The sequence below is a fragment of the Flavobacterium sp. genome (assembly GCF_004295795.1).
Lineage (GTDB): Bacteria > Bacteroidota > Bacteroidia > Flavobacteriales > Flavobacteriaceae > Flavobacterium.
The window spans coordinates 1-53,755 of sequence record NZ_SEBR01000026.1; the positions used below are offsets into that span (position 1 = coordinate 1).

General features: G+C 46.3%; 42 protein-coding genes. 16 read left to right on the top strand and 26 right to left on the bottom strand.

What is annotated here, in order from left to right:
* The 5 genes from EOO49_RS16805 to mazG form a co-directional block, all read left to right on the top strand.
* The coding region (locus tag EOO49_RS16805; RefSeq protein WP_290847810.1) for a hypothetical protein at positions 1 to 276 on the top strand (276 nt) is incomplete at its 5' end.
* 162 nt (positions 277 to 438) lie between these two features.
* On the top strand, positions 439 to 2,661 hold the full coding sequence (locus tag EOO49_RS16810) for an FUSC family membrane protein (RefSeq protein ID WP_290847812.1): 2,223 nt from the start codon (positions 439 to 441) through the stop codon (positions 2,659 to 2,661).
* Positions 2,662 to 2,802: 141 nt separating this feature from the next.
* Complete coding sequence (gene def / locus EOO49_RS16815; protein WP_290847814.1) at positions 2,803 to 3,393, top strand: peptide deformylase; 591 nt, start codon at positions 2,803 to 2,805, stop codon at positions 3,391 to 3,393.
* Between the two features lie 82 nt (positions 3,394 to 3,475).
* Positions 3,476 to 3,973: a DUF5606 domain-containing protein gene (locus EOO49_RS16820; protein WP_290847816.1), complete on the top strand. Its 498-nt coding sequence runs from the start codon at positions 3,476 to 3,478 to the stop codon at positions 3,971 to 3,973.
* Between the two features lie 252 nt (positions 3,974 to 4,225).
* Complete coding sequence (mazG, locus tag EOO49_RS16825; protein WP_290847818.1) at positions 4,226 to 4,999, top strand: nucleoside triphosphate pyrophosphohydrolase; 774 nt, start codon at positions 4,226 to 4,228, stop codon at positions 4,997 to 4,999.
* Between the two features lie 1,601 nt (positions 5,000 to 6,600).
* Here the strand turns inward: mazG and EOO49_RS16830 are convergent.
* The 8 genes from EOO49_RS16830 to EOO49_RS16865 all read right to left on the bottom strand — a co-directional run bounded on the left by EOO49_RS16830 (position 6,601) and on the right by EOO49_RS16865 (position 21,859).
* Positions 6,601 to 10,140, bottom strand: a complete 3,540-nt coding sequence (locus tag EOO49_RS16830; protein ID WP_290847820.1) for a choice-of-anchor I family protein — start codon at positions 10,138 to 10,140, stop codon at positions 6,601 to 6,603.
* 355 nt (positions 10,141 to 10,495) lie between these two features.
* Positions 10,496 to 11,524, bottom strand: a complete 1,029-nt coding sequence (locus tag EOO49_RS16835) for a phosphotransferase (protein WP_290847822.1) — start codon at positions 11,522 to 11,524, stop codon at positions 10,496 to 10,498.
* Between the two features lie 178 nt (positions 11,525 to 11,702).
* Positions 11,703 to 12,920 carry a hypothetical protein gene (locus tag EOO49_RS16840; protein ID WP_290847824.1) on the bottom strand — a complete coding sequence of 406 codons (1,218 nt, stop codon included), beginning with the start codon at positions 12,918 to 12,920 and terminating at the stop codon, positions 11,703 to 11,705.
* Between the two features lie 341 nt (positions 12,921 to 13,261).
* The gene (locus EOO49_RS16845) at positions 13,262 to 15,589 is read right to left on the bottom strand and encodes a DUF349 domain-containing protein (protein WP_290847826.1); all 2,328 of its coding nucleotides are present in this window, start codon (positions 15,587 to 15,589) and stop codon (positions 13,262 to 13,264) included.
* A gap of 382 nt (positions 15,590 to 15,971) precedes the next feature.
* Entirely contained in the window at positions 15,972 to 16,721 is a 750-nt protein-coding gene (locus EOO49_RS16850; protein ID WP_290847828.1) for a shikimate dehydrogenase, read from the bottom strand.
* 496 nt (positions 16,722 to 17,217) lie between these two features.
* Complete coding sequence (locus EOO49_RS16855; protein ID WP_290847829.1) at positions 17,218 to 18,618, bottom strand: tetratricopeptide repeat protein; 1,401 nt, start codon at positions 18,616 to 18,618, stop codon at positions 17,218 to 17,220.
* A gap of 183 nt (positions 18,619 to 18,801) precedes the next feature.
* Positions 18,802 to 20,016, bottom strand: a complete 1,215-nt coding sequence (locus EOO49_RS16860) for an aspartate aminotransferase family protein (protein ID WP_290847831.1) — start codon at positions 20,014 to 20,016, stop codon at positions 18,802 to 18,804.
* A gap of 88 nt (positions 20,017 to 20,104) precedes the next feature.
* Positions 20,105 to 21,859: an OstA-like protein gene (locus tag EOO49_RS16865; RefSeq protein ID WP_290847833.1), complete on the bottom strand. Its 1,755-nt coding sequence runs from the start codon at positions 21,857 to 21,859 to the stop codon at positions 20,105 to 20,107.
* 717 nt (positions 21,860 to 22,576) lie between these two features.
* Here EOO49_RS16865 and EOO49_RS16870 point away from each other — a divergent pair.
* Genes EOO49_RS16870 through EOO49_RS16880 form a run of 3 tightly spaced genes read left to right on the top strand, consistent with a single transcriptional unit; the run spans position 22,577 to position 25,613 of the window.
* Positions 22,577 to 24,448, top strand: a complete 1,872-nt coding sequence (locus tag EOO49_RS16870; protein ID WP_290847834.1) for an alpha-amylase family glycosyl hydrolase — start codon at positions 22,577 to 22,579, stop codon at positions 24,446 to 24,448.
* 41 nt (positions 24,449 to 24,489) lie between these two features.
* Positions 24,490 to 24,924 (top strand): PH domain-containing protein, encoded by a 435-nt coding sequence (locus tag EOO49_RS16875; RefSeq protein ID WP_290847836.1) that lies wholly within the window; start codon positions 24,490 to 24,492, stop codon positions 24,922 to 24,924.
* Positions 24,925 to 24,950: 26 nt separating this feature from the next.
* Positions 24,951 to 25,613 carry a hypothetical protein gene (locus EOO49_RS16880; RefSeq protein WP_290847838.1) on the top strand — a complete coding sequence of 221 codons (663 nt, stop codon included), beginning with the start codon at positions 24,951 to 24,953 and terminating at the stop codon, positions 25,611 to 25,613.
* Positions 25,614 to 25,615: 2 nt separating this feature from the next.
* Here EOO49_RS16880 and nhaA read toward each other — a convergent pair whose 3' ends face one another.
* The 5 genes from nhaA to EOO49_RS16905 form a co-directional block, all read right to left on the bottom strand.
* The gene (nhaA, locus tag EOO49_RS16885; RefSeq protein WP_290847840.1) at positions 25,616 to 26,746 is read right to left on the bottom strand and encodes a Na+/H+ antiporter NhaA; all 1,131 of its coding nucleotides are present in this window, start codon (positions 26,744 to 26,746) and stop codon (positions 25,616 to 25,618) included.
* Between the two features lie 32 nt (positions 26,747 to 26,778).
* Positions 26,779 to 27,348 carry a GNAT family protein gene (locus tag EOO49_RS16890; protein ID WP_290847842.1) on the bottom strand — a complete coding sequence of 190 codons (570 nt, stop codon included), beginning with the start codon at positions 27,346 to 27,348 and terminating at the stop codon, positions 26,779 to 26,781.
* A gap of 66 nt (positions 27,349 to 27,414) precedes the next feature.
* Positions 27,415 to 28,683, bottom strand: a complete 1,269-nt coding sequence (locus tag EOO49_RS16895) for an adenylosuccinate synthase (protein ID WP_290847844.1) — start codon at positions 28,681 to 28,683, stop codon at positions 27,415 to 27,417.
* Positions 28,684 to 28,813: 130 nt separating this feature from the next.
* Entirely contained in the window at positions 28,814 to 29,467 is a 654-nt protein-coding gene (locus EOO49_RS16900; protein ID WP_290847846.1) for a hypothetical protein, read from the bottom strand.
* A 544-nt stretch (positions 29,468 to 30,011) separates the two neighbouring features.
* Positions 30,012 to 30,476, bottom strand: a complete 465-nt coding sequence (locus EOO49_RS16905; RefSeq protein ID WP_290847848.1) for a Fur family transcriptional regulator — start codon at positions 30,474 to 30,476, stop codon at positions 30,012 to 30,014.
* Positions 30,477 to 30,662: 186 nt separating this feature from the next.
* Between EOO49_RS16905 and EOO49_RS16910 the strand changes: the two genes are divergently transcribed.
* The 3 genes from EOO49_RS16910 to EOO49_RS16920 are packed head-to-tail and all read left to right on the top strand — an operon-like array spanning position 30,663 to position 32,707.
* Positions 30,663 to 31,316: a hypothetical protein gene (locus EOO49_RS16910; RefSeq protein ID WP_290847850.1), complete on the top strand. Its 654-nt coding sequence runs from the start codon at positions 30,663 to 30,665 to the stop codon at positions 31,314 to 31,316.
* Positions 31,317 to 31,353: 37 nt separating this feature from the next.
* Positions 31,354 to 32,004: a hypothetical protein gene (locus EOO49_RS16915; protein WP_290847852.1), complete on the top strand. Its 651-nt coding sequence runs from the start codon at positions 31,354 to 31,356 to the stop codon at positions 32,002 to 32,004.
* Between the two features lie 37 nt (positions 32,005 to 32,041).
* Complete coding sequence (locus EOO49_RS16920) at positions 32,042 to 32,707, top strand: hypothetical protein (protein ID WP_290847854.1); 666 nt, start codon at positions 32,042 to 32,044, stop codon at positions 32,705 to 32,707.
* A 78-nt stretch (positions 32,708 to 32,785) separates the two neighbouring features.
* On the opposite strand, the gene EOO49_RS16925 is transcribed toward EOO49_RS16920, so the two are convergent.
* Positions 32,786 to 33,271 carry a YdeI/OmpD-associated family protein gene (locus EOO49_RS16925; RefSeq protein WP_290847856.1) on the bottom strand — a complete coding sequence of 162 codons (486 nt, stop codon included), beginning with the start codon at positions 33,269 to 33,271 and terminating at the stop codon, positions 32,786 to 32,788.
* A gap of 94 nt (positions 33,272 to 33,365) precedes the next feature.
* On the opposite strand from EOO49_RS16925, the gene EOO49_RS16930 reads away from it, so the two are divergent.
* Positions 33,366 to 33,611 (top strand): hypothetical protein, encoded by a 246-nt coding sequence (locus tag EOO49_RS16930; RefSeq protein ID WP_290847858.1) that lies wholly within the window; start codon positions 33,366 to 33,368, stop codon positions 33,609 to 33,611.
* A gap of 205 nt (positions 33,612 to 33,816) precedes the next feature.
* Here the strand turns inward: EOO49_RS16930 and EOO49_RS16935 are convergent, their stop codons facing one another.
* The gene (locus tag EOO49_RS16935) at positions 33,817 to 36,036 is read right to left on the bottom strand and encodes a RelA/SpoT family protein (protein ID WP_290847889.1); all 2,220 of its coding nucleotides are present in this window, start codon (positions 36,034 to 36,036) and stop codon (positions 33,817 to 33,819) included.
* A 1,155-nt stretch (positions 36,037 to 37,191) separates the two neighbouring features.
* Here EOO49_RS16935 and EOO49_RS16940 point away from each other — a divergent pair.
* Entirely contained in the window at positions 37,192 to 38,199 is a 1,008-nt protein-coding gene (locus EOO49_RS16940) for an aldo/keto reductase (RefSeq protein ID WP_290847860.1), read from the top strand.
* 105 nt (positions 38,200 to 38,304) lie between these two features.
* Positions 38,305 to 39,216 carry an AraC family transcriptional regulator gene (locus EOO49_RS16945; protein ID WP_290847862.1) on the top strand — a complete coding sequence of 304 codons (912 nt, stop codon included), beginning with the start codon at positions 38,305 to 38,307 and terminating at the stop codon, positions 39,214 to 39,216.
* A gap of 110 nt (positions 39,217 to 39,326) precedes the next feature.
* Here the strand turns inward: EOO49_RS16945 and EOO49_RS16950 are convergent, their stop codons facing one another.
* From EOO49_RS16950 to EOO49_RS16990, 9 genes are all read right to left on the bottom strand, one after another.
* Complete coding sequence (locus tag EOO49_RS16950) at positions 39,327 to 40,535, bottom strand: retropepsin-like aspartic protease (protein ID WP_290847864.1); 1,209 nt, start codon at positions 40,533 to 40,535, stop codon at positions 39,327 to 39,329.
* A 302-nt stretch (positions 40,536 to 40,837) separates the two neighbouring features.
* Positions 40,838 to 42,358: a serine hydrolase gene (locus EOO49_RS16955; RefSeq protein ID WP_290847866.1), complete on the bottom strand. Its 1,521-nt coding sequence runs from the start codon at positions 42,356 to 42,358 to the stop codon at positions 40,838 to 40,840.
* 258 nt (positions 42,359 to 42,616) lie between these two features.
* Positions 42,617 to 43,402: an RNA methyltransferase gene (locus EOO49_RS16960; protein WP_290847868.1), complete on the bottom strand. Its 786-nt coding sequence runs from the start codon at positions 43,400 to 43,402 to the stop codon at positions 42,617 to 42,619.
* Positions 43,399 to 43,971: a hypothetical protein gene (locus tag EOO49_RS16965; RefSeq protein WP_290847870.1), complete on the bottom strand. Its 573-nt coding sequence runs from the start codon at positions 43,969 to 43,971 to the stop codon at positions 43,399 to 43,401. The genes EOO49_RS16960 and EOO49_RS16965 overlap by 4 nt, the downstream gene beginning before the upstream one ends.
* 741 nt (positions 43,972 to 44,712) lie before the next feature.
* Entirely contained in the window at positions 44,713 to 46,044 is a 1,332-nt protein-coding gene (locus tag EOO49_RS16970) for a DUF58 domain-containing protein (RefSeq protein ID WP_290847872.1), read from the bottom strand.
* 3 nt (positions 46,045 to 46,047) lie between these two features.
* Complete coding sequence (locus tag EOO49_RS16975) at positions 46,048 to 47,103, bottom strand: MoxR family ATPase (RefSeq protein WP_290847873.1); 1,056 nt, start codon at positions 47,101 to 47,103, stop codon at positions 46,048 to 46,050.
* 1 nt (position 47,104) lies between these two features.
* Positions 47,105 to 48,280: a DUF4350 domain-containing protein gene (locus EOO49_RS16980; RefSeq protein WP_290847875.1), complete on the bottom strand. Its 1,176-nt coding sequence runs from the start codon at positions 48,278 to 48,280 to the stop codon at positions 47,105 to 47,107.
* Positions 48,280 to 48,993 carry a DUF4129 domain-containing protein gene (locus EOO49_RS16985; protein WP_290847877.1) on the bottom strand — a complete coding sequence of 238 codons (714 nt, stop codon included), beginning with the start codon at positions 48,991 to 48,993 and terminating at the stop codon, positions 48,280 to 48,282. The genes EOO49_RS16980 and EOO49_RS16985 overlap by 1 nt, the downstream gene beginning before the upstream one ends.
* Before the next feature lie 22 nt (positions 48,994 to 49,015).
* Positions 49,016 to 49,987 (bottom strand): stage II sporulation protein M, encoded by a 972-nt coding sequence (locus EOO49_RS16990; protein WP_290847879.1) that lies wholly within the window; start codon positions 49,985 to 49,987, stop codon positions 49,016 to 49,018.
* A gap of 20 nt (positions 49,988 to 50,007) precedes the next feature.
* Here EOO49_RS16990 and EOO49_RS16995 point away from each other — a divergent pair, with 20 nt between their 5' ends.
* Complete coding sequence (locus EOO49_RS16995; protein ID WP_290847881.1) at positions 50,008 to 50,751, top strand: RDD family protein; 744 nt, start codon at positions 50,008 to 50,010, stop codon at positions 50,749 to 50,751.
* 28 nt (positions 50,752 to 50,779) lie between these two features.
* Entirely contained in the window at positions 50,780 to 51,385 is a 606-nt protein-coding gene (locus EOO49_RS17000) for a trimeric intracellular cation channel family protein (protein WP_290847883.1), read from the top strand.
* Between the two features lie 104 nt (positions 51,386 to 51,489).
* On the opposite strand, the gene EOO49_RS17005 is transcribed toward EOO49_RS17000, so the two are convergent.
* Positions 51,490 to 53,283, bottom strand: a complete 1,794-nt coding sequence (locus EOO49_RS17005; RefSeq protein ID WP_290847885.1) for a gliding motility-associated C-terminal domain-containing protein — start codon at positions 53,281 to 53,283, stop codon at positions 51,490 to 51,492.
* Positions 53,284 to 53,569: 286 nt separating this feature from the next.
* On the bottom strand, positions 53,570 to 53,755 hold a 186-nt coding region (locus EOO49_RS17010), incomplete at its 5' end, for a hypothetical protein (RefSeq protein WP_290847887.1).

The window sequence follows — 53,755 nt, forward strand, 5'->3', positions numbered from 1 at the left end:
GGTCGCCAAAATCGGTCGTGCCGCGAGCCTTTTTGTTACTTTTGCGGCGAGGCAAAAGTAAGCCCCGCTGGCAGGCGACGAATCAAAATCAAAGCCTGCGGCAGCGCAGCTGCCGAAAAGAAGCAAAATGAGCGAAGCTCATTTCTATTAGGTTTCGAGAGTGAGATAATTTCCGTAAACACAGAAATAGAAAACAAAAAAAAAGATCGTCTTACAACAATCCTAGCCCGGATGCGGGTAACTAGCCTTTTGCAGAAAAAACCGAATTTTTCTTGACTTGAAACAGCGACCAACGGAAGCTCGTTTCAAGACATAGAAAAACCGGTTTTTGCAAAAAAGCTAGTGCCAGTAAGCCGGAAAAAGCTCCAACTAAAAAATGTTAAAAACGATTCGTTAAATCACGATTTAAAAGCCGAAAGCATTGCATAAATTTGCCTGATGCTCAACAAAATCCGCGAACTGACCGACACGACGAACTTCGAGAACGCACTAAAAGTGACGATCTCATCGGTTTTGCCGGTAATAATCTGTTCGCGATTGGGCTATTTCGAAACAGGATTTGCCATTGCGCTCGGCGCTTTCCTGATTTATCCGGCCGATATTCCGAGTAATCTGCGTCATAAGATAAACGGTATTTTGGTTGCCGATCTCATCGTGGCCGGAAGTTTTTTACTCGTCAACATCCTGTATCCGTATCCGTTTATTTTGTATCCAGTTACGGCGGCGCTGTTGTTTTTCCTGGCGATGATTTCGGTTTATGGGCATCGCGCCAATATGGTGTCTTTCGCCGGACTGCTTGCCGTGGCACTGGCTTTCGGACACATCCGTCCGGGTTGGGAAATGGTCGCGCAATCGGGGCTGATATTTGCCGGCGGGCTCTTTTACCTTCTGGTTTCCCTGATTTTCCACTTTGTCAGACCGCATCGGTACACCGAATTGCAACTGGCCGAATGCATGCGCCTGACTTCCAAATACCTGAAATTTCGAGGCGATCTGTGGGAACGCGAGGCGTATCGGTCTAAAATTATCGAAAAACAATTGCACTTGCAGGTCGAACTCAATACGATCCATGAGAATCTGCGCGAGGTTTTGATCCGGACGCGTTTCAGTTCGGGGCATTCCAACCAGAACCGTAAATTATTGCTCGTCTTCATTTCGCTGGTAGAGATCATGGAATTGGCGCTTTCGACCTCGTTCGACCACAACAAGTTGCACGCGAAGTTCGAGAAACACGACTATGCTTTGAAAACCTACCAAAATCTGGCCTACAATCTGGGGTCGGTACTCAAAAAAATCACCAAGAGTATCGAACAGAATCACAAATACGAATCGAAGCACAATTTGCTTGATGATTTGGCCGCTTTCGAGAAATCGATCCGCAGCTATGAGGAAGAACTCGGACGGGAAAATGCGTCCGAAGGCGTTTTTATGCTCACCAACATGTTGCATTACGCCGAGAAACAAATCGAGAAAATCAAGTTGATCGAACGCGCTTTTTCGGACGGAAAGATTTCGATGAATTTTCTGAAAAGCCGCGACCGCGATCTCGAGAAATTTTTGGCGCCGGCCTATTATCCGTGGAGCACGTTTCGCGAAAACCTTGGATTTTCCTCTTCGATTTTCAGGCATTCACTGCGAATGACGGCGACTTTGCTCGTCGGATTCCTGATCGCCGCGATCTTCAAACTTGAAAACGTCTACTGGATTTTGCTCACGATTGTCGTGATCATGCGTCCTGGTTACGGATTGACCAAAGACCGCTCGTACCAAAGGATTTTCGGGACTGTTCTGGGCGGAATGATCGCATTCGGATTTTTGCATTTCGTCCATAATTCTGTCGCGATAGGCACTTTGACGATCATTTCGATGTTGCTGGGATTCGCATTTACCTCGACCAATTATAAGATTGGGGTGACTTTTGTGACGATGTACGTGGTGTTTTTGTACGCCTCGCTTACGCCGAATGTCAATCAGGTCATTGAATTGCGCATCATCGACACTTTGATCGGTTCGGGATTGGCTTTTGTCGCGAATTACTTCTTGTGGCCGTCCTGGGAATTCTTGAATGTTCCGTCTCACATCAAGAAATCGATCGAGGCCAACCGCAATTATCTGAACGAGATTTCGGCGTTTTACAACCAAAAAGGCGATGTTACGACGTCGTATCGGCTTGCCCGAAAGAGCGCGTTCATAGAAACCGGCAATCTTACGGCGTCTTTCCAGCGCATGCAGCTCGAACCGAAATCCAAGCAAAAACAGTTGCCGCAAATTTACAAATTGGCCGTTTTGAACCACACTTTGCTTTCGGCATCGGCATCTCTTGGTACTTATATCCAATCGCACAAGACGTCCAAGGCGTCGAACGCTTTCAATATCGTTTGCCAGACAGTCATTCGGAATCTCGACCAATCGATCGCGCTTTTGAATCTGCAAGATATTGGCGATCAGGAAAATTCGTCCGAAAAGAATGAACTTGCGATGCATTTTACCGAACTCAAAAATATCCGGACGCAAGAACTTCAGGAACGACACCTTGCCGAGAGCGAGGAATTCCGACTCAAGATGGAAGAAAGCCAGCTCGTGATCGAACAGCTCGTGAATCTGTCGGGATTATCAGAAAATATTCTCAAAAGCGTAAAGAAATTGTTGTCAGAAGCATAAATCGTCATGGAAATTGACGACAACCCAAATTTTTCGTACATCCGATTAAAAATTTCCCAAATCTAGGGCATCGGAAAACCAATGTCTATTTTTTGCGTATTTTTGCCAACGTTTTCGGCCAAACGCACGAAACGCACCAAGATGATTTTACCAATTGTTGGATACGGCGATCCGGTTTTGCGCAAGAAAGGGCAGGACATTTTAGAATCTTACCCTGACTTGGAACGCGTGATCCAGGATATGTATGAAACTATGTACAATGCTTACGGCGTAGGATTGGCGGCGCCTCAGGTAGGTTTGCCGATTCGTTTGTTCGTCATCGACACGACGCCTTTCGGTGAAGACGAAGATCTTGCACAAGACGAACAGGAAGCGTTGAAGAGTTTCAAAAAGACGTTCATCAACGCCAAAATGCTCAAGGAAGAAGGCGAGGAATGGGGTTTCAACGAGGGTTGCCTCAGCATTCCCGAAGTTCGAGAAGATGTTTACAGGCACGAACAGATCACGATCGAATACCAGGACGAGGATTTCAATACGAAAACAGAAGTTTTCAACGGATTGATAGCCAGAGTGATACAGCACGAATACGATCACATTGAAGGCGTTTTGTTCACCGACAAAATTTCGCCTCTGAAAAAGCAGTTGGTCAAAGGCCGACTCCAAAAAATCATGGACGGCAAAGTGCGCCCCGATTATCGCATGAAATTCGCGGGCCCGAAAAAAAGCAGGTAAATAATTGATAAGGAATAATTGATAATTAATTAATAACGAGGTTTGAGTCTCCTGACTTTCGACTTTCGACATCCGACTAAAAATGAACATAGACAAAATTTTGGCGATTTCCGGAAAACCGGGCCTTTTCGAACTTAAACTTCAAACGCGCACAGGATTCGTTGCCGAGTCTTTGCTTGACGGCAAAAAAGTGACGGTAGGACTTCGCAGCAACGTGAGCCTACTTTCTGAAATCTCGATGTACACCGAAAGTGGCGAGAAACCACTTGTTGAGGTTTTGCGCGCGATCGCGGTCAAGGAAAATGAAGGCGAGGCGCTTTCTTCCAAGGAAGACAATGCGGCGCTTTTGGCGTATTTTGGTGAAGTCGTTCCCGATTATGACCAAGATCGCGTTTATGTGTCAGACATCAAGAAAGTCCTGAACTGGTACAACATTCTTCAGGTAAAAGGTTTGGTTTCGAAAGAAGAACCAAAAGCCGAAAAAGCCGAAGCCCAAGCAGAAGAAACGCCAACTGCGGAAGTCGTCGAAGAAAAACCGAAAGCGGCCAAAAAAACGAAGGCCAAGAAAACGGAAGAATAGTTTTTTAGCCTGAGTGCAAAGTACCTGAGTCATCGGGACGTTATACAAATCCTGATTTCTTTGAAGTCGGGATTTTTTGTTTTGCTGTCAGGACAGAATGGATTGGCTATCCAACGATTCGGATTTGTCTTATCGGATAAAATCCCAATCGGTTCAAATCTTTTAAGAACTAAAACCGAAGTCGGTCGCAACATTCGCTATTTTTGGGAAGCCCGAATTTTCGGCCATCCAAACCTTATCACTTCGACCAAAATGAACGCACGCCAACAGCAACTCGACGCCTTCAGCAGACTTCTCGACATCATGGACGAACTGCGCGCCAAATGTCCGTGGGACAAAAAGCAGACGCTCCAATCCTTGCGCCATCTCACGATCGAGGAAACGTACGAACTTGGCGATGCGATTCTCGACAACGACCTGCAGGAAGTCAAGAAAGAACTCGGGGATTTGTTGCTGCATATTGTTTTTTATGCCAAAATCGGAAGCGAGACTAACGATTTCGACATCGCCGACGTGGCCAACGAGATCTGCGAGAAACTCATCCATCGCCATCCGCATATTTACGGCGACGTCGAGGTTCAGGACGAGGAAGAAGTCAAGCAGAATTGGGAAAAACTCAAGCTGAAAGAAGGCAAGAAATCGGTTTTGGAAGGCGTTCCGAAGTCGCTTCCGGCCATGGTCAAGGCTTCGCGAATCCAGGACAAGGCGAAAGGCGTTGGCTTCGATTGGGAAGAACCGCATCAGGTTTGGGACAAAGTGCAGGAGGAAATCGAGGAATTCCAAGCCGAAATCAGAAGCGGCGACCAAGACAAGATCGAGTCGGAATTTGGCGACGTGATGTTCTCGATGATCAACTACGCGAGATTCCTGAACGTAAATCCCGAAGATGCTTTGGAACGCACCAACAAGAAGTTCATCAAACGCTTCCAATATCTCGAATCGAAAGCAGCCGAACTTGGCAAACCCTTGAGTGATATGACATTGGCCGAGATGGACGTTTTCTGGAACGAGGCGAAGAAGTTGTAGCGGAAGCAGTTGCGTTTTAGTAGCAGTTGCAGTAGCAGTAGCAGTTGCAGAAACGCAGCTGTTGCAGAGAGCCCGTCCGCAAAAATAACAAAAGGCCTTACCAACTGAACATTTGACTTTCTGCTCTAAAAATGGCTTCGCAGGAAATCTTGGTGTGCAGGACCTTTCCATTTGCCTTCCTAGCGAAAGACATGCGTGTCTTTGTGACGCAGACAATCGGTTGGCTTTGATCGAGAATCTTGCGTTTTTACGTTTGATAGAAACAACCATTCAATCAAAAACCTTAACATTTTCTACAGAAAGTCTGTAATCGACTCCCAATTTTTTCCCCGAACTTCGGCCAGACCTAACAAATCTTCGAGATTTGTTAGGTCTTAGGAAACTGCGGCTTTCCACCAAATTTTGACTGGTTTTTTGGTTGTTTCGAAGCACGGGTTTTCAACGCTAAAAGTTTCCGGTTGTCTCCATAGGGAAAAACAGCTATGTTTTTAACGGAGAAAATGGGTTGGCGTTTGATCGAAAGTCTCGGGTTTTCACGTCGGCACGAAACAACCATTCGGATCAAAAACCTTAACATTTCTACAGAAAATCTGTAACCGACTCCCGATTTTTTCCCCGAACTTCGGCCAGACCTAACAAATCTTGGAGATTTGTTAGGTCTTAGAAAAATGCAGCTTCCCACGGGTTTCGATAAGCTTTTAAGACGTTTGGGAACACGGGCTTAAAAGATAAAAGTTTCCGGTTGTCTCCATAGGGAAAAACAGGTGTGTCTTTGACGGTGAAAATGGGTCGGCGTTGATCGAAAGTCTTAAGTTTTCACGTCGGCACGAAACAATCACACGAGTAAAAATCTTAACATTTTTTACAGAAAATCTGTAATCGACTCCCAATTTTTTCCCCGAACTTCGGCCAGACCTAACAAATCTTGGAGATTTGTTAGGTCTTAGGAAAATGCGGCTTCGGACAAATTTTCGAACGGGATTCAGCTGTTTCGAAGCACGGGTTTTCAAGCCAAAAGTTTCCGGTGGCGACATTATGGAAACGATTCTGGCGATTGAGGAAGAAAGGTGTTCGGAGACGCATTTTTCCAAAGCGCAAGCGGCGGAAAAATGTCAATAAACACTTTCCAATCAGTCCGGCATTTGAGCGTTTTGGCGGGCACCTGACGTCTTGGAAATTCGCGAAAGGAAAGGCTGTTTGAGCGACCTTAAAACGAAGTCGTTTCGAGAAAACTTTCCCGCGAGTTCCTTTCATTTCCGAATTTCCAAGGCTGTCAGGTCGCCAAAATCGGTCGTGCCGCGAGCCTTTTTGTTACTTTTGCGGCGAGGCAAACCGAGGAACGAGGTTCACTGAATCCAGAAATAAAAAACAAAAAAAAGGATCGTCTTACGACAATCCCTAGCCCGGATGACGGCAACTAGCCTTTTGCAGAAAAAACCGCATTTTTCTAAGTTTAAAACAGCGACCGCAGGAAGCTCGTTTTAAACTTTAGAAAAACCGGTTTTTACAAAAAAGCTAGTGCCAGTAAGCCGGAAAAAGCTCAAAAAAAGAAAAAGCCGCTTCTTTCGAAACGGCCTCAACTAAAAATAAAAAACTAACATCTACTCAATAATGACTTTTTGTGAAAAGCCATCTGTAGTCTTTAAAATGTAGATTCCGCTGGAAAGATTGGCGATTTCAAGGCTCGGAGCGTCGTTTTTGCGAGCGACGGAACGTCCTGAAAGGTCAAACATTTCTACAGAAACAGGTCGGTTGAAGAACAATTGTCCGTTTTTGACCGGATTCGGATAGATCGCGAAAGTCTTTGGCGACTCGAAATCTCCTGTTGAAAGCAGGTCGTTCGCGATTTTGTAAATGCTCAAGGTCGCGCTCACTTCGTTGGCCATGACGATCAATCCGGTTTGCGTTGGACTGTCGGCCGGTTTGATGTAAATGATGCCTTCCGGACCCAAATCACCACCGTTTCCTTGACGGCTGTTCTTATAAGTCACGAAAGTTGGCGCTTGCGGATTCGTGATGTCGTAAACCATGACGCCACCGATTCTCTCAAGTGTAATGAACGCATAAGTCGCTCCGTTGATTTGGGCAACAGTCACGCCTTCCGGCTCCGGACCTTTGTTGTCGCAACGGTTCTTGAAGTTGGCGTTGTCGTTGCTGGCATTATATAGCGTTCCGAAAGTTGGATCAGAAGCCGTGATTCTTTCGAAATCGTCACCTGAATCGAAAACCAGTTCGCCTGTCGTTCCGTTCCAGATTGAAAACGAGCGCGTTCCGAAAGCGTGGATCTCGTCGAAATCTCCGTCTCCATCAGTATCGCCCGAAACCGAAGTCACCGCAAGACGTCCCAAATTCGTGTTTTTCTTTAGGATGTCGGCATTCGGGAAAACCGTAGGATCAAGAATATAATCGGCATCACCGACCTTTTTCTCTTCTTCCATATTGTCGTATTCACGAGCATCGCCTTCGTTGGCAGTCACGAGATAAGTCGTTCCGCCGACAGTGTAATTCGCCATCGCATCTGGCATGAACAAGCCTTTGATTGGCCAATTGGCAAAGAAAACCGACTCGAGTTGATCCGAAGTATCAATCGAATTTCCTTCGAGGCTGTGATCTTTCGTCCCCAAAGGCAAAATCTGCGAAATCGTATTGTTCGCCAAATTGATCTTGGCAATGGCGTTGTTTTCCTGAAGCGTCACCCAAGCCGTTTGGTTGTCGGCCGCGATTGAAATGTATTCCGGTTCAAAATCCTGGGAAACTGACGCGTTTGGCCCAAAAATCCTGACTCCGGCCGCTTTCAAAGCCACGATCTGGGAGTCGAAAGCGTTGAAGTTGATATTCGTCACGTTGGCTTGCGTGATGTTTCCGAGTCCGGCAGATACGTCGATCACCGAAATCGTGCCTTCCGGATCGATGCTGTAATCGCTGTTCGGCTGGCCTTCGTTTGCGGTCAGGACTTTCATCCCGTCGTGCGTAAAAGTCACCATATCGGGTAAAACACCGGCTTCTACCGAAGAAACATTCTGTCCGTTTATGTCCATGAAAACCACTTTTCCATTTCCGTAGTTCGCGCCTTCGACGGTTGCCGCCACGATTCCGTTTTTGAAAGCCACCGAAGTCGCCCCGATTCCGTATTGCGACATGTCGATCATGGCTACTTGCTCGATCGCTTCCGGATTCGAGAAGTCGAGAATCGCCAATTTGGTAGCGGTAGAATTCACGACGAACAAACGCTGGGAAACCGGATCGTGCGTCACGATTTCTGCCGATCCGTTCGCATCGACCAAATAACTGTCGAGATACTGCACGTCAAGCGCGTTCGAAGCCGTCGGAGCATTGAAATTGCTGTCTTTGATATAAACGGTTGTCGTAGTGCTTCCGTTAAGAGGCGCGCCGTTCGTGTCCGTAAGCTTCAGGATGAAGAATTTGTTTTTTCCGTCAGCTGTGTTCATCACCGGAATGTCGATGGTTTGCGTCGTGGTCGCATTCGCAGGGAAACTCACGTTTTGCGTCGCGAAAGTGAAATCGCTTCCGGCAACGGCAGTTCCGACGTTCGGCATGACCGAAACTTGAATTTGTGCCGATTCGGTGTAAATGTTCGCGACCGTGATTCCGACTTGTACGAAACCGGCCGTCTTGTCTACGATTTTATATTGGTTGACGAACGAAGCTGTCATTGTCACATTCGGAACATAAACGCCTGGCGAAGCATAGACGTTTTGTCCGATGGATTGTCCCACAAGGTTCGTCGCGGCTTGCCAGTTGTCACCTGAGTTCAGGTTGCCGTTCGGATCTTTGAGTTCCAAGGATGGACCGTTTCCGTCGGCAGCGGTCGGCCACGAACCCGCATCGTCGTAAGTCACTTGCGAAATCACGCCGTCCTGAGTGTTCAGGATCTGAAGCAATTCGCCCCCGTTGCCCAAAGCGTTTATGATACTTTGCGGCATGTCGATAAACGAGACGCCGTAAAATGCGTCGGCGCTGGTTTTGTCCGTCGCAAGCAAAACCGTCTGATGCGATGCGACGTCCATTTGAGGAAATCGGAACACGAAATTCGCCTCGTCCTTCACACGGATTCCGCCCAAAGCGATCGTATTGTTGGTGTTGTTGTAGATTTCCAAAAACTCCAACTGATCGGAATTCGCCGATGGCGCGTTGTACATAATTTCAGAAATCACAAGTCCGGAAGCGAGTCCGTTAAAGAAAATCGCATCGCTCGTAAAAGGCGTCATTTCGTTTCCGGACACGTCTTCTACATTCGAGACCGAAAGTGTGTAAGCGATTCCCGTTGCGAATCCTTCATGCGTCAAAACCACTTTGTTCAGAGCCGCGTCGTAAACCGCCGAAGTGATCGTACGCGCTGGCGAAAACGAGTAATTCGCGATGGTTTCGGCTTGAACTTCGGTCACAGCTTCCGAGAAAACAATGGCAACCGTAGTTTGAGTTGGAGCGACGGAAGCAACCGAAGGCGGCGTTCCATCGGCATTTGAGATCGTAAAAATCGATGCATTGAAAGGAAGATCGGGGATTGTTCCGTTGTTGTGATCGTCGGCTGCCGTGTCCTCGATCTGCCAGTTCGAGCTTGATCCGAATTGGGCGTGATAGCCGTTTATGTCCAAACCATTTCTCGGTCCGTTGTAATTGGCGATATCGGCACCTTCGGGCAACAAGATCGCCGTTGTTCCGATTGCCAAACCTGTATTTGCCAAAGTTCCGAAGCCGGAAGCCGCGTTTGAAATCGCCGCCAAATGAACCGTTGCCGTTCTTGGAGCCGTACCCAAAAACGCGAACATGGCGTCGCTCGATGAGGAAAGTCCGCCTGCGTTCGAAAACGAGATTACACCGTGAGAAGTGTTGATGGCCGCGCTCAAAGCGTTGATGTGAATTACTGTTCCGGCGGGAATTAGTGCCGCCCCTGACGTCCACGTAAAATCGCCTTCATCGGTTCCGAAACCTGTTCCGTTCCATTCCGAATCACAGAAATAGATGTTCGTATTGGGAGAAATGTCCTTGAATGTGACGAATGCGATGTCGTCGTCCCCGTCGGCGTTCCAGCCTACAAAGGCGATGTCTCCGGGTTGAGAAAGTTGTGCTTGTGCAAAGGCCGCAAAGCCGAGGCAGCACAACAGCGTAATTTTTTTCATTGTTGTCTTAGGTTTATTGGGAGTGCAAGTTAGCCCCGCCAAAAGCCTGAAGCGGTTATGAAATTTTTACGTTTGGATTAGCAAAAGGGAACGGGAAGTTTAGCGCAATGTTTCCCGCGTTACCGATTTGTTGCGTTTGCCGCGTATAGGTAAAGTTTAACCGCGAATTTGCAGATTTGGTTTCGGGCTCAGGTTCAAATTCGCGAATTCGCGGTTCAAATTTCGCAGCAAACCTTGATATTGTCGAGAAGGCAAAGTGAAATTCGTGCATCCGTGGCTTTTTTTATTGGCCACGAATGCACGAATCGTTGCGGCAAAAAAAAAGAAAAGGAGCAAAATCAATCGGTGACGTAAATTATTCGGCTTTCGAACGCGTCAGAACATTGACATTCGACACTTTGTCTTGGTGGTAATCCAACCAAGCCCGAATCCGTCCGATGTACATTTTGAGATAGTTTTCAGACATGAAAATATTCGACCAATCGAATCGGCTGGCTTGCATTCCGAGGTAATAGATGAAAATCGCCGCGCCACATTCCGGAAGAAACGCGAGCTCTGCGTCAGATAAACTCCGTTGCGACCTATATGCGTCGAGAAAGGCAGCCACTTTTTGGTTGTAAATTTCCTTGTCGGATTCGATGTGAAAAAGCTGTTTGCAGAAATAGGCGACGTCGAGGATCAATTTGCCGTTTCCGCAATTGTCGAAGTCGAAAAGCGTGATTTCGCGATCGTTCCGGATGCTCATATTGTCGTACCAAATGTCGAGATGGACGATCCCGCTTGGGCAATCCAAAAACTTTCGCGAGGCAAAACTGCCCGAAATTCTGGAGATGGTTTGTTTGAGATATTTCACTTCCGGAAGCGCATCCGAAAAAATGGAAGTACTAGTTTTATAAGCCGAATGCAGCAGCGAATGCTCGTCGAAAGCTAAACGCTCCAGCGATTCGCCCGAAGTGACCTTATGCATTTTCGCCATGACAGACCCAATCGTGAAGCAGGTTTCCTCGTTCAAAAACCGAATTTTGTCGCCTTCGCCAAACGTGAAAAGTACCGCATGGCGCAATCCTTCTGGTGCATTCAGTTTCTGGATGTAATTTCCGTCGGAATCTGGCACGGCATGGGAAACGTTTATTCCATTTTCGTTTAGCAAGTCCAGAAGCCGAATCTCTTCCGAGATCTCGAGTTCGGTTTTCCAATCCTTGAAATAGACTCTGAGCACGAATTTTTTCGCTCCGTCCGAAATCATGTACGTGTGGTTTATCCCGGTTCGGAAGAGTTTGCATCGGGACGTTTCGTTCAATCCGTATTTTTCAATCGCGAATTTTTCCAGGTCGGATTCGGAAAGGGTAGAAGTCGTGGCTGTGATTTTGGGGTATGTTTTCATCGCGGAAATTTTCGGAACGCGAAGATAGTTGTTTGATTTTGGCAACAAAGCTCCTACTTCGAATTATATTGGAGCCTGATTTCGGGTTGAAGTCTTTCGCTCCTGATTATTCTGGAAAAAGTACGCACTCTTATCGCGAATTTATTGAATGTGAAAAATTATAAGCGTTCACCTTTTCTCAAAAAATGCTATAAAGTCCCCAATAGCAAAACAGACAAATCAAAAGTATAAAGGTCAGATTGTTTGTTGTCAGTAAGAATTTTGAAAAGTTCGACCAGGCATTCGTTTTTAAAATTCTTCTGTTTACAAAACACAGCGGGATTATTGCTGCCAGAATTAGAAAGGGAATATATGCGGCTATATTCTGAATCGTAAAAATATGATCTTTGTAGGGTGATGGCGAGTAAAATATCATGACGTTCCTAAATAATGAGAACATATAAAATGTCATTATTATGCCCAAAGGGACAAACAATGCTTTGATATTCGAGTGGCTTGCCGATTTTCTTGTCCTAATAAAGCTGACCAGGAAAAATAGGGACGTGAACGAAAACAATCCACTACAAAACAATAAAAAGAATTCCAAAGCTGGAGTGTTTTGTGGAATGCGGTAGTTCAACAGTCGTTGGAATTCCGCATTAGGTGGGAATAGTTTTGGGATCTCAAAAAAATGGTCACCTTTTGCCAATTCTTCTTTCAGGTTATACTGAATGGAATGTGTGTAGTCGTGATAAAAGTACAGTGCAACCAGCCCGTCTTTTAGGTTCCAGTTCGAAGACAATAGCGTTCCGTCTCCAATTTTCTTACGACAAACGTGCATTGAGTCGGACATAGCTTTACAAAATTCCGATGTCGTATCTACTTTGATTTTCAACAATTCCACGCCCTTGCGGTAGCGATCCAGTTTATTCGCGTAAGCTGCATCTGTAACTGATGGACAAAAATTCGACAACACATAGTTGGCATCATTTCCTATTGTCAAGGTATAAGGTTCGACTATTAAATATTTCCCTGATTTTTCTATATAAATAAATACATCTTCTTTAAAAAAGCTGTGGTCGTATTGGCTGATATACTTTCGAACTTCTTCTATTGATTTGCAAGTGTGCAAAATATCTTTCAGATAACTACATTCATTGGAAATGTTTTTTTTATGCCTCATATCCACAATGTTCTTCTGCGGTGTTGCTGTCGCAAGTCGGGAAAACGAAAGTCCTGCCTCGTTCATTCCTGATTGGGGTGCAAATCCGTTCACGCCACTTATTCTACCACCTGAAAATCCCGCTCCGTAAGTTCCTGGTTTAGGAGCTATTTCAAACCAAATTCTCGGTGATGTATAGTAAGCATCAAAATTTGTCCCAACAATCGTCTTATCACCAAGGGTAATCTTGTACATACTGCATGTGTATCCATGGGTATAGGAGAACAACAAAAAAAATAGGGTCAATACTGGTTTGATCGTTTTAGTTTTTCGCATTGTTTTTCAGTTCTTTTTGTCTAACGATAATGAAACATCAGAAATTGTGCGCTTTTTGGATGTTTAAACTCAAAACCATCGCTTTAGGGATTTCAGCTAAAGCCAATGCAACCTTTCAAGTTCGGGATTGCAAGTCCAACCTTAATGTTCTTAATGGTTCAAAAATTTTGCAAAAGAACTTAGGTTCAACAAAAGCGAAGCGGATAGTAAAAATAAAAAAGCCAGGCGAAAAACCTGGCTCTGAATGTATCGGTAGAAAATTACTGCTGCATGTTTCGCAACTGCTTCAATTTCTGTTTCAATGTTTCGAGTTCTTCCTTGTGGCGCTCGATGTTCTTGCGGACTTCCAGAACCATCGGATTGTCTTTCTTGGCGTTGGCGAAAAACTGGATGTTGTTTTCCAACTGGAAAATCTCGCTTTGCGTTTCCTCGATCTTGCGCATCAGGAAAATCTTCTCGTTGTCGAGTTTGCGCGTATCGTCGCTTCCGGCAAGGGCTTCGACGCGATTCGTGAATCGAACCATATCGCCTTCTTTCTTGCTCAGGCTCAGTTTTTCGAACAGCGCATCGAGGATTTTGTTGAATTTTCCTTCGATGTGACGCTTGTTGAAAGGCACTTTTCCGAACGATTTCCACTTTTCGATATGACCTTTGATCGCGGCAAGATCGGTTTTGTGATCGCCTGTCATTTCGAAAGTGCGCAGTTCGTCTATGAAGTTTTTCTTGCTTTCGAACGCTTCGGCTTCTTCGCCATTGACTTCGGAACGCGAGTCTTTGAGGCGCTCAAAATAACGGTTGCAAGCTTCCTTGAAGTCCTTCCAGATCTTGTCGGAATATTTTCTTGGAACGTGTCCGATCGTTTTCCACTCTTCCTGAATTTGCTTCATCTGTGGAGTTGCGGCTGCAAAATCCTCGCTTTCCTGTAACGCTTTCGCCTTTTCGACGAGTGCGAGTTTCTTGTTCAGGTTGTCCTGTTGGTCTTTCTTGATGTCCTTATAGAACGAATTCTTCTGTGCATTGAAGTTGCGAACGGCCGCCTTAAAAGCGCTCCATACTTCTTCGTTGACTTCTGCGGGAACTTTCCCGGTTCCGAAAAACTCGTTTCTCAAAGCCTCGATCTTGTCGATCTGGCCTTGCCATTGGTTGTGTGCCGAAACAGGTTCTGCCGTAACGGCATCGATTCTGGAAATGATGTCGCGTTTCTTGTCGAGGTTTTCGGTTTCTTTTCCGCGTGCGGCTTCGTACAATGCTTCGCGCTTGTCGTGCATTTGACGTGTCAGTTCGCTGAAACGGTTCCAGATCGCTTCGCGGTGTTCGCGGGAAACAGGCCCGATTTCCTCTTTCCACAAGCGGTGCAAATCCTGCAGTTCGCGGAAAGCTTTCGTGACATCGGCTTCGTTTACCAATTCCTCGGCTCTTGTGATAATTTTTTGCTTGCGCTCGAGATTGTGCTTGAAATCCTGATCTCTCGCGTCTCTGTCAAGGTGAAGGTAATCGTAGAAATTCTCGACGTGGAAATGGTAATTGTTCCAGACGTGGTTGTATTTGTCTTTCGGGATCGCGCCCGCGTGCTTCCAACGTTCGCGTAGTTCATTGAAATGCTTGAGCGTGTCCTTGATGTTTTCGTTCGGATTGATGAGGTTTTTGAGTTCCTCGACGATTTCCAGGCGGTTTTTGAGATTGCCTTCGAGATTCGTCTGGACGCTTTTGAAATGCGTGCTTTTCTTGTCGCGGTATTGGCTGAAAAGTTTGTCGAATTTTTGTTTCAACGGAAAATGGTACTCGAATTCTTCTGTCGTTTCAGGGTTTTCGGCTTGCCATTCGTCTTTTTTCTCTTCGATGAAATGATTGTATTTGGATAGGAAAGCCGTGCGCAGCTGTTCTACGTGATCGCGAACCGACATGACTTTTTCGACAACGACCAATTTTTCGAGTTCCGAGACGAGTTCTTCCATCGAAAGCGTGTCGTAGTCGAGCATTTCGACTTCGTGTCCATCGGCTACGGTGGAATCTTCACTTTCTTCGGCGTTTGCATTCGAGATCGCGGCAACGGCGGCAATCGGGTCTTGTTCGCCCAAAAGCTCTGAATTGTCTTCGGTTACCAGATCGTCGTTGGCCACTTCTTCGTCGCTCAGCGTCACGACATTCGGCTCTTCCGATTGCGGTTGTTCCGATTCGGCTACGATCGCTTCACCGATACTGGCTGTGCTTTCAGCTTCGGGCGTCACGACCGCGTCGACTTTTGGTTCCGATGCGGGTTTGTCGCCCACGGGAATCTCGACATCGTCCGGTTCTGGCGCTTCTTCGACCTCTGGTTTTTCCGATTCGGCTACGAGCGCATCGGCAATTCCGTCTGGTTCTTCACTTGCGGCCTGCGGTTCCTCCGCGGAAGCGTTATCTTCAGCTTGCGTATCGTCTGCATCTGCAACTGCATCTGCATCTGCATCTGCTTCTGCAACTGCTTCTGCAACTGCATCTGCTCCTGCAACTGCATCTGCTCCTGCATCTGTCTCCGGCTGCTCGTGTTGTGTTTGGTTGTCTGGTTGTCCGTCTGCGTTAAGCAGGTTATCATTCTTCTCTTCTGACATGCGTATGCGATTAATTAGCGCCCTAAGGTAGTAAAGTGATTTTGAAGTGCAAAACAAAAACGGTTGTGAATCGCCCATTTTTAAAGGCTTTGGATGCGATACGACTTTTGGCTTTGTGATCTTGCACTTATGGCTTCGATTGGCCGAAAGGTTTGCGGATCGTTGTTTTTACAGCCGAATTTGTCTCTGGAAACAGTATTGCATGTAACCGCGCCCGCGTTAGGGATTTGAGCTGTTATCCTTTTTTCAAGACGCGTAGCGGCGTAAAAGATAAAAGCGGAAGCCCGGCGCCGGCCGATAATTGGATTCGGAGACAGGGTTTGTTCCGGCGCAACGCCCAAAGACAAATCAGGGAAATAGCGTTGAAAAAAGGGAGCGATACTTATTTATTCCAGATGCGCCAAGCTTTTTCGGCCTGGAAAACCAGCATTTCGTATCCGTTTTTGGTCACGGCTCCAAAGTTGGCCGCGCGCTTCATGAACTCGGTTTCTGACGGATTGTAAACCAGATCGAAAGCGATGTGCTTCGATGTGAAATATTCGTATGGCAAAGGCGGACACTCCAAAACGTTGGGATGCGTGCCCAAAGGCGTGCAGTTGATCACGATGTGGTAATTGTCGAAAGTCGTCGCATTGATGCGGTTGTAGTCGATCATTCCCGGTTTTTCCTCCCGAGAAACGATCGTGTAAAAAATCCCGAGTTGGGTCAAAGCGAACGCAACTGCCTTTGACGCACCTCCGGTTCCAAGAATCAAAGCCCGCGTGTGATGCGGCTGAATTAGCGGTTCGAGTGCTTTCTGGAAGCCGTAAAAATCGGTATTGTAACCTTTGAGTTGGCCTTTTTTTGTAAATCGGATTGTGTTGACCGCCCCGATTTCCTTGGCTTTTTTGGAGATTTTGTCCAAGTATGGCATTGCGGTTTCCTTATATGGAATCGTGACGTTCAGGCCTGAAAGGTGTTCGGTTTTCAAAACTCCCGGAAATTCTGAAATATCGGTGATGTCGAAGTTTTGGTATGAAAAATTGTCGAGTCCGAGACCTTGGAACTTATCGGTGAAGTAGGTTTTCGAAAACGAGTAGGAAATATTTTTCCCCAAAAGGCCGTAAATTTTCTTTGGATGTTCGATCTGCATGCGCAAATTTAGTTTTTTGGGGCGCGAAATTTTGGTGTGGTTGGATTTTTTTGACGGAGTTTTCTTCGGATGGGTTCGGGTTTAGACCTGTCAGTTTTGTAAAGAACGACAGGTTCAAAATTTTGGGTTTGGTTTTTATTCTGGTTTTGGGAGTGATGGGAATTGGCTTTTTAAGATTTTTTACAGAAAATCTGTAATTGAAGTTTGTTGGACTTCCTTACTTTTCTAACCCTGTCAGGGTTATAAACCCTGTCACCGTTTTAAACAGTGACAGGGTTCATATAGAGGAATTGGGTTATATCGCAGTTTATATAGAAGCTTCTAAGATTTTGTTTTCTAGCGTATTGGTTATAAAAATAATCGTTTAAAAAGCAACAAAATAAATGTTCAAATAACCAATAATACAGCGTGACAAACTCAAACACAAACTTCGCCAAAAATTCCATCACAAAAAAAACCGGTTCTTAAAACCGGTTTTCAAATCTTATAAAGAATTTCAGTGTTCACTTTTGTACTTGTCAATCATGTTCTTGACGACTTTTCGCTCCCAAGCCGCCGGAAACAAATCCTTGAGCAAATTGTGGTGCTTGAAATTGAGGCGCAAAGCGTTGCTTAGGTGGAATTTCCCTTTGGTGTCTTCCTTGCCCGAGAAATAGATTCCGGCGAGGCGGTATTCGATCTCGTATTCGTCCGGAAAATATTCGTTGGCTTGCAACAATGTCGTCGTCGCGTTCTCGAATTCTCCCAAAAACTGCAAAATGTCAACCCAAAACAACCAGGTGTCGAGCTGGAAATCGCCCAATTCTACGGCTTTTCTGTATCCGACTTCGGCTTCCTCGAAAAAGTTCATTTCCTTATTAATCACTGCGTAACGCTTCCAATACAAACGGTTGGAATTGTCGATATTCAGTGCTTTGTTGACGTAAAACAACGCTTTCTGGAAGTTCTTTTCGCGGACGTAGAAATCGGTGATTGCGATCCAGCCTTTGTCAAGAAGCGGATCTTCGTGAACCGTTTTGTTGTAGTACTTCAAGGCGAGCGGTTTCTTGCCCAGTTTTTCATAGCATTTGCCAATTCTAAGCAATGCATAAGAAGTTGGGTCGTCGATCTCGATCGTGCGGTTATAGGCCTCGATAGCTTCGTCGTAACGCTTCAATCGCTCGAGCGCTTTTCCTTTTTCCATGAACGCTCCAAGGAATTCTTCGTCGATCAAAGTCGCGTAGTCGAATGCTCGCAGCGCCAGTTCGTATTGCTTCAATCCGTAGTGAAGGCGTCCGACTTGGTGCCAAGCGATTTCACTGTAAGGATTTTTGTCGATGTATTTCTCGAGATAGTCGATCGCGTCCTGGTTCTGGTCCAAAAATTCGAAGCAGTAAACCACATTGTACAAGGCGGCTTGGTCTTCCGGATCTTCCTCCAGACATTTGATGAAATTTTCCTTGGCCGATTCGAGGTTGTCCATGAAAAGATATTCCATTCCGATCAAATTGTACACGTCGGCATAATCTTCGGTAAAATCCAAAGCGATTCGAAGTTGCGCAACGGCTTCTTCGTGCTTGTCCCGTTTGGACAGGATATTGGCTTTCTGGATGTAGATTTCCTCGTTGTTCGGCTCGAGCGCGAAAAGTTCGTTCAGCAGTTTTTCTGCCTGGTCGAGCTTGTCGTCATAAATGAGCATCTCGACGTGCACCAATTTCAGACCTGTCGATCTTGGATGCTGTTCAAGCGCCAATTTAAGTGCTTTTTTTGCCAGTGCGGCTTTACCCGTATCAAGGTAGTGGAGAATGATGTCTTCAAATTCCTCCGAATCGAAAAAGAGGACTTTGTTGGTTTTCAACATCGATTCGAATTTAGATAAGGATAAGCTGTATTCTTCGTCTTCGTTGCTGATATGCATACTTGAAATTTTTAGAATTATCCTGCGACTAAAATTAGCGAACGCGCTTTCCTTTAGCCGTCGCAGCGGACAATTGTTGTGAACAATTTAATTAACACTTGTTTCACAGTACTTCCCGGATAGTCATGATTTTAGGGCAATTCCCTAAAGATGGATGCGAATCCCGTGGTTCGCTTTGGTGAATCAATCGTACTCCTGATTCGAATTAACGCGTAATTCTTCCTGTACTTCATCTAGCGCCTCGAGCAAAATGCTGCAACCTTCGCGAATCTCGTCTTCCGAAATCGTGAGCGGTGGCGTAATGCGGATAGCGCAGCCTTCAAAAAGCAGCCAGAATAAGATGAGACCTTTGTCCTGGCATTTCAAAATCACTTTGTCAGTGATGTCTGCAGATGGCGTCATGGCTGCAAGCATGAGTCCTTTTCCGCGTATCTCGTTTATCAAATTGTGTTCCAATAAACCTCGGAACAGCTTTTCTTTCTGTAATGTTTGCGGAATCAGTTCTGTTTCAGTGATTTCGCTCAAAGTAGCAAGGCAAGCTGCCGCTATGACAGGATGTCCGCCAAAGGTCGTGATGTGTCCGAGTTTTGGGTCGTGCGTAAGCAAATCCATCATTTTGGACGAGGCCACGAATCCGCCAACTGGCATTCCGCCGCCCATTCCTTTTCCTATTATAAGTACGTCGGGAACGGCGTCGTAGTTTTCGAATCCGAACAATTTTCCCGTGCGTCCAAAGCCAGGCTGTATTTCGTCGACGATCATCAAAGCACCTACTTCGGTACATCTTTCGCGCAATTTCTTGAACCAGCCGTCCGTCGGTTGGATAAATCCGGCGCCGCCTTGGATGCTTTCTACAATGATTCCGGCCGTTCTTTCGGTGATTTTCAGCAAATCCGATTCCTCGTTGAATGTAATGAAATCCACATCTGGAATCAACGGACGAAAAATCTGTTTGCGCTCCTCAAAACCCATAACGCTCATCGAACCCATAGTATTGCCGTGATAGGCGTTGCGACATGAGATAAGTTGCGATCTTCCGGTAACGCGTCGGGCGAGTTTCAAAGCGCCTTCGGTGGCTTCGGTTCCGGAATTGACCAAATAGACCTTGTCCAAAGGTTCGGGCAGCAAATTCGCCAGCATCTTGCAATATTCCGTAGCCGGATGTTGCGCGTATTCCCCGTAAACCATCACATGCGAATACTTCTGCAGTTGCTCGTTGATCGCATCGTTGACTCTTTGGTTGACGTGTCCGAGCGAACAAGCCGAAACGCCTGCCACGAAGTCGAGATATTTCTTGCCCGAAGTATCGAAAATATACGAACCTGAGGCGTGCGAAACTTCCATTCCCAACGGAAATGGCGACGTTTGTGCTTGGTATTGGAAAAAATCTGCTTTCACGTTTTTGGAATGGGAATCGAATTCGTTTTTGTAATCCGGATGCTTTCGGATTTTAGTGGAAGATGCCGAAAACACAGCGAAGGTTGCGTCAATTGACTTTTACTTCTTTTACGGCCGTAGCGGGTTTCGCTTTCGCGGATGGAGTTGCGGGCAAAGTGCCGGCTTTGGCCGATGGTTTCGGTTGGGATTTCACCGACTGTTTCTTGGCCGGCGCTTTCTTTTTCGTATCCACCGGTTTTCCGTAATCAAGCGTTTCCTTTCGGATTTCCATTGGTTTGTCGTCGATTTTGGCTTCGGCGTCGGTTTCTTTTTTGGCCTCGTCTGCGTAGGCGTTTTCCTCTGGCGGAAAAATATCGTCCTTGGTTTTGATCCGTTCGTCTCCGCGCCACACGAAATCCCTTAGTTTTCTAGCGTTTTCGGGGAAATCTTTTTCGGGTGTCAAGTCTCCGGCCGGCGAATCGTAGACCGTTAAAACGTCGATTTTGTTGTCCGTAAGCAAAAGATTGATGCGACTTCCCGCCGATTTGTTGATCCCGACGAGTTCCTGTGCATCATTCCGAACATAGTAAATACACTCGGTATTCTTGACGATATCGACCTCATACAGCTTATTCTCCCGAAACTTTCCGTACAGATTCACACCCTTGACCTGGTTGTAACCCGTTCCGGCCGAATCTTTGGCGATGATGAACGAGTGGCCGAGCACTTTGAGGGAATCGAGTTTTTCGGTTTTTTTGTCGGCGATCAAATGCATGATGTCGCCCGTAAGCTGATTCTCAAAATTCCACAAAACCGGTTTGTTGATCATTTTGGTCAAACCCGTAACCTGGCTCGAATGGATCGAATCGCATTTGCCGCTCATGTCCGATTTGTAGAAACGCGCGTTCGGCCAAGCCCTGATGACGCGATTTTCAGGTTTTCCGGTTACCAAAAGGCGTTTTCCGTGAATGTAGACCGAATCTTTTTCGACGAGATTGATCGCCACGGCGCGTTTGGTCACGAAAAGCGAATCCTTGAGTTTCCAGACTTCGCCATAATGGCCTTTCACGATGCCTTTGTTGATCGTATCGGTGATCTTCACGTTTCTCGTCGCCGACGCAAACTCGATTTTCCTGTCGTAAAACAAACTGTCGCCTTCGATTTTTCGGTCTTTGTAATTGATGTACGAATGGTTGAGAAAGTGTCCGACGTTCTTTTTGCTGTCATAGAAGCCTTTTTCGGTGTAGATATAATTCTGTTCCGAAGTGATCGTCGACGGTCCGAAAAGATAGGCGTGACCCGAATTGTCGAAGTAATCCAGATGATTCGATTTCATCACATACTTCGGATTCGTAAGCGTAACGGCCGTGAGGAACACGAATTTTTTCTGGCTTGCGTAATACCGCCCAGTGTTGCTTTTGAGAACGTTGTCCTTGTTTGTAATCGTTCCCGGCGTGCGGTAATACGCTTCCTGAACGTTTCTGTCGAAGTAGATCGTGTCGGTTGTCAAGGTCATGTCGGGCGAACGCAACACAACATTTCCCGTGGCGAGCGCCTGTTTTGTCGTTGCGCTGTATTCGGCGTATCGGCTATCCAGAAACAAAGTATCGCCTTGCACCAAACGCACGTCTCCGAAGGCTTTCATGTACTTTCCGTCGGGGAAAAGATAGGCTTTGTTGCATGTCATGATCGCTCCGTCGTGGTTCACGCGAACGTTGCCCTGAAGCAAAAGCGCACCGGGCATTTCGTATTCGTTCTTGTCGACGTTGTCGGCGTGCTCGATATTGATTTTATCGTTCTTTTGGGCAACTCCCGAAAAAGACGCGAAAAGTGCCAAAAGGGTAAAGAACAACAGCTTTTTCAAGTGGTGAATTTTTGCGCAAATGTATGGAATTGTAGGGATTTGCAGATCGTGTTAAGAGTAAATTAGGGTTTGTATTTAATTCCCAAATTACAAATTCCAAAATCCGTCCCGATAGCTTTCGGGGCAAAACACAATCCGAAATCGGGACACTGTTTGTTTGTGTGGGATTTCGTTTCTTCCGACACCTAATTCTTACAAAAAACAACCCTGTCACCGTTTAAAACAGTGACAGGGTTTATAACCCTGACAGGGTGTGTCCATTTTTGTAGGAAAATCAATGAATTCGTAGGAATAATCGCTCTCATCCGGCTATCGTTTTTCTGACCCCTTGTCAGCCAAAACAGCAATCAAGACAAACCTATCAATCTTGCAAAATTCGCTTGAAAGGCTCTGTTGCTCTGCGAGATTTCTGGAATGGGAACGGCTTTTCTCCATTTCTGTCAAAACCACAACTTTTGGTCGCAGCAACAACGTATTTCATGGAATCTATTTGGGGAGAAAGGCTGTTTTGCTCATGGAACGTTACAGAAAAGAAGACCTGTCACCTCTTAAGACCTGACAGGTCTAAAACCTGTAATTCCCCAAAAATCATTCGGACATCCAATCGGAAAAACCGCCAATTCAACTACCCAAAGTTCAAAGGAAACAATATTCCAAAACTAACCTTTCAATCTTCGAATCCCAATCCTATATTTGTAAACCACGAATAAACGCCACATGAAAAAAACAATTTTCGCCCTTGTTGCCCTTTCGGCGTTGTGTACTCAAGCGCAATCGGGCAAGCAGAAAAACATGAAAGAACAGGGAAATCCGAAGCAAAAAATCGTCGTCTATCAAGTATTCACGCGACTTTTCGGAAACAAGAATACCGTGAACAAACCTTGGGGAACGATTGCGGAAAACGGAGTAGGGAAGTTCAGTGACTTCAACGACAAGGCTTTGACCGAAATAAGGAATCTTGGCGCGAACTACATTTGGTATACTGGCGTTCCGCATCACGCGGTTGTCAACGATTATACCAAATACGGGATTTCGAACGACGATCCTGATGTCGTCAAAGGCCGCGCCGGTTCGCCTTATGCCGTAAAAGATTACTACAATGTGAACCCAGATCTGGCCAATAATCCGGCCAAGCGACTTGAAGAATTCGAGGATCTGGTCAAACGCACGCACAAGAACGGGCTCAAGGTCATCATCGACATCGTTCCGAATCATATCGCGCGCCATTACGAAGGGAAAAACAATCCGAAAGGCGTTAAAGATTTTGGAGCCGATGACAACAAAGAAGTCGAATACGACAAGAACAACGACTTTTATTACATTCCGGGTCAGGCGTTTCAGGTTCCGACTTCGGACTCTTACAAACCGCTTGGAGGCGAACAACACGCAGGCCTCGACGGAAAATTCGACGAAAATCCCGCCAAATGGACAGGAAACGGATCGCGAGCAGCCAAACCGGACATCAACGATTGGTACGAAACGGTAAAAATCAACTACGGAATCAAGCCCGACGGTTCCAAAGATTTCCCTGAATTGCCGCACGGTTACGACAAACAGGATTACAAAGCGCACTACGAATTCTGGAAAAAACACGAAAAGGAAGTGCCGTCTTCGTGGAAGAAATTCCGTGACATCGCTTTGTACTGGACGGCCAAAGGCATAGACGGTTTCCGCTACGACATGGCCGAAATGGTGCCCGTGGAATTCTGGAGCTATATGAATTCCGCGATCAAAACCAAGAATCCGAACGCATTTTTGCTTGCCGAAATCTACAATCCCAACGAATACAGAAATTACATCAACTTCGGGAAAATGGATTATCTGTACGACAAAGTCGATCTGTACGACAAGCTGAAGGACGTGATCCAGGGCAAATCGAACACTGACGGCATCTCGGACATCCAAAACCGCTTCCGGGACATCGAGCACAATTTGTTGCACTTTCTCGAAAACCACGACGAACAACGCATCGCAAGCGCGGAATTTGCCGGAAATATGCACAGAGGAAAACCGATGGCAGTTTTGTCGACATTGATAAGTTCGTCCCCGATGATGATTTACTTCGGACAAGAAGTAGGCGAACCGGGCAAGGAAGACGCCGGATTCGGCAAACCGTCGCGCACCTCGATCTTCGACTACATTGGCGTTCCGAACCACCAACGCTGGATGAACGACGGCAAATTCGACGGCGCCAAATTGTCCAAGGAAGAAAAAGCTTTGCGCGACTTTTATCAACGTCTGCTCAATTTCAGCTTGCAAGCGCCGGCTTTGTTGGGCGAATTCCGCGAGTTGCAGCACGCCAACCGCGCGAACGCGAATTATCCGCAGGAAGTTTATTCGTTCTTAAGATTCTCCGATGTTCAAAAGCTGCTCGTGATCTGTAATTTCTCTAACAGCAAGTCGTCTTTTTTTGACCTCAAAATTCCAGCCGACGTTATCAAAGACATGAAATTGACCGATGAATCGTACATCCTAAAAGACCAATTGTACGGAAAAAGCACGATCAAACTGACAATTTCAAAAGGCGAAGGTCATTTGCAGATCACCGTCCCGCCATCGGAATCTTTCGTTTACCAGATCGGGAAATAGTCATTTATCTAAAGACAATTCATTTTTAAACAAGGAATTCCATGCCAGACATGAAACTCAGGAAACATTGGCTTTGCTACGCGCCAGTATGGTTTATCGCGATAATCTGCATTTTGCTGATTGTTTTCGGAACGGGAAAAATCGCGATTTTCGGATGGATTTTGCTGTCCTTCGACTTCCTCGGATATTTCACGATCAAGAACTACACTTGGACGTTGACAGGCAACGAGCTAATAATCCAGTCGGGCGTTTTGCCTTGGCAGAAAAACTACATTCGAGTGCCCGCGGCCGGCTTGTTCGGAGCGACCGTAAAGCGCGGTTTTTTCGGATGGTTTCTCGATTATGGCACGATCACGATAAACTCGATTGGAGGCGCGTCGTCCAAAATCGAAGGAAAACACATGAAAGGCGCGGTGGCTTTCATGGAAAATATCGGCAGCCGCGGCAACCATTTTGCAACAACTTCGCTGGAATAGTAACGCATCCAAACACACATCGAAATATGGACGAATTCGTGACCTTTAAACGCTTCAACTCCAAAAATGCCGCGTCGGCTTTGGGTGATTTTTTTGAAAAAAACGGTATCGATTTCGTCATTGAGGACGATTCTGCCCATGTCGATCTGACTTTTTCAGGCAATCTCGAAAAGGAGTTCCGCGTCAAATTGCGTCCGGACGATTTCGAGAAAGCCCATAAAATCATCGAAGATTCGGTTGCCGACGAATTGGCCGACCTTCCGCCAGATTACTACTTGCTGTCGTTTTCGGAATCCGAACTTCTCGACGTGCTTTCGGCCAAAGACGAATGGAGCGCTTTCGATTTCATGCTTGCCCAAAAGTTGCTCAAGGACAAAGGGCGCGAAGTGTCGGAAGACGAATTGCGATCACTCGAAAAAGAGCGTATCGACAAGCTTTCCGAGCCCGATAAACCCGATGCGGCGGTCAATTTCTTCGGATGGATCACCGTCATTTTCGGTGGGATTTTCGGACTGGTCGTTGGATGGTATTTGTCGAGCCACAAAAAAACCTTGCCAAACGGAGCGCGCATTTTCGCCTTTTCGGACAAAGACCGCAAAAACGGACGTGCGATGCTCCGATGGTCGCTTATTTCGATCGCGTTCTGGGTTGCGCTGTATTTTTTCACGACTCTGACGTCGGGAAACTGACATTATTTTTCCAAAGTGAATTTCAGGAATAAGAGTCCGAAGATCGCCGAAACGCCTGAAGCGACCAGAATCGCCATTTTCGAGATTCCGACGAGACTTGCGTCCGAATAAGCCAGGAGCGCGATAAAAATCGACATCGTGAATCCGATTCCACCCAAAATTCCAACGCCCAACAGTTGCTTCCATTTGATCGCGATCGGCAATCTGCAAATCCCGAATTTGTATCCGATGAACGAAAATCCAAAGATTCCCAAAGGTTTTCCGACGCAAAGTCCAAGTAGGATACCAAGTGAGGCCGTCGTGGCCAAACTCTCAGAAATGCCCGAATCTAAAGCGACTGCGGTGTTGCAGAGCGCAAAAATCGGAAGTATGAAAAAAGCGACGGGTTTGTGCAGGAAATGTTGCAGCCGATGGGAAATCGAAAGTTCGTTCCCGTTGCCGAAAGGAATTGCAAAAGCCAGCAAAACGCCGGTAATCGTCGCGTGCACGCCCGAATGGTGCATGAACCACCACATCGCGACGCCTCCGACGAGATACGGAATCAGGGTTTTGACTTTGAGTCGGTTCAAAAGCAGCAACAAGCCGAAAATGCCCAATGAAATCGCGAGGTTCAAAATTGCGATCGACTTGGTGTAGAAAACCGCGATCACTAGAATCGCACCCAAATCGTCGATTACGGCAAGCGCGGTCAAAAAGACTTTGAGCGCAGTCGGAACCCGATTTCCGAGTAAAGACAAAATCCCGATTGCAAACGCAATGTCAGTCGCCATCGGGATTCCCGCTCCATTTCGGGAAGTTGTCGCGAAGTTCAGCGAAAGGAAAATCGCTGCCGGAACGAGCATCCCGCCAAGCGCACCAACAATCGGGAGTGACGCTTTTTTGAGGTCGGAAAGTTCGCCCACGACAATTTCGCGTTTCAGTTCCAATCCTATCAAAAGGAAAAAAATCGCCATCAAACCGTCATTGATCCAACTGGAAAGCGACATTTCACCCATTTTCGTTTCCCAAAATCCGATGTAATCCGAGCCAAATGAAACATTGGCCAAAAAAAGCGAGAGCGCGGTGGCGAAAATCAATATGATTCCACCAGATTTTTCGGAAGACAAGAAATTTCGGAATACGGTTATTGGCATTCCACAAAAATACAACCGACATTTTCAACAAGCTAGCGATTTCGCAAATTTTGCCAATCGGAGCGGTTCATCGCGTATTGGAATTCATCCGTCCACGTTCCATTCTCGAAATAACTTCCGATGAAATGGCCTTCGAGACGAAAGCTACAACTTTCAAGCATCGCAATCGACGCCGCGTTTCTCGTGTCGACAAGCGCGACGATACGGTGGAAATTTTCTTCCGAAAACAGGAAATCGATCACGCCTTTCAAGGCTTCTCGCGCAAAACCTTTTTTGTGGTGCAAAGGTGAAATCGTGATCCCGATTTCGGCAATTCTCGCATCGAAAGCATGTAGTTTTATCGCACAATCGCCAATCATTTCGCGCGTTTCGAGATTTTCGATCGAGTATTGTACCCATTCGCCAAGCGTTCCGAATCGTTTTTGGGAATACGTTTCGACAAACTTTTGGGCGCGATCCGAATCCATTACGTCAAACAACTGGAACTTTGCGATTTCGGGATTCGATCGGTAGTTAAGAAAGCTTTCGAGGTCATCGGTTTTCATCGTCCGGATGTGAAGGCGATCGGTCTTGACTGAAAATATCGGTTTTTGACTTTCCATTTCTTGTAAAAAATAAACCCTCAAATCTAGTGATTCAAGGGTTTTTTATACTATTCGAAGTTTTAATTATTTCCAGATCGTCTGCTTGCGATCCGGCCCGACCGAAACCACGGTGATCGGCACTTCCACTTCTTTTTCGATGAACGCGATATAGTCCTTGAATTCTTGCGGAAGCGACTCGAAAGTGGTCAATCCGGTCAAATCTGCAGCCCAACCTTTTAGTTCGGTGTAAATCGGTTGTACGTTTTCGGGTTCGATGTTGTAGGGCAAATGGTCGATTTCCTGACCTTTGTATTTGTACGAAGTCGCGACCTTCAAAGTGTCGAATCCGGACAGCACGTCGCCTTTCATCATCATCAATTGGGTCACGCCGTTCACTCGGATTGCGTATTTCAAAGCGACCAAATCGAGCCAGCCGCAACGTCTTTGTCTTCCTGTTACCGATCCGAATTCGTTTCCGACTCTGGCCATCGTGGCGCCGATCTCGTCGAAAAGTTCGGTAGGGAACGGTCCGCTTCCGACTCTTGTGGCGTAGGCTTTGAAAATTCCGTAAACTTCCTTGATCTTGTTCGGGGCGATTCCCAAACCAGTACAAGCGCCGGCTGCCGTAGTGTTCGACGAGGTTACGAACGGATAAGTTCCGAAGTCGACGTCAAGCAAAGAACCTTGAGCGCCTTCGCACAAGATCGTCTTGCCGGCTTTTTGCGCCTCGTGCAGGTATTCTTCAGAATCGATGAAAGTGAGTTGTTTCAAAGTCTCGATCGAAGAGAAAAATTCTTTCTCGAGTTCCGGCAGGTTGTATTGGATCTCGACGTCGTGGAACTTGATCATCGCCTCGTGCTTGTCGGCCAAAGCGCGGTACCTTTCCTTGAAATCCTCGAGTTCGATGTCTCCGACGCGCAATCCGTTACGACCGGTTTTGTCCATATAGGTCGGGCCGATTCCTTTCAAAGTCGAGCCAATTTTGGCTTTTCCTTTCGAAGCTTCCGAAGCCGCATCAAGCAAACGGTGCGTCGGCAAGATAAGATGCGCTTTTCTCGAGATGATCAAGCGTGCTTTGATGTCGATGTCGAATTTGGCAAGCCCGTCGAGTTCCTGTTTGAAAACCGTCGGATCGATCACCACGCCGTTCCCGATGATGTTGATCGAATTCTTGTGGAAAATCCCGGAAGGAATCGTGCGCAAAACGTGCTTGATGCCGTCGAATTCCAAAGTGTGGCCGGCATTTGGCCCGCCTTGGAAACGCGCGATGATGTCGTATTTGGAAGTGAGTACGTCTACGATTTTCCCTTTTCCTTCGTCTCCCCATTGGAGCCCGAGTAGTAAGTCTGCCATTTTTTGTCGGATGTTGAAAGTTGAATTTCGAAGGTCACAAGTCAAATGAGCGGCAACTGTGCGAAAAGACTGTCTTTCAGTTTATAGTTAGTGTTTGTGTTGTTAGAACGAAGCGGCAAAGGTCGGTATTTTAGGAGATTTGGCAAATTTTGGGCGTGTAATTTTTGGGTATTCCGATGGAAATTTGGCCGTGGCGCGAATGGCGGTTGTTTTGGAATGTTTGTGGCGGATGTTTGGCTTTGGGATGTTGTTTTTTGGTCGTGTCCGATTCGTCGGTGCACGCCGGAAAGTAAAATGCGAATCTTTGACGATAGATTTTATCTGCCGCGAAAATTAAATCATTGAATTCATTAGGGACACGAATCCGTGTGGCCGCGGCAAAAAAATGAACCATTAAGTTCATTATGGGCACTAAGTTTTTTCGAGTTTGTTTTGCTGCGCGCAGTTTCCATTTGTGGAATCCGGAAGTGAAACCGAAATCCGAAGAATCCGCTAATCCGCGGCAAAAAAATGAACCATTAAGTTCATTAAGGGCATTAAGTTTTTTCGAGTTTGTTTTGCTGCGCGCAGGTTCGATTTGTGGAATTCGGAAATATGATGGAAATCTGCGGCATTCCGTTAATCCGCAGCAAAAAAATGAACCATTAAGTTCATTATGGGCATTAAGTTTTTTCGGGTTGTCTGGTGTGAAAATTCGATTTGTGGAATCCGGAAGTGAAACCGAAATCCGAAGAATCCGAAGAATCCGCGGCAAAAAATGAACCATTAAGTTCATTAAGGGCATTAAGTTTTTTCGGGTTTGTTTTGCTGCGCGCAGTTTCGATTTGTGGAATTCGGAAATATGATGGAAATATGATGGAAATCTTTGGAATCCGCTAATCCGCGGCAAAAAAATGAATTGTGCGGTTTGTCAAGGTTTATGGAAACGGCATTTGTGAGTACTTGTTACAGCCGTGGTCTTGAGTTTTTAGAAGTTTTAAGAATTTTTACAGATTTTCTGTAAACGACAAATTGTTGTATTCGATAAATTTAGCCCTGGGTGGGCGCGAGTCCGTTATAGAAAATCAGCGTTGATTTTTTGACGGAATTTGAATTGGAGAACCAACCTGCGTTAGGGATAGCAGCGGCATACTTTTGCGACAATGCTTTTGTAGTAGCACAACTGCCGTTGCAAAAGATACAGCGGATAGCCCGGCGACGGCCACCAACCTCAATTGCTTCTGCCGCTGAATTCGATGGCCGGCGCAACGCCAAAAAAAAAGCAACCAACATAAAGTCGATTGCCCATATCAGATAATTAATAATTATTAATTACCAATTATTAATAATTAATTGTCCATCGGTTTGCGTTTTTGACCGTAAAGGTAAAGCGAGTGGTTGTGGATCTCGATGTCGAAAATCTCCTCGATCGTCTTCTTTATCGTCTGGATGCGCGGATCGCAGAATTCGATCACCTCGCCGGTATCGGTCATGATGATGTGGTCGTGCTGTTTGTCGAAGTATGATTTTTCGTAATGCGACTGATTCTGTCCAAACTGGTGACGGCGCACCAGTCCGCAATCGAGCAAGAGTTCGATCGTGTTGTACAACGTCGCGCGGCTCACGCGATAGTTCTTGTTTTTCATCTTGATGTAGAGATTCTCTATGTCAAAATGATCCTCGCTATCGTAGATTTCCTGCAAAATCGCGTAACGTTCAGGCGTCTTGCGATGGCCTTTGGTTTCGAGATAGAGCGTAAAAACGTTTTTTACGGTCTCTTGATTTTTTAAGTTATCGGTGGAAATGAGTGTCATACGGCAAAGATAAGCGTTCGTGCAAAACTGGCAATTTTCGTTGGGATTTTATTGTGTCGGCCGTCGTCGGTCTATAAATTATGTCGTTCGTATATTTTAGGTTTCACCTCAGGGAAGTCGTGTTTTTATTTGCATCGGATTTGGGAAAAGCCTCAATCCATAAATCTAATTCAACTTTAAACGACGATGAAAAAAGTAATTTTATTCCTATTGGCTTCCGTGGCTATGGTTTCCTGCGGAAGCGACGATGGCGACGGCGGATCGAAACGTCCAAGTTCGGTAACGATCGCAGGCGGAAACGAATCGGCCATCATGAACATGACCTATGACAAAGGCCGTCTGTCGACAATGACTAGCTCGTTCAACGGCGCTCACACCATGGCTTTCACTTACAACGACAAAGGAAAAGTCTCGAATGTCGCGATTTCGGGCTCCAGCACAGACAATATCGTTTTCACATATGACGCAGATGGAAAACTTTCATCTTTGATGCACAGCGGACAAACAGCGTTGCCATTCACTTGGACAGACGCGACGACAGTAACGCATGACGGACACACGATCAAAGTTGACAGCAAAGGCGACTTGGTGATGTACGATTCGGTTTCGTTTACACGTGATTCCGGAAAAGGCGCATTTGCCAACGTAAAAGGCATAGACGGACTGACTTTGTTGCTCATCGATCAGACGACATTGTATTACGCATCCAAAAAGCCCGTAAAAATCATCACGGGTCCAGGGATTTCCTACATCATGAACAACACTTTGTCAGGCGGAATGCTCACCAACGCGACTTTCGACCTTAGCGGAGTTCCCTACACGATGAATATTACTTACTGACAACCAAATTCAATCTCACAGTAAAAAACAAAAGATCATGAAAAAAGTATTTTTATTCCTATTGGCTTCCATGGCTATGGTTTCCTGCGGAAGCGACGACGGTGACGGCGGGTCGAAACGTCCAAGTTCGGTAACGATCGTGGGCGGAAACGAATCGTATCTGTTCTCGATGACATACGACAAAGGACGTCTGAACACACTATCGAGCAATTATGGCGGCGCCCACACTTTCACATTTGCCTACAACGGACAAGGCAAAGTTTCGACGGTTTCCGCTACAGGTTCAACTACAGATCCGATCGCTTTTACGTATGACGGCAGCGGGAAACTTTCCTCGGTGACGCGGTCAGGCCAGACTTTTCCGGTTACCTGGTCAGACGCCACAACGGCAAACATAGATGGATCCACAGTAAAAGTGGACGAAAGAGGTGATATCGTGATGATGGACGGAGCAATAGTGACCCGCGACACCGGTAAAGGCGCATTCGCAAACGTAAAAGGCGTCGACGGACTCACGCTGTATCTGACAGAAATCCTGACATTCTATTACGCCGGTAAACGTCCGTTGAAAACTGTCACGGGAAGCGGCGTTGGTGTTGTCTTTTCCAACGAGACGCAAGGTGGAATGTTGAAATCGGCGACATTCGCGTCAAGCGGAACGACCTATACGATGAACATCACATATTAATGGCCAATTTCAACTTCACAATAAACAACAAAGTATCATGAAAAAAGTATTCTTATTCCTATTGGCTTCCGTGGCTATGGTTTCTTGCGGAAGCGACGACGATAACGGTGGAAGCAAAAAGCCATCATCCGTTGTGATTACAAGTGGCAACACTTCGTTGAACTACAACTTTTCATACGACAACAAAAGCAGGATGTCACAAATGGTCGTTTCCGGCTCTGGCACTTCGGGAACAATACTTTTCACTTATGGTGAGAACGGAAAAGCATCGAACATGACAGTGACATCGGGCGGAACGACAACTTCCATCGCATTGGCTTACGACGCTCAAAAACGCCTTTCTACCATCACCGAGCAAGGCCAGCAACCGGTAACGTTGACCTGGACGGGCGACAACAGCTTCACTTACAGCGGAAATCCTGTGTTGCTTACAGACAAAGGCGACGTTCAAAGCATTCAGGGGATTTCCATCATGTATGACAATGGCAAGAAAGGAATGTTTTCATCGGTGAAATCTTTCGATCCTTTTCTTTTGACTTTGGTCGATACGCAATCGCTGCTTTTCGCTTCCAAAATGCCTATCAATTCGATTGTTGCAGGTGGCGACAGCATTACATATACGAACACTTTCGAAGGCGGATACGTAAAATCGTCACTGATTACGACGCCAAACGGGAACGCGAACGTCTCGGCGACTTACTAAAAATTTGGGTTAGTTTTATTTGTATTGAGCCTCGGATTTTCCGGGGCTTTTTTGTGCTATAAAGATTTTTTTTACTAATCAGATATTTCTCGGCAGGACGAAAGTTGCGCGGTTTTCAAGCAATTCCATGATTTTCCCGATTCTTTCCACGACGCCATCGTCAGTCGCAGCCGAAAAAATCCACGCCACGACTTCTACTTTCACCTTTTCGTCGAAGCCCGAAAAGCGCTTGAGAAGTTTCGGTTCTTCTTTGAGACAGACCAGAAAATCATCGGGAATCACCGCCGGCGCTTCATCCAAATAGAGAACGACCTTGACCGAATCGCCTTCCTCTTTGCCGATGGCTTTTCTGATATCGGCTTTGACCGCCATGAACGTGCCTTTTTTCATCGCCCAAATGTTGAAATCGCGCAGTTCGAAATCATCTATAAAACCTCTTACGCGAACCGTGCTGTTGCGTTTTTTGGGCACGTTTGTCAAAATTGGCATTTCGATAAATGTCCATGCACCTTTTTCTTTTCCCTTTTGAAGGACGAAAGTTTGGTCTATGATCGGATTTTCCATGTGTGGGATTTCGCAAGTTTTAAGATAAATCGCGTAAGGCAAAATCGCGTTTCGGGAACTAATTTACAACTACAAACTCTTAAAGCAAACCATCATGGAAAATACACATGAAGACTGGAAAGAACCAATCAACGACGGACAAAACCAAGGACACGATTGGGAAAGGCACACAAAGCCTGAAGAAACTTCGAAAATGATGAAGTCGGACGATCCCGAAGACGACGAGAAAGAGGACGATGAGGAAACCGAATCTGCCGATTGGGGCGATGTCGATCCGCAACACGATCCGCTTGTGCCGCCAGGCCCGATGGATCCAAGCGGACCCGGAAGCGCCGTGTAAAATCGGATACAAGCAAAAAACCGGAATGCAATTATTGGTTGGGTTCCGGTTTTTGATTTTATCGTCTTTTTCGCATTTTGTCTTTCACTTCTTCAAGTCCTGAAAACGCCCAAAGTTTTCAACATCTTTCTTAGCTACTTATTACGTCCGGATTTTGTCGGAACTATATAGACTCAGGCACTCACGCACTTCGGACTCCGTCACTTTAATGGTAAACCCGGGTAACCTTGTCAACGCCGTCAATCTTCTTGATATTCTCCATCAGGCGTTTTAAAATCGTGTTGTTCTGGACGATCACGGCGATTTGTCCGTTAAAAATCCCGGCCTCACCGTTCAGTGAAATGCTTTGGATGTTCACGTGCATGTTGTTGGAAATCACCTTGGTAATTTGGTTCGTTAGCCCTAAAGTGTCCATTCCTGTGATGTTCAGGATGGCCTTGAACTCCTGTTGGGTCGAATCGATCCACTTGGCGCTCATGATCCTGTAAGCGTAATTCGACTGCAAGGTAATCGCGTTCGGACAATCTTTTTTGTGGACTTTTATGCCTTCGTTTATAGTCACGAAACCAAAAACCTCGTCTCCGGGAATCGGGTTGCAGCAAGTCGAGAGCTTGTAGTCGAGTTTGTCGTGTTCCTGGCCGAACACCAACATATCGTAGTTTTGCGACAAGACTTGCCTGTGCAGATCGTCATCGGCAATCGGTTTGTCGCGTTTGATGCGATTCTTGAAGAAATTGATGAACGTATTGCTCTTTTGTGCCGCGTAATCCTTGAGTTGCTGGTTTTCGATGGCTCCGATTCCGACGCGATAAAACAAATCCAGACTTGTCTTGAGCTTGAAAAAACTCACGAGTTCGTTGATTATCGTCTCGCTCATCGTGATCTTGAGGTGGCGCAGTTTGCGTTCGAGCAATTCCTTTCCGTCCTCGGCGATTTTCTTGGTGTTTTCGTTGAGAACGTTCCTGATCTTGTTCTTGGCACGCGACGTCGTCACATATTCGAGCCAGTGCGTCGTAGGCTTTTGGTGAGGCGATGTGATGACCTCGACCTGATCGCCGCTTTTGAGCTCGTGATTCAGCGGAACCAATTTTCCGTTGACGCGCGTTCCTCTCGTCCGTATACCGATTTCCGAGTGTATCGAAAACGCAAAATCGAGGGAAGTCGCACCTTTGGGGAGCGATTTGATTTCACCTTTCGGAGTAAAGATGAAGATCTCCTTCGCATACAGATTCATCTTGAAATCCTCCACGAAATCAACGGCGTTCGTCTCTGAATTCTCGAGCGCTTCCTTCAACAGATTGAGCCAGATGTCGAGTCCCGATTCCTCGTTTCCGCCACCTTGCTTGTATTTGTAGTGCGCCGCATAGCCTTTTTCGGCAATCTCGTCCATGCGTTGCGAACGGATCTGGATCTCGACCCAACGCCCTTTCGGCCCCATGACCGTAACGTGCAAAGCCTCGTAACCAGTAGATTTCGGCGAAGAAATCCAATCGCGTAAACGACTCGGTGACGGGCGATAATGATCGGTCACGATCGAATAGATCTTCCAGGCGAGAAACTTCTCGTCATGCGGATCGGAATCGTAAATGATGCGAAGCGCGAATTTGTCGTAAACCTCGTCAAAGCTCACGTTTTGCGCTTTCATTTTGCGTCGTATCGAATAAACGCTCTTCGGACGGCCTTTCAAAGTATAATCGATGCTTTCCGCGTCAAGCGAATTCTTGAGAATGTCCGAAATTTCCTTGATGTACGCGTCCTGTTGCTCTTTCGTCTCCTTGATCTTCGAGACGATATCTTTATAAACGTTGGGTTCGGTGTACTTCAGACCCAAATCCTCGAGTTCGTTCTTGATGTTGTAAAGTCCCAGACGGTGGGCGAGAGGCGCGTAAATGTAAAGTGTTTCCGAGGCGATTTTGACCTGTTTGTATTCGGCCATCGATTCCATGGTCTGCATGTTGTGCAAACGGTCGGCGATTTTTATGATGATTACGCGTACGTCGTCGTTCAAAGTAAGCAGCATCTTGCGGAAATTCTCGGCCTGCATCGAGATGTTCATGTCCTTTTTGACCTGTGAGATCTTGGTCAATCCGGCGACCAACTGCGCGACTTTCGGATTGAACATGCGTTCGATGTCCTCGATTGTCACATCGGTATCTTCCACGACATCGTGCATCAGGGCCGCGGCGATCGAAGTCGCGCCCAAACCAATTTGCGAAGCCACGATCTTGGCCACCGCGATCGGGTGAAAAATATAAGCCTCGCCAGACTTTCGCCTTTGGTCTTTGTGCGCATCGACGGCCACGTCAAACGCCTTCCGGATCATCTTTTTGTCGCTGTCCGAAAGCGTCTGATACGAAATTCGCAGTAACTCCTTGTATTCCTGCGCAATCGCCTTATTTTCCTTTTCTATGAATTCGTCAGTCAGCTCCATGTTCTAAATGTATAAAGAATGCACCAAATTCCAAATCCCGAATCCCAACTGTTTTCATTGCAAAATCATCGCTTAAAAAATCAAAAGCTCGGTATCAATTAAGCAAGTTTTCATTTCGCTGTCGAATGACCAATCGGAATTTGGAATCGAAATCTGGTATTTTCTGATGGCGTTGCGCCGGCCGGAAAATGTAGTGGAAGCACAAGCATTTTGCGGGCCGTCGCCGGGCTTACCGCACTCGCTATTTTCCGCTTAAAGAAAGCGAAAAATGAGCTTAGACAATGCGGCAAATCCCTAACGCGCTCCTGTCAAAAATTGAACCAAAGTGTCGATAAGGTGGCTGCGTGCCTAAGTTTCGGAGATTTTCAGGGTTTGACAGCCCAACGTACAAAAAATGTCAAATCACTTCTCTTAGGGTTATCATTTTTTGATACTCCTCATATCTATTTTAACAAAAACTACAGATTTTCTGTAATTAGGGTATTGCCGAAATCGCTACCTTGTCGTAGGGAAGGGGCCGGTGTTTTCCCTACGAAAAATCCAAAAATAGCAATTACAGAAAATCTGTAAAAATTGTTAAAAGTGTTTGGATACCCGATTGTGACTTGCAAGAAGTAAGCGAAAACCTTACTGCCGTTACTGCTCTTATGGTTTGTAAACTAAACCTACAAGGTTGAAAAAAACCTTGCAGGTTATCAAATAGCCAGTCCAACGATTAACCATTAAGTTCACCAAGGGCATTAAGATTGCTGGGGAAAAAGAAACGAAATTTTTGCAACCACGAAAGTCAAGTAATTCGCAAAAAAAACTTAATGTCCTTACTGTTCTTAATGGTTCAAAACTGACTCCCATTAGGTCGAAAAACCTTGCAGGTTAGCAATTAGCCAAAGACTGAACCATTAAGTTCATTAAGAGCATTAAGATTGCTGGGGAAAAAGAAACGAAATTTTTGCAACCACGAAAGTCAAGTAATTCCGCAAAAAAACTTAGTGTCCTTGCTGTTCTTAATGGTTCAAAAAATAGAACCTACAAGGTTGAAAAAGCCTTAAAGGTTAGCCGAAAAAGTAATTGGGCTACAACCAAAAGGACTTCGGTTACAAGCCAACGCGGCAATCTGAACGAACTTTGTCCCAACAAAAAATCACAACCATGACAACATTCAAAAAATTGGGCTCGCAAGGCCTCGAAGTACCGGCGCTAGGATTGGGCTGTATGGGAATGTCGGGATTCCAGGGCGGCGATATGTACGGCAAAACAGACGACGTCGAATCAATCGCCACCATACACGAATCTTTTGAAAAAGGATTCAACTTTCTAGATACCGCCGATATGTACGGCCCGTTTCACAACGAGCAACTCATCGCAAAGGCCACGCAAGGCAATCGCGAAAAGTACATCATCGCCACCAAATTCGGATGGGAAATCGACGATGCGACCAACACCTTAACCTGGCAAATCAACGGCAAACCAGACTACATCAAGCATGCGCTAGAACGCTCGCTCAAAAACCTCAAGACAGATTACATCGACCTCTATTATTTGCACCGCCGCGACAAAACGATCCCAATCGAGGAAACGATAGGCGCGATGGCAGATTTGGTCAAGCAAGGAAAAGTCAAGTACATCGGATTGAGCGAAGTTTCGTCCGAGAATGTCCGCAAGGCACACGCGGTTCATCCGTTGACGGCAGTCCAATCGGAATATTCGCTTTTCGAAAGACAGGTTGAGGAAACCGGAGTCAAGCAAACCCTTGAGGAACTCGGCATCGGTTTGGTCGCTTATTCGCCACTCGGACGCGGTTTCATCACAGGCCAATTCAAGTCGATAGACGATCTTCCAAAAGACGATTTCCGTCGCAACATCCCGAAATTCCAAGGCGAACAGTTCCAAAAGAACCTCGACTTGCTGTCCGAGATCGAGAAAATGGCATCCGAAAAAGAAATCAAGCCCTCACAACTTGCCATCGCCTGGACGATCGCAAAAGGTACCATCCCGATTCCGGGTACCAAACGCCGCAAGTATCTCAATGAAAATCTGGAATCGGCCAACATCGTTTTGAGCGGCCAAGATCTGGAACGCCTCGAAAGCATCATCCCGATTACCGCAAAAACCGGAAATTCGTATTGGGACGACGTGATGCAATACCAAGATTATTAATTCTTAAATTGCGGCTATCCGAATGGAAAGTCCCGTTTGGATAGTTTTTTTACGAAAATTTCCCCGATACGCTGCCCGTACGGCAATTAATTCAAGACTCTAAAAATGAACAAGTTCGTACCGCCGATTCACATTGCGACCATTTCGGAAATGCACAAACTTATGTCGGTTTCAAAGCCTTTCCATCCTTTGGTGTCCGTCGTGCCGATGCGTGAGGTCGTGGGCTGCAAGGAATTGGTCGGAAAAACGATCACTTATGGATTCTACTCGATCGCGCTCAAGAAGAATTTCGATTTGAGACTGCGCTACGGCCGCCAATATTACGACTTTGACGAAGGTGTGATGACGTTCGTCTCGCCCATGCAAGTCATTGGAGTCGAGTCTGAAAACATCCAGAAAATGGACGGTTTAATGCTTTTGGTGCATCCGGATTTCCTGAAAGGCCATTCGCTCACGTCCAAATTGCCCGATTACGGTTTCTTTTCATATGACGTAAACGAGGCTTTGCACGTATCCGATTCCGAAGAAAACATGATACTGGCGATGATGGAGAATCTTGCTAACGAAATCGCCAATGCCATCGACGCCTTTTCCCAAGACGTGATTTTGTCTCACATCGAGCTTTTGCTCAACTACTCGAATCGTTTCTACAATCGACAATTCCTCACGAGAAAAAGCCACGGCATCGATGTATTGTCGAGCTTCGAACATTTGCTGAAAGACTACCTGAATTCAGATACGCCTAAAAATTCGGGTTTTCCATCGGTCAACCACTTCGCCGAAAAACTCAACCTATCGGCCAATTATCTAAGCGATTTGCTGCGAAATCTTACAGGGAGAAATGCCCGTCAGCACATTCAGGACGCCGTGGTCGAAAAAGCCAAGGAATTGCTTTCGACAACTAATTTGTCAGTCTCTGAAATCGCGTACAGAATCGGGTTTGAACACTCGCAATCGTTCAGCAAACTCTTCAAACTCAAAATGGAAATGACGCCGTTGGAGTATCGAAGTGCGTGAGTTTGAATGCAAAGTGCGTCCGATTATTACTGATTCCGGAACTAGTTAATCCCGTTTGAGTTTACGGATTCGTTTCGAGTGCAACTCCGGCACTCGGACACTTAGGCGCTCTATTCCAATAAATCGTACTTCTCCAGATTCGCCTCAACGGTTTTCCCATCAGACTTTCGGATTACAACCATAAGATTCTCCATCTCAATCAATTGTTGACGGAAAGCGCACCAATCTTGCTCGCTCAAACCCGCAACGGCAGTTCCGTTCAGGGAAACCACTTCATCCTGGAGCGCAAAACCGAGCTTTTCGGCCTTCGATCCTTTCCAGATCACGCCCACGAAAGTTTTGCCGTTCTCGCGCAAAGGCGTAAACCCGAAAGTGAATTCTTTTTTGGGCGCGTCCATTTTCTTCGGAAGCAGTAATTCGCCCTTTTTGTAATTGATCACGAATTTGCCCAAAGGACTGAAAAAGTCATTGCCTATCAACACCATCGGGCTGGGCGAAACGCGAATCCTTCTCGAGAACAGCACCTTGCCGATGTAGACGGAATCAGCCAAAACCGCGCGTTCCTCCTGAAGCGCATTTCCCATAAGCGAGTAAAAACCCTGACCATGGCTAGATGCGATTTTTTTCGATTTCACAAGCCGGCTTTTCTCGAAATATTCGTTCGGGATGTCGAGACTTCCGTTGTTTCCAGTGTCGACGTCTGCCAAAAAGTTGATGCCGTTCGTATCGATTCTCACGCGTGGCGTTCCCGAAAAATTCTGTGTAAAAGCAACAGCGTTCGAATTCGAAAGTTGGATTTTATCTGAGCACATTCGCACCGACGGCTTGTCATAGTCGATTTCCCAATTGCAGATGCGCATCATGTTTGTGCCGAAAATCCCGTCGATGGGACGGCACAAAAGTTTGCTGAACTTCGCCAATTCGAAAGAACCGACGCCTACGTTCTGGAATGTAACCGATCCGAATTTGATTTCGGGCACAGTATAGAAGTTCTCCTCGCTCACGTTCCCGGCCGAGTCCACAAATTTGTTAGACGTCACCGGCGACAAGCCAAGTTCCTTGAGCAGTTTAGACGATACGATCGTGATCGCGCCCGTATCAAACAGGAAAGTGTAAGTCTTTCCGTTGATTTCGACCGGAACGAGCAATTCGTCCGTGACATATTCGGCCAAAACCGTCTCGTCGAATTTTTTCGATTCGGTTTTTACGGCGAACAGATATTTGTCGCGGTTTTCGGTCGATCTTTTGACTTCTTCCTTCGACTGTGAAAATCCAAAAAAGGAAAACGACAAGAGCGCAATGAGCAAAATTCTTCTCATGGTTTATTTTTTGTAAAAGTGCGAATTTTCGTTCGGATTTAAAAATCGGCATCGAAGGCGATCAGTGGCGCAAGTTGCTTTTGGTTTTGCAAACATTTCTGATTTCGGACAAAAAATCGGTCGAAGTATAACTCAATAAAGTGCGAACATTCCCAAACCTTTCGGAACAGCAATCATATTGTACAGAATTTCGGTATCTGCTTTTTCTTGGCCCGATTCAACTTTTGATTCGAGAATCTCGAGCCAAAAATGCCAAGCCGATTACATCCGGTTTTGTCAAAAACCATAACTTTCGGACATTATCACTTCACTCGAACGAAGTCCAAGTCCTGAAAATCATAACTGAAATCGGTTAAAGGCGATATCGGTTTCATCGTGAAATGATCGAGACCGTCCCAGAAAATATGGGCGTCGGCGTGAAAATAGCGGTTGTTCCACTTAACGACATAATTGTTGTCTTTATAGAAAAAAACCTCGCCCGTGAGTTGAGGTGACCTTTTCGAAGCAAGGAAAAGTTTGCCTTTTTTGACGGTGAACACGACTTCGCCAAACCATTTGTCCTTGAAAGTCCCGATTAGCGGCGTTTGATTCGGAACGATTTTGCCCTTCACATTTTTTTCTACCGCTTTCCAGACTTCATCCGTGACTTTGTCGGCGTCTTTTTCGCGTTGGCGCATTTTGTTGGCCAAGTCAGTGACATGGTCGAATTCGGGCGTTGCGAGATAACTGTCCTTGATCGTGTTGCTTATCGCATTGAAGGCCGAGCCCGCTTGCTGATTCGTCAGAACGATAATGCCGAGTTTCAGCTCTGGAATCATCAAGGTTTGGGTGACGATTCCCTCAAGCCCGCCTGTATGCGAGACTTGTAATTTTCCTTTTACGTCGGTGAGTTGCCAGCCTAGTCCGTAGGTTTTGAAATTCGAGAAATAAGGCGCCACGGCTTTGTTGGGCTGGATTGTTTGAGGCGTCCACATTTCGTTTGCGACTTTTTCGGAAAAAATCTGTTTTCCATCGAACTTCCCTTTGTTCATCTGTAAGATCAACCAATTAGACAAGTCGTTCACGCTCGCATAAAGTCCGGCCGCGGCGTCAAAAGTGCGCAGTTTATAGCGGGAAATGATCTTGAGTTTACCGTCGATCGGAACGTGCGGATCGATTACGTTTGTCGTGTCTTTCAACCGATAGAACGAAGAAGCGCTGTTATTCATGCCGATTGGTTGCATGATGCGCGATTCGACGAATTCGTTCCAGGTTTTGCCGCTCACGCGATTTACGACTTCGCCCGCTACGATGTACAAAAGGTTGTCATAATCGTATTTCGTGCGGAAAGCCGATGTCGGTTTAAGATATTGCAGATTGTCGACGATATCCTGAACCTGAAAGTTGTTTCCGTCAGGCCAAACCATGAGATCGCCCGCGCCCAATCCCAAACCGCTTCGGTGCGTCAGCAAATCCCGGATCGTGAATTCGTTCGTGACATACTCATTGTACATCTTGAATTCGGGAATGTGTTTTACGACCTTGTCGTCCCAAGAAATTTTCCCTTCATCGACCAAAATCGCAAGTGCCGTCGCCGTGAAAGCCTTTGAATTCGAGGCAATTCCGAAAAGTGTATTGGCATCGACCTTTTGTTTGGTCCTGACCGATTTCACGCCGTAGCCCTTGGCGTGCACGATTTTCCCGTCCTTGACAACCGCAACCGCGATTCCGGGCACGTCAAAAGCGGTCAAGGTTTTCTCGACAAGCGCATCTATTTTAGATTCGGATAACTGGGCATTTACGGAAAGTCCGGCGAAAGCCAAGGCAAGGAAAATGTACTTCATATATAGTAGCCGCGAACGGTGAATTTCAGGAGTGTTGCGTCGAATGATTTGTCAAAAGAAGTTATTGTTGCGGAATTATGGAGTAATAAATGCGTTGAAGTTATCAACAGCGGAGAAAGTAGCAGTAGCAGTGGCAGTAGCAGTAGCGGTAGCAGTAGCGGCAACATTAACGGTTGCAAGTAATGCCTATGAAAAGGCAGTCAGTGCGGAAGTTTTGTCGGCAATAGATTTTACAGGGAATGACGCCCGAACAAGCATTTAACTGAAACCTCTTTGTCGCTTGGCCTCGAAAATCAGCACAGCCGCGGCAACCGAGACATTCATGGAATCGATTTCACCTTGCATCGGAATCATTATATTTTGGTTCGCGGCGTCGCGCCAACCCTGCGTCAGGCCTGTGGCTTCGGTTCCGACTACAAGCGCGGTCGCGTCGGTAAAATCCTGTTCGTGATAAACAATGGCATCCTGCAAAGTCGCTCCGTAAATGTCGATTTTGTTGGATTTCAGGAATTCGATCACCTCAGAAGTCGATCCGATGGCGATTTGGTTCGTAAACAAACAACCTACGCTCGAGCGAACGATGTTCGGATTGTACATGTCCGATTTTGGGTTGGCGATGATCACGGCGTCCAGATTTGCGGCGTCGGCAGTTCTCAGCATCGCTCCGATATTTCCCGGTTTTTCGGGCGCTTCAGCTACCAAAATCAAAGGTTTTTCAGACAATTTGAGATCGGCAAGAGCCAAACTTTTGGACTTCGCGACGGCAATCACACCTTCGGTCGTATCGCGATAAGCCAATTTTTGATAGACTTCTTTCGAGATTTCAATCAATTGACGATCGGAAAATCCGAAAGTCTGGAAATCAAAATCGGTTTCTGCCAAAAATAATAAAGATTCGATCTCGTATCCGCCTTTCACGGCAAGCTCGATCTCGCGTCGGCCTTCGATCAAAAAACGCCCGGATTGCTTGCGTGCCTTGGCCTTTTCCTGCAATTGGACAAGTTCTTTTACCAAGGGATTCTGTGCCGAAGTGATTTGTTTCATGGCGCAAAATTATCCTTTTTCTTACGCATTGCATACAAAAGCGACGTCAAACCTGCGAACAAGGCCAATTTCCATAGCAATCCGAGGATCAGGTAGGGAAAAAACGAATCCGAATACATTGTCCATGAACTCGGCAAGTAGTCACGGTGCAGCGAAGTCACGATAATGACAAATTTCTCGAAATTGAAGAACAGGAAAAACGCGATCAGGAATCTTGAAATGTAGTTTTCACGCACTTTTCGCATCCAAAGCAATTGCGGAATTACGGAATACAGCATCGGTTGCAGCCAATAGGCCAAGGCGTATGAGCCGGTCATTCGGTTCAGGATTGCGTTTTGACTTTCGTCGGATGTGTTCCAGATTAAAATCGTTTCGCCCATCCAAACAGCCAAAAAGAGTAGGGAAGCGGTGCAGATCACGATTGTCGCGCATCGGTCGAATTCGCGCAGTTTGTCTTTTCGTTTGGAGATCCTGATTGCGAAATAGATGATCGTGTACAGCAAAAATCCGCTTTGGCAGTCGGTAATCAGGCGCCAGATGAGGGCTTGGAATGTGAGTTGTTCTTGCATTTTTGTTTTGGATAAACTCTTTGCTCAGATTTCGAATTTAAAATCAACCTGTCACCGTTTAAAACAGTGACAGGGTTTATAACCCTGACAGGGTGTGGCGAATCTGAAAAGCGAAAAAATCCTAAGCTAAACCAAAAAACCAACCCAAATACCCCAAAAGAGCAACGCCCGCCCCAAATCCAGCAAAAAATCGAGTTAAATCAAAACTTTAACTCAAGTCGAAATGTTGCAAAGTCGAAAATCAACTATAAAACAACTTCAACAAAACTTTAACTCAGCAAAAATCCGCGTTGGCAGCCCGTGATCAGGCGCCAGATGAGGTTTTGGAATGTGAGTTGTTCTTGCATTTTTGGTTTGGATAAACTCTTTGCTCGGAATCGGAATTTAAAATCACCCTGTCACCGTTTAAAACAGTGACAGGGTTTATAACCCTGACAGGGTGTGGCGAATCTGAAAAGCGGAAAAATCCCGAGCTAAACCAAAAAACCAACCCAAATGCCCCAAAAAATCAACGCCCGCTCCAAATCCAGCAAAAAACTGAGTTAAATCAAAACTTTAACTCAGGTCAAAATGTTGCAAAACTCTACTTCAGCAAAAGTCCACTTTGGCAGTCGGCGATAAGATGTCAGATGAGATCATTTAGTCTGAAGTCGAATCATTTCCAGTCTTCAAGATTTTTTCAGGGTAATCTTTATCAAAATTTGCGCTTCAAGTAATCTCAAAAATCTCGTAATCAGGCACTCAGAGAATTCCGCGCGACTTGATTTCCAGATATTTGTTGATCGAATCCAAAGTCAGATCTTCGGGCGCAGTCAAAACGGAGTAAATTCCGTACTTGCGCAACTCGTTCACGATCAGTCGTTTTTCAAACATGAATTTTTCGGCGACGACCTTGTCATATACCTCGTGTATGTTTTCGGCTTTTCCTTCAATGATCGAATTGAGTTCGGTATTCTTGAAGAAAACCACGACCAAAAGATGGTTTTTGGCAATTCCTTTGAGATAGCGAAGTTGCCTGTTCAAGCCATCCAAAGTCTCGAAATTCGTGTACAGCATGATAAGGCTGCGGTTGTTCACGTTTTTTCGGATATCGGCATACAGACGACTGTAATCGCTTTCGAAAAAGTCGGTTTTGACGTTGTAGAGACTTTCGAGGATTTTCGACATTTGGGACGAACGTCTCTCGGCCACGACGCGGTTTTCGACCCTTTTCGAGAACGAGAATATACCGGCTTTGTCCTGTTTTTTGAGAATCACATTCGACAGCACCAGCGAAGCATTGATCGCATAATCGAGCAAACTCAGTCCGTTGAACGGCATTTTCATCACGCGTCCCGTGTCGATCGCCATGTAAACCGATTGCGATTTCTCGTCCTGGTATTGGTTGACCATAAAACTCGACTTCTTGGCCGTTGCTTTCCAGTTTATCGTGCGCAAATCGTCTCCGGAAACATAGTCCTTGATCTGCTCGAATTCCATGGTGTGTCCGATGCGTCGGATGCGCTTCACGCCGTATTGCGTCAAATGGTGCGAAAACGCCATCAGATCGTACTTGCGAAGTTGGATGAAAGACGGATAAGTCTTGACCATTTGGTTGTCTTGGAACTTGAAGCGGCGCGAAACCAGCCGAAGCGGCGAAGACACGAAAATGTTGAGTTTGCCAAAGTGGTATTCGCCTCTTTCGGTCGGACGCAGATTATACGCGAATTCGTCCTGTGACGCACCTTTCATCAATCGGACGATATCGAAATTCCTGACCTGGAATTGCTCCGGAATCTCATCGATGATGTTGATCTTGATCTGGAAAGTGTAGAAATTCCTGATCTTGACCAGCACCGGATTTTCATCTCCGTTCGAAAACTTCTCGGGCAATTCGCGCTCGCCTTCAACAGGATTTCCCGATGAAAACAAAACCAGCACATCCAAAACCAAAAACACCATAAGTGACAGGAAAAGAAAGCGCGCGGCCGTGAAAAGACTCGGGAAGAAAAACGCCAATACGAAAAAAGTTCCCACCGCGATCAAGAGGTAGAAAAAGAAAGTGTTGATATAAAGTCCGGCGAGGCGTTTCAAGATCTATCGCGGTATTTCAACTGAATCGAGCAGTTGTTTGATGATTTCCTGGCTGTTCAAACCTTCCATTTCGCGCTCCGGCGTGACGATGACGCGGTGTTGCAAAACCGGGATCGCGGCTTCCTTGATGTCTTCGGGCGTCACGAAATCGCGGCCTCTCAAAGCGGCAAAACCTTTGGACGCGTTCAGAATCGCAATCGACGCACGAGGCGACGCGCCCAGGTACAAAAATGCATTCTCTCGCGTGTTTATCACGATTTTGGCAATGTATTCGATAAGTTGCGGCTCGACGACGATCTGTTTTACCAAGGCCTGGAAAGCGCGTATCTGCTCACCCGAAATCACCTTTTTGATGTTTTCGAGTTTGCCGCTGTCCTGCAATTTGTGTTCGCGGGTGATGATGTCGATTTCTTCGCTGAGCTTCGGATAATCCACAGAAATCTTGAACAAAAAGCGGTCGAGTTGCGCTTCGGGCAAGCGATAAGTGCCTTCTTGCTCAATCGGGTTTTGCGTAGCCACGACCAAAAACGGCGCGTCCATTTCGTAGCGTTTCCCGTCGATCGTGATCTGTTTTTCCTCCATGACCTCGAACAAGGCGGCCTGAGTTTTAGCAGGCGCGCGGTTGATTTCGTCGATCAGGATCAGATTCGAGAAAATCGGGCCTTTTCGGAATTCGAATTCTGTCTTTTTCTGGTCGTAAACCGATGTTCCGAGAATGTCCGAAGGCATCAGGTCTGGCGTAAACTGGATGCGGCTGAAACCGATGTCGGTCGTTTTGGCGAGCAATTTCGCCGTGATCGTTTTGGCGACTCCGGGAACGCCTTCGAGCAGCACGTGTCCGCCGGAAAGCAGCGCCACAAGCAATTGGTCGATCATTTTTTCCTGACCGACGATCACCGTGGAAAGTTCGCGTCTCACCGCGTCAAGGCTTTGCGACAAAGGCGCCAGGTCGATTCGGTTGCTGAATCTCACATCTTCGCTTTGGTTGGTCGGCGTTGGCGTGAAATTTTCACCGTTTTCGTTCGGATTCGATTCCGGAATGTTAGTTTCGTTTTCCATATCAGGATATTTTTTCGAGTGCTGAGTTTATTTTGATCAAATCTTCTTCCACGGCCATGTGCGGGCTTCGTCTGTGGTTGTTTACCAGGAAAATCGCCTGTTCGATGTCGGCGAAAGGTTTTCCGGATTTTTGGTGCAGTTTTTCGATGAACACCTCGTCGAGTTTGCTTGTATCAATATGGTAATCATTGCGCACTTTTTCAAGGAAATACACGATTTTTCGATCGATTACCGTGTGGTGCGCGCCTTCTTGATAGTAAAGGTTTCCGATGGTTTTGGCGAAATCGACCGTGGTATTCGGCAACGGTTCGAGAATCGGGACGATTCTTTGCTTGCGGCGTCCGTTGAAGACCATGAAGGCAAGAATTCCGAAAATGAGCAGATACCAAGCCCAATTCAACGCCGGTTGCGAACTGATCCAGCGCAATTTCGAATTGCTGATCGTGTTCGCGTCCGAAGAAACGTACCAAAATGTCTCGGCTTTTGGCAGATACGACAGCACTTTTTCGGCATATTCGTGGTGATTTCCCTTCAACAAATGGAAATTCGTGAAAGCCGCCGGAGCCGTATGCAGCAGGAAATTGCCGTTTTTGTACTTGACCTTGACGAAATTCACGCGGAGACTGTCTGATTGCAAAACGCCCAAAATCTCGCTATCCAAGGTGTCGATGGACGAAAAATACACGGGATTCATGCCTTCGTGCAAACCGTAAGCTTTCTTTCCAAGCTTCGGATTTGACAGTTTCACGCGCAAAGTGTCGATTGGACTGAAACTCGTGCGAGTTGTTATTTTAAGGCTGTCGCGGAACATTTCGGGAAAGGATTCCATGCTCAGGAAAGCGGTATTTCCGTGTCCGACGAAATAAAAAATGTCGTTCAGCGATTGCGTGTCGAGGTCGCTCTGGATCGCCATGATATTGCCCGTAATCTTGTACGTATTGTCGTCGTAATCGAAAACCGAATCCAGGAATTCATAAGGCGTGCGACGGAATCTTTCGACCTTTTCGTCCAGAAGTGAATCGATTTCCTTGTCCAAAACATAAAGCCCGAGCGGAATTTTGTCATAAACCGAATAGGTCGGACGCCAATCGACGGGTTTTTTCTCGCCTCCGTCAAAAAAGATCAACAGGCCAAAAACCACCACGAGAAAAAGGATATAATACTTGATTTTTCCCATCAGTAGCGTTTTATGGTTTTTGCGAAGGCCGAAACCGCCTTTTCGAACGCGATGTCGTCCAATTCGAAGTCGCCATACCAGATGTAGTTGAACAGATAGGACAAATAGGCGAAATCTTTCCTGTCGGTTTCCGATTTGATCTCATACAAATAATCGGAATTTGTCTTTTCAATATCCCAAACGATGATGCCGCGTCTGGTGAATTTCTGCAAAAGCCACAGGTAATAGTAGCGGATCGCCAGTTTTCTATCTCCTATCGAAAGCGTTTCGGCAATCAGTTTCTCGAAATCGGCGGCTTGGATGTCACGCTCGATTTCCTCTGCCGACAGGATGCGTTTTGATGTGCCGCGCCCGAAAATCCATTGGCCTTCCTTGTTCAGGATCGCTTTTGCGATCAGGAAAATCACCACGACGATCACGATTACCAAAACGATCTTGAAAATCCAGTCGAGCACCGTCAGGGTTTGGTTGCCTCCAAATTCGAAAAGCCTCGAAATTTTGTCGCCAAGCCACTTCTTGAAGCGATCCCAGGCCGTGAGTTCTTTGGCTTTCGGTTCGTAGTCGAAAGCTTCGTCCTTGTAGTTTTGCTTGAAATCAGGAGCGAATTGGCGCTGTTTCACATCGGATGAATCAAAAACGATGTCCTTGTCCGTGAGAACGCGCTTGGGTTCTTGCGAATCAAGGCTGTCTTGTGCGTACGCCGAGGAACACATCAACCAAAGTATCAAAAACAGACTACGCAAGTTCCTTGAGGTGTTTTTTGTGGACGAAAATCGGATAGACCAAATAATACCAGGCGATCAATCCCAAAGTAGACAATATGATGAAAGCGCTTAGCCAGATTGGCATTTTTGGCGCGTATCTCGTGACGAATCCTTCGAGGAAACCCGCGGCTATCGTAAAAGCCCAGGTGCTCAGATAAATCTTGAACGAAGCCATGAATCCTATTTTCAATGAGTTCATGCGCGAGTACGTCTTCGGAAATAAAATCGACGCACCAAGCAGGAATCCGCAGGCCGTTTCGATGACGATCGCGAAAATTTCCATCGATCCGTGAATCCAGATACTTCTCACACTTTCCCAAAAAATGCCTTTCTGCTGGAAGAAATACTGGAAAGAACCAAGCATGACGCCGTTTTCGAACGCGATGTAGAACGTGAGAATTCCGGCGGTTATCCCAAAAAAGTAGCAAATCGCGCCAACTTTTAGGTTGTTGAGCGTGATTCCGATAAAACTTCCCCAATTGCTCCCCGATTTGTAAACCGCCATCGGATCGCCTTTGTCAATGTTTTCCAGGGTTTGGTTCACGTATCCGTCGCTTGTGACCAATCTGACGAAATCCTGGTCGTAATGCGAGGAAATCACCCCAATTGCCACCGAAACGAAAAAAAGCACGAAAGCGTAAAGGAAATAACGTCTGTATTGGTAACTCAAAAGCGGCACTTCGGTCTTGAAAAAATGGACCAGCCTGTTTTTTTCAAGCCTTTTTGTCTTGTAGATTTTTTGGTAAACCTGGGCCGCGAGATGATTCAGGTAAGTAACGATCTTGCTTTTGGGATAATACGTCTGCGCGTACGAAAGATCGTTTATGAGCTGTACGTAAAGACTCGAAAGTTCGTCAGGGTTTTTTTTGCCGCCAACGGTAATGGCACGTTCAAATTCAAGCCATTTTTCTTTATTTTGCCGGATGAACGCGATTTCTCTCATTGGCGGCTAAAATAGGAATTATGACCCAATTATCCATAAACACCACACAAAATGTAAACATCGTTTTTACGGCCGCATCCATGGGCGATCGCATCCTTGCGAATATCGTCGATTGGATCATAAAAATCGCCTATATGTTTTTGATGTTTGGGATAATTCTCAGATATACGGGCGTTCTTGAGGCCATCGGGCATTTGGACGCGTGGTCGGAAGGTGCGGTGATTTCAGTCTTTTCGCTTCCGATGATGCTTTATTCGCTGGTTTTCGAAAGCTGGCTCGAAGGACAAACCTGGGGCAAGAAACTCATGAAGATCAAAGTCGTGAAGATCGACGGCTATCAGGCCTCGTTCACCGAATATCTCATCCGATGGTTTTTCCGCATGGTCGACTTGTTCCTTTTCAACGGACTCATCGCCGTCATAACGGTTGCCACATCGAAGAAAAGTCAGAGGTTGGGCGACATGGCCGCCGGAACCGCCGTGATCACTTTGAAGAACAAGATCAACATCAGCCATACGATTCTCGAGGAAATCGGATCGGAATATGTGCCCATTTATCCGCTGGTGATAAAATTGTCTGACAACGACATCAGGATCGTCAAGGAAACGTTCAACAATGCGTTGTCGAGAAATGATTTTGAAACCATTCGCAAACTCGTCACAAAAGTCGAGACCGTGACGGGAATCAGGAATCAGTCGGGCAATAACAACGACTTTTTGAGAACGATCGTCAAAGATTACAATTTCTATACTCGAGGTGCATAGTTTACCGAATCTTCCGCAATCTGCTGACTTGTTCTATTACCTGAATGTCATCGGGACAATGGCTTTCGCGGTGTCGGCATCGCTTACGGCCATGAACCGAAGGCTTGATCCTTTCGGGGTTTTCGTGATCGCATTCGCGACTTCGGTTGGAGGCGGAACGTTGCGCGATATTCTTATCGGATACACTCCGGTTGGCTGGATGCGCGATCTGACAGTAGTTTATTTTATCATCGCCGGTTATTTCGTTGCGGTTATTTTCCGAAAAAAACTCGACAGATTGCGCGTTTCCCTGTTCCTGTTCGACACGATTGGACTCGGGATTTTCACGTTGATTGGAATCGAACGCGGACTTTCATTCGGACTCGCGCCCGTGATTTGCGTGGCTTTGGGAACGGTTACGGCTTGTTTTGGAGGCGTGATAAGAGACATTCTGTGCAACGAGATTCCGGTCATCTTCCGAAAGGAAATCTACGCGACTTTATGTATTGTGGGAGGAATAATCTTCTTCACGCTGAGAAACAACTTCGGACTCACCCAAAACGTGCTTTACGTATTGGTTTCGGTCATCATTATAGTTTTGCGCCTCTTGGCCGTGCGTTATAAATGGTATCTGGCACCTTTGGACAGAAAGTGATTTACCGCACGATTTCTGTTCTGCTACAACTTCTGCAGCCGCCGCCTCTGCAACTGCCACTTCAACTGCTTCTGCTACTGCAACTGCAACTGCCACTGCCACTGCTACTGCGTGATGTACAAAAATCCCGAATAAGGTTTCGGATAATCCGGATCGTGCAATTCCAGAACGTAGTAATAAGTCCCGTCCGGCGCTTCTCCGTCAGACCATTTCAAACCCTTGGAAACGCGGCCGTTCCACTCTTCGGTGTTGTTTGTTCCTGACCAGATCTGAACGCCCCATCTATTGTAGACGAAAAGTTTGTAGTTCAGGAAAATATCGCGCAATCCGGCAATATGGAAAACGTCGTTTATGCCGTCTCCGTTGGCCGAAATGAAATTGTAAACGGTCGGCGGACAATTTCTTACGGTAAGTAAAAAGCTTCCGACGTTGTAGCAATCGGCGCCCTGAACGCGAAAATAAACCGTGAAAGGCGTGCTCGGAGCCACAAAATTTCCGGTATTGAGGATTTCCCCGATTCCGTTTTCGGCATTTTCTTGCGATGTATAAAATGAAATCTGATAAGAAGGATCAAGTCCGATGGTAGTTGCGTAGTCCGAAAAATCAAAAGTGCCTGAAGTCAAGCCCAAATTGCACGAAACCAGATTTTCGGGCTGATTGAATCCGGGCAAAGGAAGCAAAGTCACCGTCGCGACAAATTGGTTGTTGGTTTCGTTCAATTCCGTGACAACGCCCACATTCTGGCCATTGTCGTCCACCAAAAGCGTCAGGGTAAAACCATCGGGAAGATCGTCCGGAATCGTCAAGGTAATTTGTCCCGATTCGCTTCCGCCGATAGGAATCAACTGTTGCGTCGCGGCTTGTCCGACCAAAATCCCATCGGCATAGAAAGCGATTGGCGTCGCCGCCTCGAGATCGTCCGTGCTGTTCACGTTGCTAACCGTGTAATCGACGACAATCTGTTGCGAATTGCAGAACACCGAAATAGTGTCCGACACGATAGTCGCATCGGGCAATTGACTGTTCAACTTGGTCACCACCGCGTTCACCATCACGACATCCTGTTCGGAATGCAAGGTGATTTCGGCCGTCGTATCGCCTATATTGATATTACCCTGAATCTCGTAAACGTCAAGATCCATGTTGTAAAGCTGGTCAGAATTCGTGAAAGTGTTTGTGCCGTTGAAAGCGTTGTTCCAAGGATTCAAAGCATTCGACAACACATCGCCATTGATCGTAAGCGATTCCATATTGGCAATATTCTTGTCACCTTCCCACGCCAGAAACCCGATTTTTGCGCCCACGTTGTCAATCACGTTCAGACTGTTCAGTGAAATCGTGATTTCCGTAGGAACGGCCTGCATTCCGTCGTAAACGTTGAGTTGGTTCAGCGGAAGCGAATTGTTCTTGTAGACCACGACAATCGCCCAACCGGCAAAGTTCGTACGATTCGTGAAAGCAAAGTTGATGTAGTTCGAAACATCGAGCTCGCTCAAAGTATAAGTGCCGTTTCCCGTCGCCTGAACTTGCGCAGTGACGTCGGCGAATGCGCTGAAATAATCATAGGTGTTGCCGCTTACCCATTGATGGGCGAAAGTGCGCTCGGCAGTGATCGGGACGCCGTTCAATTCCACCTGGAAATCCCCGAAACCGCAGCCAGCCCAATACAGGTAAGCCGCTTCGATCTGATCGTTTGCGGTGAGGTTGAAATCGGCCGCCGTCGAAGTCAGCACAGTCGGCACAGGCATGTACGAATTTTCCATCGTATTCATCGTATTGCCAAAAAACACGAAGTCGTAACGCCCGTTGAATTGTTGGTAAAGCGAAATATCCTGGGCAAAACTGCCGAGGGAAAAAAGGAGGGAAGCGATGAGGATTTTGAGTAGTTGTGGTTTCACCAAGCATCGATTTGCGTTAAAGATACGGATTTTGGGAAAGGTTGCTTTTGGAAATTAGCGTTGTGGTGTTTTGGTTTATTTTGGAGCTTTTTCCGGCTGACTGGCACTAGCTTTTTTGCAAAAGCCGGTTTTTCTAGGGCTTGAAACGAGCTTCCTTCGGTCGCTGTTTCAAGTCAAGAAAATCACGTCTTTTTCTGCAAAAGGCTAGTTGCCCGCATCCGGGCTAGGGATTGTCGTAATACGATTTCTCGCTTTTAATTTTGTTTCTGTGTTTACGGAAATTATCTCACTCTCGAAGCGTAAATAAAAAAGCTGCGCTTTTTTGCTTCTTTTCGCCGGCTGCGCCGTCGCCTGCTTTGATTTTCTTTCGTCGCCTGCCAGCGGGGCTTACTTTTGCCTCGCCGCAAAAGTAACAAAAAGGCTCGCGGCACGACCGATTTTGGCGACCTGACAGCCTTGGAAATTCGGGAAT

Coding starts and splice junctions, on each gene's coding strand:
- EOO49_RS16905 (WP_290847848.1), bottom strand. CDS start 30,476: ATGACACTCATTTCCACCGATAACTTAAAAAATCAAGAGACCGTAAAA.
- EOO49_RS16925 (WP_290847856.1), bottom strand. CDS start 33,271: ATGGAAAATCCGATCATAGACCAAACTTTCGTCCTTCAAAAGGGAAAA.
- EOO49_RS16940 (WP_290847860.1), top strand. CDS start 37,192: ATGACAACATTCAAAAAATTGGGCTCGCAAGGCCTCGAAGTACCGGCG.
- EOO49_RS16920 (WP_290847854.1), top strand. CDS start 32,042: ATGAAAAAAGTATTCTTATTCCTATTGGCTTCCGTGGCTATGGTTTCT.
- EOO49_RS16875 (WP_290847836.1), top strand. CDS start 24,490: ATGCCAGACATGAAACTCAGGAAACATTGGCTTTGCTACGCGCCAGTA.
- EOO49_RS16955 (WP_290847866.1), bottom strand. CDS start 42,358: ATGAAGTACATTTTCCTTGCCTTGGCTTTCGCCGGACTTTCCGTAAAT.
- EOO49_RS16990 (WP_290847879.1), bottom strand. CDS start 49,987: ATGAGAGAAATCGCGTTCATCCGGCAAAATAAAGAAAAATGGCTTGAA.
- EOO49_RS16965 (WP_290847870.1), bottom strand. CDS start 43,971: ATGCAAGAACAACTCACATTCCAAGCCCTCATCTGGCGCCTGATTACC.
- EOO49_RS16890 (WP_290847842.1), bottom strand. CDS start 27,348: ATGGAAAGTCAAAAACCGATATTTTCAGTCAAGACCGATCGCCTTCAC.
- EOO49_RS16820 (WP_290847816.1), top strand. CDS start 3,476: ATGAACATAGACAAAATTTTGGCGATTTCCGGAAAACCGGGCCTTTTC.
- EOO49_RS16880 (WP_290847838.1), top strand. CDS start 24,951: ATGGACGAATTCGTGACCTTTAAACGCTTCAACTCCAAAAATGCCGCG.
- EOO49_RS16845 (WP_290847826.1), bottom strand. CDS start 15,589: ATGTCAGAAGAGAAGAATGATAACCTGCTTAACGCAGACGGACAACCA.
- EOO49_RS16915 (WP_290847852.1), top strand. CDS start 31,354: ATGAAAAAAGTATTTTTATTCCTATTGGCTTCCATGGCTATGGTTTCC.
- EOO49_RS16870 (WP_290847834.1), top strand. CDS start 22,577: ATGAAAAAAACAATTTTCGCCCTTGTTGCCCTTTCGGCGTTGTGTACT.
- EOO49_RS16930 (WP_290847858.1), top strand. CDS start 33,366: ATGGAAAATACACATGAAGACTGGAAAGAACCAATCAACGACGGACAA.
- EOO49_RS16900 (WP_290847846.1), bottom strand. CDS start 29,467: ATGCCCTTAATGAACTTAATGGTTCATTTTTTGCCGCGGATTCTTCGG.
- EOO49_RS16980 (WP_290847875.1), bottom strand. CDS start 48,280: ATGGGAAAAATCAAGTATTATATCCTTTTTCTCGTGGTGGTTTTTGGC.
- nhaA (WP_290847840.1), bottom strand. CDS start 26,746: ATGCCAATAACCGTATTCCGAAATTTCTTGTCTTCCGAAAAATCTGGT.
- EOO49_RS16850 (WP_290847828.1), bottom strand. CDS start 16,721: ATGCAGATCGAACATCCAAAGAAAATTTACGGCCTTTTGGGGAAAAAT.
- EOO49_RS16950 (WP_290847864.1), bottom strand. CDS start 40,535: ATGAGAAGAATTTTGCTCATTGCGCTCTTGTCGTTTTCCTTTTTTGGA.
- EOO49_RS16945 (WP_290847862.1), top strand. CDS start 38,305: ATGAACAAGTTCGTACCGCCGATTCACATTGCGACCATTTCGGAAATG.
- EOO49_RS16810 (WP_290847812.1), top strand. CDS start 439: ATGCTCAACAAAATCCGCGAACTGACCGACACGACGAACTTCGAGAAC.
- EOO49_RS16830 (WP_290847820.1), bottom strand. CDS start 10,140: ATGAAAAAAATTACGCTGTTGTGCTGCCTCGGCTTTGCGGCCTTTGCA.
- EOO49_RS16855 (WP_290847829.1), bottom strand. CDS start 18,618: ATGCATATCAGCAACGAAGACGAAGAATACAGCTTATCCTTATCTAAA.
- EOO49_RS16840 (WP_290847824.1), bottom strand. CDS start 12,920: ATGTACAAGATTACCCTTGGTGATAAGACGATTGTTGGGACAAATTTT.
- EOO49_RS16975 (WP_290847873.1), bottom strand. CDS start 47,103: ATGGAAAACGAAACTAACATTCCGGAATCGAATCCGAACGAAAACGGT.
- EOO49_RS16985 (WP_290847877.1), bottom strand. CDS start 48,993: ATGTGTTCCTCGGCGTACGCACAAGACAGCCTTGATTCGCAAGAACCC.
- EOO49_RS16895 (WP_290847844.1), bottom strand. CDS start 28,683: ATGGCAGACTTACTACTCGGGCTCCAATGGGGAGACGAAGGAAAAGGG.
- mazG (WP_290847818.1), top strand. CDS start 4,226: ATGAACGCACGCCAACAGCAACTCGACGCCTTCAGCAGACTTCTCGAC.
- EOO49_RS16910 (WP_290847850.1), top strand. CDS start 30,663: ATGAAAAAAGTAATTTTATTCCTATTGGCTTCCGTGGCTATGGTTTCC.
- def (WP_290847814.1), top strand. CDS start 2,803: ATGATTTTACCAATTGTTGGATACGGCGATCCGGTTTTGCGCAAGAAA.
- EOO49_RS16835 (WP_290847822.1), bottom strand. CDS start 11,524: ATGAAAACATACCCCAAAATCACAGCCACGACTTCTACCCTTTCCGAA.
- EOO49_RS16960 (WP_290847868.1), bottom strand. CDS start 43,402: ATGAAACAAATCACTTCGGCACAGAATCCCTTGGTAAAAGAACTTGTC.
- EOO49_RS16995 (WP_290847881.1), top strand. CDS start 50,008: ATGACCCAATTATCCATAAACACCACACAAAATGTAAACATCGTTTTT.